46 protein-coding genes and 1 tRNA gene (2 of these 47 cut by a window edge) are annotated in these 57,671 nt (G+C 56.9%); 22 read left to right on the forward strand and 25 right to left on the reverse strand.

Going from position 1 to position 57,671, the window contains the following annotated elements:
• From SELIN_RS02425 to trmFO, 10 genes are all read right to left on the reverse strand, one after another.
• Positions 1-1,163 carry the 5' portion of an amidohydrolase family protein gene (locus tag SELIN_RS02425; RefSeq protein WP_013505117.1) on the reverse strand. The gene continues 961 nt to the left of window position 1, outside the view, so 1,163 of the gene's 2,124 nt are visible here — the first part of the coding sequence; the start codon lies at positions 1,161-1,163; its stop codon lies off the left edge, out of view.
• Between the two features lie 3 nt (positions 1,164-1,166).
• A complete protein-coding gene (locus SELIN_RS02430; RefSeq protein ID WP_013505118.1) occupies positions 1,167-4,220 on the reverse strand; it encodes a hypothetical protein in 3,054 nt (1,017 codons plus the stop codon).
• A 76-nt stretch (positions 4,221-4,296) separates the two neighbouring features.
• Positions 4,297-4,803: a helix-turn-helix transcriptional regulator gene (locus SELIN_RS02435; protein WP_013505119.1), complete on the reverse strand. Its 507-nt coding sequence runs from the start codon at positions 4,801-4,803 to the stop codon at positions 4,297-4,299.
• Positions 4,790-5,155 (reverse strand): YkvA family protein, encoded by a 366-nt coding sequence (locus SELIN_RS02440; protein ID WP_013505120.1) that lies wholly within the window; start codon positions 5,153-5,155, stop codon positions 4,790-4,792. The genes SELIN_RS02435 and SELIN_RS02440 overlap by 14 nt, the downstream gene beginning before the upstream one ends.
• 242 nt (positions 5,156-5,397) lie before the next feature.
• Positions 5,398-6,558: a PcfJ domain-containing protein gene (locus SELIN_RS02445; RefSeq protein ID WP_198007112.1), complete on the reverse strand. Its 1,161-nt coding sequence runs from the start codon at positions 6,556-6,558 to the stop codon at positions 5,398-5,400.
• Positions 6,559-6,572: 14 nt separating this feature from the next.
• Entirely contained in the window at positions 6,573-7,505 is a 933-nt protein-coding gene (locus tag SELIN_RS02450; RefSeq protein ID WP_013505122.1) for a helix-turn-helix transcriptional regulator, read from the reverse strand.
• Positions 7,506-7,826: 321 nt separating this feature from the next.
• Positions 7,827-7,910, reverse strand: a tRNA-Leu gene (locus SELIN_RS02455).
• A 45-nt stretch (positions 7,911-7,955) separates the two neighbouring features.
• The gene (gene hslU / locus SELIN_RS02460) at positions 7,956-9,281 is read right to left on the reverse strand and encodes an ATP-dependent protease ATPase subunit HslU (protein ID WP_013505123.1); all 1,326 of its coding nucleotides are present in this window, start codon (positions 9,279-9,281) and stop codon (positions 7,956-7,958) included.
• A gap of 9 nt (positions 9,282-9,290) precedes the next feature.
• The gene (hslV, locus tag SELIN_RS02465) at positions 9,291-9,818 is read right to left on the reverse strand and encodes an ATP-dependent protease subunit HslV (RefSeq protein ID WP_013505124.1); all 528 of its coding nucleotides are present in this window, start codon (positions 9,816-9,818) and stop codon (positions 9,291-9,293) included.
• A 174-nt stretch (positions 9,819-9,992) separates the two neighbouring features.
• Positions 9,993-11,348 (reverse strand): methylenetetrahydrofolate--tRNA-(uracil(54)-C(5))-methyltransferase (FADH(2)-oxidizing) TrmFO, encoded by a 1,356-nt coding sequence (gene trmFO / locus SELIN_RS02470; protein WP_269493431.1) that lies wholly within the window; start codon positions 11,346-11,348, stop codon positions 9,993-9,995.
• Between the two features lie 142 nt (positions 11,349-11,490).
• On the opposite strand from trmFO, the gene SELIN_RS02475 reads away from it, so the two are divergent.
• Entirely contained in the window at positions 11,491-12,783 is a 1,293-nt protein-coding gene (locus SELIN_RS02475) for a multiheme c-type cytochrome (RefSeq protein WP_013505126.1), read from the forward strand.
• Between the two features lie 49 nt (positions 12,784-12,832).
• On the opposite strand, the gene SELIN_RS02480 is transcribed toward SELIN_RS02475, so the two are convergent.
• Complete coding sequence (locus tag SELIN_RS02480) at positions 12,833-13,762, reverse strand: patatin-like phospholipase family protein (protein WP_013505127.1); 930 nt, start codon at positions 13,760-13,762, stop codon at positions 12,833-12,835.
• Positions 13,763-13,764: 2 nt separating this feature from the next.
• On the reverse strand, positions 13,765-14,763 hold the full coding sequence (locus SELIN_RS02485; protein WP_049871076.1) for a biotin--[acetyl-CoA-carboxylase] ligase: 999 nt from the start codon (positions 14,761-14,763) through the stop codon (positions 13,765-13,767).
• Positions 14,764-14,915: 152 nt separating this feature from the next.
• Between SELIN_RS02485 and bioA the strand changes: the two genes are divergently transcribed.
• From bioA to bioD, 8 genes are all read left to right on the forward strand, one after another.
• Positions 14,916-16,274: an adenosylmethionine--8-amino-7-oxononanoate transaminase gene (bioA, locus tag SELIN_RS02490; RefSeq protein WP_041726362.1), complete on the forward strand. Its 1,359-nt coding sequence runs from the start codon at positions 14,916-14,918 to the stop codon at positions 16,272-16,274.
• Positions 16,252-16,551 (forward strand): beta-hydroxyacyl-(acyl-carrier-protein) dehydratase FabA/FabZ, encoded by a 300-nt coding sequence (locus SELIN_RS02495; RefSeq protein ID WP_013505130.1) that lies wholly within the window; start codon positions 16,252-16,254, stop codon positions 16,549-16,551. The genes bioA and SELIN_RS02495 overlap by 23 nt, the downstream gene beginning before the upstream one ends.
• A complete protein-coding gene (locus SELIN_RS02500) occupies positions 16,548-17,294 on the forward strand; it encodes an SDR family NAD(P)-dependent oxidoreductase (protein ID WP_013505131.1) in 747 nt (248 codons plus the stop codon). Before SELIN_RS02495 ends, SELIN_RS02500 begins: the two co-directional genes overlap by 4 nt.
• A gap of 1,353 nt (positions 17,295-18,647) precedes the next feature.
• Positions 18,648-19,016, forward strand: a complete 369-nt coding sequence (locus tag SELIN_RS02505) for an acyl carrier protein (protein WP_013505132.1) — start codon at positions 18,648-18,650, stop codon at positions 19,014-19,016.
• A gap of 10 nt (positions 19,017-19,026) precedes the next feature.
• On the forward strand, positions 19,027-20,229 hold the full coding sequence (locus SELIN_RS02510; RefSeq protein ID WP_013505133.1) for a beta-ketoacyl-[acyl-carrier-protein] synthase family protein: 1,203 nt from the start codon (positions 19,027-19,029) through the stop codon (positions 20,227-20,229).
• Positions 20,214-20,663 (forward strand): hypothetical protein, encoded by a 450-nt coding sequence (locus SELIN_RS02515; RefSeq protein ID WP_013505134.1) that lies wholly within the window; start codon positions 20,214-20,216, stop codon positions 20,661-20,663. Before SELIN_RS02510 ends, SELIN_RS02515 begins: the two co-directional genes overlap by 16 nt.
• Positions 20,636-21,823 carry an aminotransferase class I/II-fold pyridoxal phosphate-dependent enzyme gene (locus tag SELIN_RS02520; RefSeq protein WP_013505135.1) on the forward strand — a complete coding sequence of 396 codons (1,188 nt, stop codon included), beginning with the start codon at positions 20,636-20,638 and terminating at the stop codon, positions 21,821-21,823. The genes SELIN_RS02515 and SELIN_RS02520 overlap by 28 nt, the downstream gene beginning before the upstream one ends.
• The gene (gene bioD / locus SELIN_RS02525; RefSeq protein ID WP_013505136.1) at positions 21,771-22,487 is read left to right on the forward strand and encodes a dethiobiotin synthase; all 717 of its coding nucleotides are present in this window, start codon (positions 21,771-21,773) and stop codon (positions 22,485-22,487) included. The genes SELIN_RS02520 and bioD overlap by 53 nt, the downstream gene beginning before the upstream one ends.
• An 87-nt stretch (positions 22,488-22,574) precedes the next feature.
• On the opposite strand, the gene hemL is transcribed toward bioD, so the two are convergent.
• Complete coding sequence (gene hemL / locus SELIN_RS02530; RefSeq protein ID WP_013505137.1) at positions 22,575-23,855, reverse strand: glutamate-1-semialdehyde 2,1-aminomutase; 1,281 nt, start codon at positions 23,853-23,855, stop codon at positions 22,575-22,577.
• A gap of 92 nt (positions 23,856-23,947) precedes the next feature.
• Between hemL and ftsY the strand changes: the two genes are divergently transcribed.
• The 3 genes from ftsY to SELIN_RS02545 all read left to right on the forward strand — a co-directional run bounded on the left by ftsY (position 23,948) and on the right by SELIN_RS02545 (position 25,905).
• Positions 23,948-25,009, forward strand: a complete 1,062-nt coding sequence (gene ftsY / locus SELIN_RS02535; protein ID WP_013505138.1) for a signal recognition particle-docking protein FtsY — start codon at positions 23,948-23,950, stop codon at positions 25,007-25,009.
• Positions 25,002-25,379, forward strand: coding sequence for a 6-carboxytetrahydropterin synthase QueD (queD, locus tag SELIN_RS02540; RefSeq protein WP_013505139.1), 378 nt, complete (start codon positions 25,002-25,004; stop codon positions 25,377-25,379). Before ftsY ends, queD begins: the two co-directional genes overlap by 8 nt.
• A gap of 283 nt (positions 25,380-25,662) precedes the next feature.
• Complete coding sequence (locus SELIN_RS02545) at positions 25,663-25,905, forward strand: hypothetical protein (protein ID WP_013505140.1); 243 nt, start codon at positions 25,663-25,665, stop codon at positions 25,903-25,905.
• Positions 25,906-25,970: 65 nt separating this feature from the next.
• Here SELIN_RS02545 and SELIN_RS02550 read toward each other — a convergent pair whose 3' ends face one another.
• From SELIN_RS02550 to SELIN_RS02560, 3 genes are all read right to left on the reverse strand, one after another.
• Entirely contained in the window at positions 25,971-27,995 is a 2,025-nt protein-coding gene (locus tag SELIN_RS02550; protein WP_013505141.1) for a HAMP domain-containing methyl-accepting chemotaxis protein, read from the reverse strand.
• An 88-nt stretch (positions 27,996-28,083) separates the two neighbouring features.
• Positions 28,084-28,566 (reverse strand): chemotaxis protein CheW, encoded by a 483-nt coding sequence (locus SELIN_RS02555; protein WP_013505142.1) that lies wholly within the window; start codon positions 28,564-28,566, stop codon positions 28,084-28,086.
• Positions 28,566-29,255, reverse strand: a complete 690-nt coding sequence (locus SELIN_RS02560) for an HD-GYP domain-containing protein (protein WP_049871078.1) — start codon at positions 29,253-29,255, stop codon at positions 28,566-28,568. The genes SELIN_RS02555 and SELIN_RS02560 overlap by 1 nt, the downstream gene beginning before the upstream one ends.
• A 529-nt stretch (positions 29,256-29,784) precedes the next feature.
• Here SELIN_RS02560 and SELIN_RS13710 point away from each other — a divergent pair.
• On the forward strand, positions 29,785-30,459 hold the full coding sequence (locus SELIN_RS13710) for an XRE family transcriptional regulator (RefSeq protein ID WP_013505143.1): 675 nt from the start codon (positions 29,785-29,787) through the stop codon (positions 30,457-30,459).
• Positions 30,460-30,490: 31 nt separating this feature from the next.
• Here the strand turns inward: SELIN_RS13710 and SELIN_RS02575 are convergent, their stop codons facing one another.
• Entirely contained in the window at positions 30,491-31,219 is a 729-nt protein-coding gene (locus tag SELIN_RS02575; RefSeq protein WP_013505144.1) for a DUF481 domain-containing protein, read from the reverse strand.
• Positions 31,220-31,373: 154 nt separating this feature from the next.
• Here SELIN_RS02575 and SELIN_RS02580 point away from each other — a divergent pair, with 154 nt between their 5' ends.
• On the forward strand, positions 31,374-32,099 hold the full coding sequence (locus SELIN_RS02580; protein WP_013505145.1) for a tRNA1(Val) (adenine(37)-N6)-methyltransferase: 726 nt from the start codon (positions 31,374-31,376) through the stop codon (positions 32,097-32,099).
• An 880-nt stretch (positions 32,100-32,979) separates the two neighbouring features.
• Here the strand turns inward: SELIN_RS02580 and SELIN_RS02585 are convergent.
• The gene (locus SELIN_RS02585) at positions 32,980-33,948 is read right to left on the reverse strand and encodes a zinc metalloprotease HtpX (protein WP_013505146.1); all 969 of its coding nucleotides are present in this window, start codon (positions 33,946-33,948) and stop codon (positions 32,980-32,982) included.
• 418 nt (positions 33,949-34,366) lie between these two features.
• Between SELIN_RS02585 and SELIN_RS02590 the strand changes: the two genes are divergently transcribed.
• From SELIN_RS02590 to trhA, 5 genes are all read left to right on the forward strand, one after another.
• A complete protein-coding gene (locus SELIN_RS02590) occupies positions 34,367-36,403 on the forward strand; it encodes a bifunctional metallophosphatase/5'-nucleotidase (protein WP_013505148.1) in 2,037 nt (678 codons plus the stop codon).
• A 601-nt stretch (positions 36,404-37,004) separates the two neighbouring features.
• Positions 37,005-38,801, forward strand: a complete 1,797-nt coding sequence (locus SELIN_RS02595; protein ID WP_013505149.1) for a flagellar assembly protein A — start codon at positions 37,005-37,007, stop codon at positions 38,799-38,801.
• Positions 38,794-40,563 (forward strand): FapA family protein, encoded by a 1,770-nt coding sequence (locus SELIN_RS02600; RefSeq protein WP_013505150.1) that lies wholly within the window; start codon positions 38,794-38,796, stop codon positions 40,561-40,563. The genes SELIN_RS02595 and SELIN_RS02600 overlap by 8 nt, the downstream gene beginning before the upstream one ends.
• Before the next feature lie 547 nt (positions 40,564-41,110).
• Entirely contained in the window at positions 41,111-44,488 is a 3,378-nt protein-coding gene (locus tag SELIN_RS02605) for a transglutaminase family protein (RefSeq protein ID WP_013505152.1), read from the forward strand.
• A 173-nt stretch (positions 44,489-44,661) separates the two neighbouring features.
• Positions 44,662-45,309: a PAQR family membrane homeostasis protein TrhA gene (gene trhA / locus SELIN_RS02610; RefSeq protein WP_013505153.1), complete on the forward strand. Its 648-nt coding sequence runs from the start codon at positions 44,662-44,664 to the stop codon at positions 45,307-45,309.
• A gap of 944 nt (positions 45,310-46,253) precedes the next feature.
• Here the strand turns inward: trhA and SELIN_RS02615 are convergent.
• The 6 genes from SELIN_RS02615 to SELIN_RS02645 form a co-directional block, all read right to left on the reverse strand.
• Positions 46,254-46,553, reverse strand: a complete 300-nt coding sequence (locus tag SELIN_RS02615; RefSeq protein ID WP_013505154.1) for a hypothetical protein — start codon at positions 46,551-46,553, stop codon at positions 46,254-46,256.
• Between the two features lie 651 nt (positions 46,554-47,204).
• A complete protein-coding gene (locus tag SELIN_RS13715; RefSeq protein WP_013505155.1) occupies positions 47,205-48,146 on the reverse strand; it encodes a porin in 942 nt (313 codons plus the stop codon).
• 574 nt (positions 48,147-48,720) lie between these two features.
• A complete protein-coding gene (locus SELIN_RS02625; RefSeq protein ID WP_013505156.1) occupies positions 48,721-49,053 on the reverse strand; it encodes a hypothetical protein in 333 nt (110 codons plus the stop codon).
• Positions 49,054-49,364: 311 nt separating this feature from the next.
• Positions 49,365-49,697, reverse strand: a complete 333-nt coding sequence (locus SELIN_RS02630) for a hypothetical protein (RefSeq protein WP_013505157.1) — start codon at positions 49,695-49,697, stop codon at positions 49,365-49,367.
• A gap of 284 nt (positions 49,698-49,981) precedes the next feature.
• A complete protein-coding gene (locus SELIN_RS02635) occupies positions 49,982-50,392 on the reverse strand; it encodes a hypothetical protein (RefSeq protein WP_013505158.1) in 411 nt (136 codons plus the stop codon).
• A gap of 931 nt (positions 50,393-51,323) precedes the next feature.
• Positions 51,324-51,695, reverse strand: a complete 372-nt coding sequence (locus SELIN_RS02645; protein ID WP_013505159.1) for a coiled-coil domain-containing protein — start codon at positions 51,693-51,695, stop codon at positions 51,324-51,326.
• 1,172 nt (positions 51,696-52,867) lie between these two features.
• Between SELIN_RS02645 and SELIN_RS02655 the strand changes: the two genes are divergently transcribed.
• Positions 52,868-53,290: a hypothetical protein gene (locus SELIN_RS02655; protein ID WP_013505160.1), complete on the forward strand. Its 423-nt coding sequence runs from the start codon at positions 52,868-52,870 to the stop codon at positions 53,288-53,290.
• Between the two features lie 85 nt (positions 53,291-53,375).
• On the opposite strand, the gene hcp is transcribed toward SELIN_RS02655, so the two are convergent.
• Positions 53,376-54,683 (reverse strand): hydroxylamine reductase, encoded by a 1,308-nt coding sequence (hcp, locus tag SELIN_RS02660; RefSeq protein ID WP_013505161.1) that lies wholly within the window; start codon positions 54,681-54,683, stop codon positions 53,376-53,378.
• 91 nt (positions 54,684-54,774) lie between these two features.
• Here hcp and SELIN_RS02665 point away from each other — a divergent pair, with 91 nt between their 5' ends.
• Positions 54,775-55,440, forward strand: a complete 666-nt coding sequence (locus SELIN_RS02665) for a Crp/Fnr family transcriptional regulator (RefSeq protein ID WP_013505162.1) — start codon at positions 54,775-54,777, stop codon at positions 55,438-55,440.
• 203 nt (positions 55,441-55,643) lie between these two features.
• Positions 55,644-57,671, forward strand: partial view of a GGDEF domain-containing protein gene (locus SELIN_RS02670; protein ID WP_013505163.1) — the 5' portion only. It continues 99 nt past the right edge of the window; the window shows 2,028 of its 2,127 coding nt (coding positions 1-2,028); the start codon lies at positions 55,644-55,646; its stop codon lies beyond the right edge, outside the window.

Genomic DNA, 57,671 nt, shown 5'->3' on the forward strand with positions numbered 1-57,671 from the left:
AGAACAGCTTTGTTGAGAGCTGTATCTTGATGGTTTTTAAATGCATATTTTTCATACTCATTGATAATAGTGCGCAGAAGTTTGAAACACTCCATGGTCGTTTTTTTAGGGGCAATTCGGGCTTCAAGACAACTGAGGTCTTCGCCATACATCCCTTCAAGTTGTTTGAAACGTTTGCTAAAGCGCTTTTCAGTGTACTCGCGAAGATTATTGCCAGATATCTTATTGAATTGGTCAAATCCCCATTGATTAGCTTGTTGCACCAACAGATTAATGAACTGGCCACGGAAGAGGAGATATAAGTGAAAAGCATTGGCAAAATATTGGGTGTTAGATGCATGAAGATGTTGCATAGACAATATTAAAAGGAGCGCTTCGGAGTAGAGAGAGATATCATTAGATTCTATCGAGATAGGTATATGCGGCTGAAGTTGCAGTGAGTCAATACGTTTCAATAAGTTATTTTTTGAAATTGCCCTGTTGTTTTCTATAGCATACCAGAGCAGTGAGCGCAGGGTTTTGGCAATTCGCAGATGACGATATATTTTATTTGGGCTAAGCGCCCTGTCTAATTGCTGGTACAGCTCGCATATCTCAGGGTTGGTGCGCTTTTCCCTTATATACTTGTGTATTGCTAATGGATTCCTGATGGCATCAATCCAGACATAATCTGCTTCACTGGTTCCGTTGATATGAAGATGAAGGTCTTGCAACCCGCTTTCCTGTATCATTGACTCAATTTCTGGGATAAATGGGGAGGGGAAAGTTGATTTTGCTGAAACTATTTTAAGCCATTGTTTCCAGCGCTCCTGTGGAACTTCTTTCCGTATTTTAGTTACGAGCAGAGGAAGTGGTGAGGTCAAAGCAATTGTGCGCTGCCACGAATCAAATGCATCGCATTTTACTCTTATTTCATTACCGCGAAAAAAAAGAGGTTCGCTTAGTTTCTCAAGACATGACATCAACATCTCACTTAGCGACGCATTTTCCAATTGCTGCATAGAAATCGCGTGCCTATGCAGATAGTCTGGTTTCAGGCTGTCGCGCTCGCGCATCTGCTGAAATATCGACGTTAGTGCCTGTTTTGGCGTGGGGAATTCGCCATCCAAGTAGTTGCTAAGGAGACGTTGTGAAGAAAAAAGGTGCGCTAGGAAAGACGCCATATATTAGCCACCCTGGCTTTCGATATCAGTTGGTTTTTTGGTTTTTGCTGGAGCTTTACTTTGAACGCTGGCGCGAAATCCAACAGCTGTCGCAATTTTACTTCTCAGAGCAGTGCCGGGTTTCGAGATCAACGATTCAACGAAGGCATCAAACCCTGCTTTACCCTCTGGTTTATAGTCGCTATCGAACAAGGCTTTTAATTCTTTTTTAAACGTCGTATCCTTGAGGAGATTTTCTAGGCGTTGATTACTTATGACAGACGGCTTACCTGTGGTCCGAACAGGGGGGATTAAATTCAATAGTGAGCTTACTCCAACAACACCGGGGATGACGCAGAATAGCTCTTTATCGATTGCATTTTCAAATAGCTCGTTTGTGCGCTCAATGTATTTTGAGAACACTCCAGTATTAAAGGAATTATCCTCAGGAATGCTGTCATTAATTTCATCTTTGTTTTCAAAGTAATACCCCCATAATGGGCAAGTAAACAGAAGAGCAAAGACATTACTTTTTTTCCATTCGGACCATGCTTTCAGGTTGTGAAGGAAGTTGTAGTCAGAGTTTGTCGGGTTTTGCAGGCGAATACTCTCATTCTTGTGTTTTACAGTGGGGTAAAAACGTGCCATTTCTACCAAAACGGCATTCAGGAACGCGATGAGCTGTCGATGCAATAGGCGGCCTATATAGAGGTCATTAGTAGTAAAATCATCGCTTTGTTGAGTGAGTGTATAGTAGAACCGCTGCCATATTCGTGACCATACTGCAGCAGGTAGTGGCTCGGCTTCTTGAAATGCCTTTATCCATTGCATGAAATGCCGTATGAACGTCTCATTTTTCCTGTTATGGTCACGGATAGCATCTTCGCCGTGTAGGTTAAGTGTCGTTATATATTTACTACTGGGTGCGTTGTCCACGTCATCATGGTCGTCACCATCTATTTTATCTTTAGCAATGTCTATGGTTTTAAGCATCGGGTATGTGCGTATATGTCCAGCCCTGTTAAATAGACCGGTCAACCTGTCCTCACCTGTCTCCTTTGAATTTAAATTATGGTCGCTGGATGTAAACACGGCAAGAGCGCTAATAACGTTCATGATCGAAGCAAAATAAGGCGATTCATCTTTATGGCCGAGCCCAATAATAAACGGTATACCTATGATATCTTTTGCAATAGAGTTTTGTAGTAGCCATTGAATTTCTTTGGGCGTGAAGGTATATCGTTTTTGAGCGAACCAGTTCTTCAATGCATCCTTCGATTCTGATTTGAGTAAAATATAGCTTGATATAGCGGGGTTGGTGTGAAAGTCCGAATGCTTTATTATTGTAGTGGAGCGAGTTCGAAAGAGGTTGGGAGTAGCGACTAATTTACGTTTTTTGATAATTTGACCATCTGTTAGTACTTGCAAAGAACCATGCCGGAGGGGTGGATTATTTTTTGGGAATGATCGCATAACGCTGATCCAGCGACGACTATGCGCTAGCGTATCCTGTTCGGAAAAGGTGTTGAGAGAGCTAAGTATCTTGTTGCTATCAATCTCGTCGTTCGCTTGTGTTAAAGCTTCACGCAACAAACCGCCCGTGATCATGTAGTCAAGCTGGCTGGCCTTATTCTGTCTGAAGCGCGCATAACTGAGAATAGAAAGAACAAATGCAGCAATATTTTCTTCCTGGTTGGTGTAGCGAGGTACTAACTCAAGATCTTTAAAAAGTAAGTTAGAGCTGTACATTGCCTCATGTATGCGTGCAATGGCAAGCGTCTGATCTTGGAAGTTACTCAGCCCTTTATGTAAGTTGCTACTGAATATCCAACTGGCAAAAATATCGCCTAGAACGCTGAGATCCAGTGAAAATGGATCTTTGTCGCCAGATTCGTTGGTGCTTTGTAAGAGCTGCAAAACCAATCGTAGTGGCAAAGAGGTTATAAATGAGAGATACGCGGGAGCATCTTCCATTGTTGGCATGTTTTCAGCTTCGGTGATTATTCCACACTGATTTGTAATGAAACGACTTAACCAGTTTGCCATTGTGCGATGAGGTTCGCTTACTTGCAGCTCCTTTTCTTTCATGTTCTTGTATACATATATGTTGTCGGTGTTCAGCTGCGCCAGTGTCGGCAGCCAAATCCTGTAAGGCGCTTTAAGTAACTTCAGCAGATACTGTTCCTCAAGTGCCTGAACGAGCTCTCGATAGTCAGCAAAGGGTCGTTCTTTTTCGTATTTGGTTGGAAGTTCGCCAAGTTGCATCCACTGGTGTTTGCGCACTTGGGTAGCATATAATTGAATGTCGCCGCATACCAGCGTAATCAGGCGCGGGGTTGTTATGAATTTGCGTAAGGTTTCTAAAACTGACCACCCTTTATCAAAAAAGGTATCGACATCATCCAGGGCTATAACAAACGCATCAACATCAAGTGCCTTCGCAGAATGCTTAATGAAATTATGAAAGCGCTTATTGAGCATTAACCCAGCGTAGGCATTATTTAGACCTTCTTCCATGATGGTGATGGAGTCATCCCAAATTTCCTGCTTTAATACATCTGAGCCAATGCCATCAAGTTGTTTTAAGCCTTCGGCCAGGCATTTGAGACTGTTTGACCACTCATCTCGACCATCAGGCAGTTTTGATTCGCGCAGAATATCGCATTCACCATCATCAAATATAGGAGATTGATAACAGCTATAGTGTCTCTGAACTTTAGCGCGAATTAATGATATTAAGGATAATAGCACATGCTCTTTGGTGTCCATTAATGTTGGATCAAGCATATCGAGACTACATAGTTTAAATTTTGTATCCTTCTGAATTGTTTTCTCTGAGAGTTTCTTCATGGTAGTAAGAGCAAATGTAGTCTTGCCACTTCCTCTGCCGCCAAAAATGCTTATACTGTAATGACCTCGTTCAGTTTCGAAGATATCTGTAGCGTTCCCGATAATATCAGAGATAAGTTTTTCAGTTTGGTTGTAAGCTTCGAGATGTATAAACTCTTCATCATTAAATTTTGAGGCGTTATGAGAGTTCTCTAGGATGATATGTCGTGGATTTGTTTGTGTACTCATGGTCGCCACCTTTGAATATATTATTAATGAGATTGCTATACATAAATAATAACACCACTTTTGTTTGCAAGATGCCTTAAAGTTGGCAAGACGGTAGAGGGTCGGCGTTATAGTCGCCGGTTTTGTCGTGTTTGGTGGTGTAGCGAAACTGCAGGCTCTGGCGGTAGTCCAGGGCTTTTTTCAGCAGATAGAAGGTTTCCAGATGGCCTTCCAGGTCTTCAAAGCCCAGTTCGATATGGAAGTTCTGGCGGGCAAGGGGCTGGCCGCGCAGGATGCGCTTGATGGTGTTGCGGTAGTCGGGGTGTACCTGGCCTACGAGGCTGGCCAGGAGTTCGAGGACGATGGTTTCATCGGTGCGGGGGCCTGTGGCAAGGCGGTACTGGGTGGTCAGCAGGTAGCTGCCGTCTTCCTGGCGTTCGATTGGCAGCTGGGCCAGGCGTTCGAAGAGGTCTTTCTGGATGGTGCGCACGGTGACGCCAAACTCCTGGGCCAGTTCGGGTGGGCGTACGCGTTCTCCGTTGCCAAGCATGGTCAGGATGGTGGTCAGCCGGTACATGGCCTTGTCGTAGCTATGTCTGGCCATGGTCGCTCCCGTTGCCAAACTGCGCGAATCGCTCAATATCGCCTTTTATGGCTGCCATGGCGGCACCCAGGACGGCGATGTCGTCCATCCAGCCAACGCCGGGGAGGAAGTCGGGTATGACGTCGAGGGGCAGGATGACGTAGGCCAGGGCTCCGGCGATGATGGCCCAGGTGCGGGGGCTGAGGCTGAATCCTCTGGTGGTGATCATGCGGTAGAGCAGGATGAAGTCTTCATGCCAGCTTTTGTCCTGATGGCTGCGGGCGAAGTCTTCGGCCTCTGCGGGGTCGAAGTCGTCGGCCATGTTTTCGGCTTGCCTGCGGGCGCGCGCTTTGTACTCTTCGCTGATGCTCATGCCGGAGTCTCCCTGTTGTGATTGGTCGTCTTCAGGAGAGTATGGCACAGGGTGGCGAACGCGTGAGTTCGCCTTGCGGAATCGGGCGATGCCTTCTGTGCTTGTGAAAGTATAGTACATATTGTTTCTGTGGTGAAGGAAAAAGTCTCACTGTAAATGAATGTAACGTTTCGATGAGCTTGGCGTCCATGAGCGGGTTCGCGGGAAATAAAACAGGGTGTCGGCGGCGATGGCTCGGGTTGTTACCCTCGTTTTTCCGCGATCCATGCGGTGACGCTGGCTTCAATATCCCTGCTGACCTTCCGGTTGCAGGCGGCTTTGACTTCGGCCAGAATCCAGGTGCTGCCGGCGCGTTTGAGCCCTATGGTGGCGCGGGTGTCCGGCATATGCAGTCGGTAGGCGAAGTACTTTCCACAGATGATGTCGAAGGCATAGCCGCCGACGCAGTGGCGCATGGTTTTGCCTTCATGGTACAGGTCGGCGATGTGGGTGATGGGCGTGATGTGCGCGTTGCCGGGCAGTGGTGGCTGGGGGAAAGGCTCCTTGAGTTTGGCGTCGCGGGCGAGCCTGCGTTCAAGCTCCAGGTCGTTGAATCTGTCGGCGATGCGGTCGTGGCACCTTTGCAGGTCGTCAAGTGTGCGGCAGTTGCGGGCCAGGGCCGTCGCACTTTCCTGCTCCAGCTGCCGTGCCATCATCTGCATGTCGCGCAGGGTGTTTTCTGTCTGCCAGAACTGCGCTTCGTCCATGGGAGGCAGGGCATTGCGCATGGGCATGTGGCGCAGCAGGGGATAGTCCCACAGCAGCAGGAAGCGTTGCCGCGAAAGTGCCCTGTGGTGGCTGAGTTCAGCGCGGAAAGCGGGGTCGTGCAGGGCCTGGATGAGCTTGTTGCTGTCGGTGCGTGTCCAGGGTTCCAGGGGGAATTTCCCCAGGGTTCGGAAGGCGCCTTTGACGGTGGGCAGCCCCAGTTCGCGGGCCAGCTCCTGACGGGGGCGGTGCAGGGCGTGTTGGAGATCGCAGAACCTGGTGTCCAGGCCCACGGCGCGCTGACACCACAGCCACAGCAGCAGGGGAGTGGTGTGCAGCAGGCAGCGGGCATCGTGGCTGTGGCAGGCAAGCTGAAGCAGCAGGAGGCTGTGGGTGCCTGGAACCTGAAAGAGTTTTTGCCAGGGTTCGGCGAAGGAGTTGCGCCATGGCTCGGCCTGGGGGTGCCAAAACAGTTCGGGTATGAAGGGCAGTTCGCATGGCTCCACCTGTTGGGTGCCTTCGTCGGTGGCGCGCACACAGTGGCCTGCCGGCGCGGCGTGAAAGCGGAAGGCCTGCACGCCCATTTCCCGCAGGAGCTGCGCGCGCACCTGCAGGTACTGGTGCTGTTCATCCCAGTGCAGTTCGGTTTCGCTGGTCATGTCCGATAGGCTCATCATCGGCTGCGCTCATCCAGGTAGGCTTCCACCTGGCGTATCAGGCGGGCTTCCATGTGGGGGTTGTCCTCAATGGTCACGTCGGGCATCCAGTGGCGGATAAAGGCCAGCACTTCCCGCTCTTCGCGGTAGTGCAGCCGCAGTATCAGGCTGTCGGCGGTTTCGCGGACTTTCTGCAGATTCTGGCTGAGGGCGCAGCGCAGAAAACGATGGGCATTGCCGGTGGCTTTGAGGGTTACGCTGGTGCTTCCCTGGTCGATCCAGCCGTAGGGGGTCGCTTTGCTGCAGAGGTTGCGGATGTGCTCCTCCACGCCTGGCTGGGGTGTGAAGGTATCGGGACCTGCGCGCAGCTGCTCCATGGACTTCATATGGAAGGTGGTGATGCTTTCGGCGTGGTGATCCCAGGCCAGCAGGTGCCACCGGCCGCGCAGGCACGCCAGGCGATAGGGGTCGGCGCAGTGCTCCCGACGTGCGCCACCGGTATGGGTATAGGTGAAGCGCAGCCGCTGGCAGCTGTGCAGGGTGCGCTTGAGCAGGGTAAAGGTTTCCTGATGGCTGCCAAGCTCCTCCAGTCCCAGGTTCAACAGAAAGTTGCGACGGGGCAGCTCCTGGCAGGGCAGAATTCGCTGAACGGTTCGGCCAAATTCGGGGTGTACCTGATCCAGCAGTTCGGCGGCCAGCTCCAGAATCAGGATTTCATCGGTCTGGGGCAGGCGTGGCAGGCGGTAGGAGTCCCCCAGGAGATAGCTGCCATCCTGGTGCCTCTCAATGGGGATGTGGCTCAGGCGCTCAAAGAGATCCTTCTGGATGGTTCGCACCGTAACGCCAAACTCTTCGGCCAGCTCCCGAGGTCGCAGCCGTTCGCCGCTGCTCAGACGGGTGAGGATTGTGGTCAGGCGATAGAGGGCCCTGTCGTAGTCGCGTTTTGCCATGTCTGCTCCCGTTTTTACTGGGAGTATGGCACAGGGGGGCGAAGGGGTGGTTTCGCCTGGGGAAGAGTGAATTTGCCGGTATGGGGAAAGAGTGATGGCGGAGTGTCGGTGACTTCATGGGCGTACGGAAAACAGGGGCGGCGATGTCCGCAAAGTGTGCTTGAGGCAGCGGCTGCAGGAACCCTCCGCCTCGCGTGTCCCGTGTCCTGAGTGCGCAGCGAACGGGCGAGATGGGCTTTTCCGCGTTCCAGCATGGTGAATGGTGAGCATTAAAAGAAAAGAAGCCCGCAGTGGGTACTGCGGGCTTGTATTTTTTTGCGGTGGTACGAGGAGGGGGAGTCGAACCCCCACGCCGAAGGCGCTAGATCCTAAGTCTAGTGCGTCTGCCAGTTCCGCCATCCTCGCACGTCAGGGAGCTTGTACTGGAAGTGGGTCCGCTTGTCAATCAAATTACAGGATGTAGCGGCTCAGGTCTTCGTCTTCCACCAGCTTTTTCAGGCGCAGGTCCACGTAGTTGCGGTCGATGGCGATGGTCATGGAGTCCATTTCCGGCGCGTGGAAGCTGACTTCTTCCAGCAGCTTTTCCATGACGGTGTGCAGGCGGCGCGCACCGATGTTTTCCATCTTCTCGTTGGCCTGCACCGAGTATTCGGCAATGGCTTCTATGGCTTCGGGCTGGAAGTCCAGGGTGATGTGCTCGGTGGCCAGCAGGTGGCGGTACTGTTTGACCAGGGCGCTGCGGGGTTCGCTGAGGATGCGCACGAAATCATCTTTGCCCAGGGAGTCCAGCTCCACGCGGATGGGAAAGCGGCCCTGCAGCTCGGGGATCAGGTCGCTGGGTTTGGAGAAGTGGAAGGCACCGGCAGCAATAAAGAGGATGTGGTCGGTGCGTACCATGCCGTACTTGGTGGAGACGGTGGAACCCTCCACAATGGGCAGAATGTCGCGCTGGACGCCTTCGCGGCTGACATCGGCACCACCCTTGCGCACTTCCTGGCTGCTGGCGATCTTGTCGATCTCGTCCAGAAAGACGATGCCCGACTGCTCCACCAGTTCCACGGCTTTGGTGTTCACCTCTTCGGTGTCCACCAGCTTGGCGGCTTCTTCATCCTGAATCAGGCGCAGAGCGGCTCGCACCTTGGTTTTCTTCTTTTTCTGGCGATTGCCGAAGAGCCCGCCGAACATATCCTTGAGGCCGGAGGTGAAGTCCTCCATGCCGGGCTGCTGGCCGGGCATGCCCATGATTTCCACCCGGGGCGGCGGCATGGTGATATCGATTTCAATTTCCTTGTCGTCGAATTCGCCTTCCAGCAGTTTCTTGCGGAATTTCTGGCGCGTGTCCTGGTAGTTGGGGCTCTCGCTGGGGGGGATGATGGTATCCAGCACCCGCTCCACCGCCGCCTCCTGGGCCTGATCCTGATAGCGCTTCACGAGCTCATCCTTGACCATCTTGACCGAAGCTTCGGTCAGGTCGCGGATGATGGATTCCACATCACGGCCCACATAGCCCACTTCGGTGAACTTGCTGGCTTCCACTTTAATGAAGGGCGAATTGGTGAGTTTGGCCAGGCGGCGGGCGATTTCCGTCTTGCCCACGCCGGTGGGGCCGATCATGATGATATTCTTGGGGGAGATCTCTTCGCGCAGGAAGCTGTCCAGGCGCTGGCGACGCCAGCGATTGCGCAGGGCGATGGCCACGGCTTTTTTGGCTTCGGTCTGGCCGATGATGTACTTGTCCAGCTCGGCCACGATCTGGGATGGGGTGAGTTGTTCCACGATATCCTCTTACAGTTCCAGAATAGTGATGTTGCGGTTGGAATAGATGCAGATGTCGGCGGCAATCTCCAGGGACTTGCGGGCGATATCAACGGCGGTCAGATCGGTGTTTTCCCGCAGGGCGCGGGCTGCCGCCATGGCGTAGGAGCCGCCGGAGCCGATGGCCAGGATGCCGTCTTCAGGCTCCACAATATCGCCGGTACCGCTGATGATGAAAGAGTTCTCGCGGTCGGCCACGATAAGCATGGCCTCCAGGCGGCGCAGGATGCGGTCGCTGCGCCAGTCCTTGGCCATCTCCACGGCGGCGCGGGTCAGAATATTGCCGTGTTTTTTCAGCTTGCCTTCAAACTTCTCAAAGAGATTAAAAGCGTCGGCAGTGGAGCCGGCAAAGCCACTGATGACCGCACCGTCAGCCAGGGTACGGACTTTCTTGGCCGTGGCCTTCATCACCGTATTGCCGAGGGTGACCTGACCGTCGCCACCCAGGGCCACGCGTCCGTCGCGACGCACGCAGACTATGGTTGTTCCTTTAAACATAGGTTATTCCTTGGTAATAATATGTGAAAATGTAAAGGTCGCGCCCAGCGCTCCTCCCAGAGACATTCGCTTTTCATCCCTGGCTCAAGTCTCTGCCGCTTGCCATCCGGGCTCGCTCTCAGGGCGCTGAACCGCTCACCCTCTCACCACCGGAAGGTGTTCCTCAGCAGCCCACTAACCTCTATCATGCCCGCCATATCTTTGCAACCACGAGCGGAACTCCTCCTCGGCGCGGCGGGAGTAGAGGGCCTTGCGCTCCTTTTTGCGGTGGCGCTCGGCGATGGGGGCGAAGAGGCCGAAGTTGATGTTGCTGGGCTGAAAGTTGGCACTGGGGGTGGTGACGTGGCAGCCCAGGGCACCCATGGCCGTCGTGGCTGGCGGCGCCGAGAATTCCTGAGCGCGAAGCTGGTGCAGCACGCTGAGGGCGGCCACATGGCCGCTGGCCACCGATTCAATATAACCCTCCACACCGGTTATCTGCCCCGCCAGCCACAGGCCGGGGTGGTCTTTGACCCGGTAGTCGGCCTCCAGGAAGCGGGGGCCGTTGATGTAGGTATTGCGGTGCATGCTGCCCAGGCGCAGGAAGTTGGCCGCTTCCAGGCCGGGGATCAGGCGGAAGACCCGCTTCTGCTCGCTCTGGATCAGCTTGGTCTGAAAGCCCACCAGATTCCAGGCGTTGTCATTCAGACTCTCGCGGCGCAGCTGCACCACGGCGTGAAAGCGTTCACCGGTCACCGGATGGGGCAGGCCCACAGGCTTCATGGGGCCGAAGCACAGGGTCTCCTGGCCCCGGTCGGCCATCTCCTCGATGGGCATGCAGCCCTCAAAGTGAATCTCCTTCTCAAAATCGCGGGGCTTGACCCGCTGGGCGCTGATGAGCTCGTGGTAAAAACGCTGGTACTGCTCCTCGCTCATGGGACAGTTGAGGTAGTCGGCGTCGCCTTTGTCGTAGCGGGCAGCGCGGAAGGCAATCTCCAGGTTCACCGTGTCGCCGTCCACAATGGGGGCAATGGCATCGTAGAAGTAGAGGCTCTGGCCGAAAAGCTTGCCCATGGAGTTGCACAGGGCCTGGGAAGCCAGTGGGCCGGCAGCCACGATCAGGGGGCGTTCAGGGGAAAAGTCCAGGTGGGAGTATTCTTCGCGCACCACCCGAATCTGGGGATGATTTTCTATCAGGCGGGTTATGTGGGCCGCCAGGGCGGCGCGATCCACGGCAAAGGCGCCACCGGCAGGAACCCGGAACTGACGGGCCGCCAGCAGAAAGGGCGAGTTCGCCTGCAGCAGTTCGCGCTTCAGGATTCCCGGCCCCGACTCCTCGGAATCGCCGCGCAGGGAGTTAGAACAAAGCATTTCGCAGAAGTCGCCACTGGTGTGGGCGGGGGTCATGATGTGGGGGCGCATCTCAAAGAGGGTGACGTTGACGCCGTGATCGGCCAGCAGCAGCGCTGCCTCGCTGCCGGCCAGTCCGCCGCCGACGATGGTGGTATGCATGGTGGTATCGTCCTTTCCGCACTCTTTTGCCTGGGCGATTTTGTAAGCTATTTTGCCGGGGAATGCGAGGGGAAAGAGAAACGCTGTGGCTTTTTCGGAAGCGGTTTCGCTGGTTTTTCCCTGTGAGCGCTGCTAGTATATTCCGAATTCGCCATAGATATTTCCCAGCAAGGAGCCAGACATGAAGAAGCTCATCGGGTGTATTGGACTGATCATTTCGGTATGTGTTTTTTCCTCTTCGGGGTTTGCCGTGTCACTTGACAACCAGCTGGTGGTGGAGGAGCAGCAATTTGCGGCTGGTGCCTTTGAGGGGCCAGGTACCTGCCTTGGCTGTCACCACGAAATTCACACTCAGTGGTCCCATTCCATGCATGCCTATGCCTGGCAGAATCGCTGGTATCAGGATGACTACCGGTTGGCCCACCGCGAGACGGCTGGCGCGACCGATGTGCTCTGTGGTGCCTGCCATGCGCCCATTGCCGCTCGCACAGGGCAGCTGCCTCCCCACGATGGCAGCGCGTTTGACGCAACGGCCCGGCAGGGTATCTCCTGTGATTTCTGCCACACGGTTTCCGATGTCAACCGCCTGTATAATATGGGGCATGTGTCCAGCCCCGGCAATCTGAAATACGGTAACCGCGGCGATGGCAGCTCTCCGTACCACGGCGTCAAGTACTCAGCAGTGCACCGTTCGGCGGAGTTCTGTGGTTCCTGTCACAATGTCAAGCACCCTGCTGGTGGTACCGCTATTATCGATACCTACGATGACTGGAAGTCTGGCCCCTATGCGGAGCAGGGCATTACCTGTCAGCACTGTCATATGACCCCCGGTCCCGGTCAGGGAGTGAATCCGGGCAAGTCAAGCCCAATGGGCATGGAGCGCTCCAACGTGGCCTTCCATGGTTTTGTGGGCGGCAGCTCCTTTGCCCAGCGCAAGATGGGTAATGAGGCCCAGGCGCAGATGGCTGAAGAGATGCTGCGGGCTGCGGCCGAGTTGGAACTGGAGGCGAAACGGGACGGAGAGAGCCTGAGTCTGACGGTGCATGTGGATAACGTGGGAGCGGGCCACAAGATTCCCACGGGTGTGACCTATATCCGCAAGATGTGGCTGGAAGTGAAGGTGGAGGATGAGCAGGGCAACACGGTGTACCACTCCGGCTCTGTGGACGCGAAGAACCACGTTGATCCTGAAGCGGTATTCTACCGGCTGCTTTTTGAGGATGGGGAGGGAAACCTGACCGGCAAGAGCTGGCGAGCGGTGGGAATTGGTTATGACCGTCGCATCCCTGCCAATGGCAGGGACTCTGAAACCTATGCCATCAGGTTACCGGCGGAGCAGGGTGTCTATGAGACGACGGTGCGCCTGATGTATCGCTCCTTCTCCCAGGAGAGCCTCGACTTCCACGATGGCGCGGATGCGCCCCGCATTGAAAGTGTGGAGATGGCGCGAAGCACTCTCCGGATACCGCAATAATCACGGGATAACACCCCCGCACTTGCGGGGGTGTTGATATTTCTGGAGTTTATGTGGCCGGGGTCGAGCGGGTCTGCCGCCATCTGGACCACCAGCGGCGCAGGGGCGAACGGCTGTTTTTCAGGAGCGTTTCAATGGCGGGCATACTCTCCTGGGCAGCTCTATATCCTTTTTCGATGAGCGCCTTGTACTGGCTGAAATCAGCCCAGTTGATCTGGGCCACATCGGGCCGCAGAATCAGATCGGCCTGTTCCACCAGCAGGGTGTTGTAGTTGCTGAGGATGATATCACTGCTGCGGAAGACAACGCCGTAGCCACGTTCGGGAAAGGGCATGTCCAGGGATTTGCTTACATCCACGGCCACCACCGGGGCCGGGCTCATCTCCTTGGCCGGTGGAGTGGGCGTGAGGTAGGAGGCGGCGCCATCGATGAGCTTCATGCCGTCGTATTCCAGGGGAGTGAAGACGCCGGGAATGGCGGCACTGGCGGTGATGGCGGTGCGCACGGAACCGCTGCGAAAGAGTACCGGGGTGCCTTCCTCCAGGTCGGTTGCCACGGCGCAGAAGGGGATGGACAGATCCTCTATGTTTACATCATCGATGAGAAACTCCATGGCCTGCAGCAGGGCTGTGCTGGGTACAGTGCCAGCGCTGGTGAAGACCCGCGCCAGCTGCATGTTCTTGCGCAGCTGGCTGAACAGCAGGTCGAATCCCTTCTTCTGAATGCGGTCGCCGGACCTTGAATAGCTGTCCAGCCCGGTGCTGCGCATAAAATCGCTATTCACAAGCATTTCTATGCGTCTTTCCACTTCATTGGTATCCCGGTAGCAGGCGAACATGGCACCGATAACCGCGCCCATGCTGGTTCCCACCAGCAGCGAAGGTGTGATGCCAGCTTCCTCCAGGGCGCGCAGGACACCCAGATGGGCGATACCCCGTGCGCCGCCACCGCCCAGGGCCAGTGAAATACTCTGTTGCATGATCATTTTCCACCTGGTTTCAGGGTTACATCGGCAGCCAGCAGGTGCCAGAGGTGCCCCGTGTCATCTTTGAGCAGCAACGCGCCGTCGTGATCCATGCCCTGGACAACTCCTTCAATCGTGCGTTCCACCATGTGAGCCTGAATGCGTTTGCCTTCAATGGCGCAGCGCCTGCTCCAGTTGGCGGCGATGGGCGCGAAGCCTTCGCTGAGCAGGCCGCTGTAGCACTGTTCCAGAGACTCCAGGCAGGCGCGTACCACGCTGGCCAGGTGGAAGGTTTGGCTGCCGCAGATGCGCAGGGAGGTAGCAGTCTCTCCCAGCTCGGGCGGAAAGTCGTTCGCGTCGGTGTTGACGTTGATGCCGACTCCCAGGATCAGAAATTCCACCGAGTCCATTTCCGTACTCATCTCAGCCAGAATTCCCGCCACTTTGCGACCGTCGATGAGAATATCGTTGGGCCACTTGATATGCACGGATTTTCCGATGAGCCCTTCCAGGGCGGTGGCGATGGCCACGGCTGCCGTCTGGGCGATGCGCGGTGCATCGCTGGCGCTCATGCGGGGGCGCAGGATCAGGGAGAAACTGACACTGCTGCCACTGGGGGAAAACCAGGGACGCTGGCGACGACCGCGCCCCTGCACCTGATTGCCGGTGACCACCAGAGTGCCTTCTGCAGCTCCATCCATGGCCAGTTTGCGCGCATATTCATTGGTGGATTCCACGCTTTCCAGGCAGTAGATCTCTTCCTGGCCCAGCAGGCGGGTATGCAGGTTGTGGTGGATTTCGCTGGCCAGCAGGTGTGGCGAAGCAGCGCGGAACTGATAGCCCTTCTTGGGGGAGGACTCAATGGTGTAGCCGGCGCTGCGCAGGTGTCCGATATGCTTGTTGATAGCGGTGCGGCTGATGCCCAGCTGTCCGCTGAGCTCCTCTCCGGAAACCCACTGATCCTGGTGCTGCCACAGGTGCTGCAGAATATGATCCCGGGTGCTGGGCGTTTTCACGATACTCACCATTATTGTAAACTTGAATTATTTATAAGGTTGACGTATAAGGTTTTCATGGCGAATCATTGTGCGCATTGAGCTTGGCCTTTGTTCGCCATGGAAAAGAGCACAACACACGCAATCAGACCGGAGCTGCAATGTCCCACTCTATCACAAACTTTGCCCATGAGGAACTGCAGCACGTGAGCAGGCAGCACCTCTGGTATCCCTTTACCCAGATGCAGGAGCTGGAACGCGAGCCCATGGTGGTCATTGAGTCGGCACAGGGCTGCTGGCTGCAGGACACCTCGGGCAAGCGTTATCTCGACGCGGTGGGCTCTATCTGGACCAATGTCCATGGCCACTGCCATCCCCATATTGACGAAGCGCTGCGGCGGCAGCTTGACCGCGTGGCCCACTCCACCCTGCTGGGGCTCAGCAATGTGCCTGCCATTGAATGTGCCCGCAAGCTGATGGAGATCCTGCCGTCGGGTCTTGAACGGATATTCTACTCCGATAATGGTTCCACCGCCATGGAAGTCGCCCTGAAGATGGCCTTCCAGTATCACCAGCAGACGGGCCAGCCCCAGCGCACCCGTTTTCTGGCCCTCAGTGGAGCCTACCATGGTGACACCATCGGCTCAGTCAGCCTGGGTGGCATCGACCTGTTCCACGCCCTGTACCGGCCCCTGCTCTTTGAGGTGGAGCACGTGCCCGCCCCCAACTGCTACCGCTGCCCCTGTCAGGCCAGCTTTCCCGGCTGCCGGCTGGCGTGTCTGGATGTGCTGGAAAGGGCCCTTGAGCAGGATGGACAGACCATCGCCGCCCTGGTTCTGGAACCTCTGGTGCAGGGAGCGGCGGGCATGCTGGTGCATCCGCCCGGCTACCTGAAGGGTGCCCATGAACTGTGCCAGCGGCACGGGGTGCTGCTTATCGCCGATGAAGTGGCGGTGGGTTTTGGCAAAACCGGCCGCATGTTCGCCTGCGAGCACGAAGGCATTGTCCCCGACATCATGGCCATCGCCAAGGGCATCACCGGTGGCTATCTGCCCCTGGCCGCCACCGTCACCACCGACCGGGTTTACCAGGCCTTCCTTGGAGAATTCGCCGAGCTGCGCACCTTCTTCCACGGCCACACCTTTACGGGCAATCCTCTGGCCTGTGCCGCTGCCATTGCCACCATGGAGGTCTTTGAACAGGAGCGCACCCTGGAGCAGCTGCCCGCTAAAATTGCGCGCCTGGCTGCGGGGCTGACTCCCCTGAAAGCGCATTCTCAGGTAGGTGATGTTCGCCAGCGGGGCACCATGGCGGGTATTGAGCTGGTTCGCGACAAGGCCAGCAAGGAGCCCTACGACTACCGCCTGCGCATGGGGCAGCGGGTGACTCTGGAGGCGCGCCGGCGCGGCGTCTTCACCCGACCTTTGGGAAATGTGGTGGTGCTGATGCCGCCCCTGTCCATCACCACCGAAGAGATCGACCTGCTCTGCCAGGTGATCGGAGAGTCCATTGCGGCCGCAACCTCGTCCTGAAGCGCCCGTGGAGGGTTTTTTCCGCTTTGATCCGGAAGCGCCCCTGTACCGCGAGCACTTTCCCGGTAATCCGGTGGTGCCTGGAACCCTGATTATTCATGCTTTTCTGGAGCTGCTGGAGCCTACGGGCCCCTGGCAGCCACGGCGCTTTCGTTTCCTGCGTTTTGTGCCGCCGGGGGAGTACCGTTACACCGTGGAGCCTGTGGAACCGGGCTGTGTACGCTGCTGCCTGTGGCGCGACGGCACTGCTGCCGTGCGTGGCGAGTGTGTGCGATGAAGCTGGATTTCTGCGACCACCGGCTGCTGATACTGGGGGGCAGCAGTGATCTTGGGCTGGCCATTGCCCGCCAGGCCCTGAGCGAAGGGCTCCATGTCACCATGACCGGCTCAGGCTCTGCGTCACTGGAGCGCATGGCTGAAGTGATCGGCCATGGAGATGGGCAAGCCGACGGCCAGCTGCTGGATATGAATGACGTGGGCAGCGTTGAAGCGCTGCTGCATGGGTGTCAAACAGCCCCCGGACTCCTGGCGGACTGCCTGCACCCTCACCTGGAAGAGCTTGTCGCCGCCGCTGCCATGGAAGAAGTCGAGGACTACTTCGGCAGCGCCCTGATCCAGCGCGCCCGCCTGCTGCAGCACCTCAGCCGTGCCATGCTCTCGCGGCGCCGCGGGCGGATGGTGCACATTTCCTCCGGAGCCGCCGGACAACCCGCCAGCGGGCAGGGTTTCTATGCCGCCAGCAAACTGGCCGTGGAAGGCATCTACCGTTCGCTGGGGCTGGAGCTGGCCCCCCGTGGCATTACCACATGCAGCCTGCGCCCCGGCTATATTCACTGCGGACGCGCCCGCTCCATGATTGACGAACAGGGCCAGCAGCTGCTGGAGCGCATCCCTGCCCGGGAGGTGCTGGCAGTGGAGGATGTGGCCCGGACGGTACTCTTTCTGCTCAGCCAATCTGCCAGAGGAATCAATGCCACCGTGGTGACCATGGACGGGGGGATGAGGGCGGGGAAAGGGTGAACAGGGGACGCAGCACCGCAAACCTGTGGCCTGCACGACTCTCAGACCACGGGTTCCGGTACTTTTTCTGTAACTATTTACGGTGTGTTGGTACTCGCGTCAGCATTCCTCCCAGAGGCGCTCACTTTCGTCCGAGGATCTCCGTCTCTGCCGCTCGCCATCCGGGCTCGCTCTCGGAATACTGGCGCTCCTGCTGAAAAAAACGCAGGGGAGCCGTGAATGGTTACCCCTGAAGTTTCGCACCCCCCGAAACGGCAGGTTGTCGGGATCGACCCTGATGCCATGCTGGAATGGCCGAAATGATTCTGCGCAGACGGGGGTCGCTTGACACTGCCCTCACCCTGTTTATGAGTTTATTTTGCCACTTTTTTCCCGCAAAAAGTGGCGCAAAAAGCGGCCCCAAGTGCTGTCCTTTTCAGCCGTCCGCTTGCCTGGAACTGGGGACCGCAAACAACCGCCCTCCATGGCTTTTGGTTTGCGGTTGCCGCCCTCGTGGCGGCAACCCTGCGGGTCCATAGCGTTCCAGTCTTCGCGTCCTGGCTGGGCCAGCACACGGGGGAGAAGCAAAGGAAAGCCGTTCCCCCCTGAGCCCGTCCGGTGAGTGCGACGCCTGGCTGGCAAAACCCAACGGGACACTCACAGGAAGTGAGTGGTCCGGCAGCACTGCAGGGAGGCAGGGGTCAGGCAACGCAAAGAGGCCCAGGTGCAAGGCGCGGGCAAAGCGAGGAGCGAGGCGTACTCCCTGTACGTCGCAGTGACGAGCGATGCCCGGCAACGCAGCAGATGAGGCTTTTCAGCAGCCTGACAGTCGGCGCGTCCTGGCTGGGAAAGTACACGGGGGAAAGGCAGAAGCAGGCTGCCCCCCCTGAGCCCGTCCGGTGAGTGCGACGCCTGGCTGGCAAGACCCGAGCGGGACACTCACAGGAAGTGAGTGGTCCGGCAGCACTGCAGGGAAGCAGGGGTCAGGCAACGCAAAGAGGCCCAGGTGCAAGGCGCGGGCAAAGCGAGGAGGGAGGCGTACTCCCTGTACGTCGCAGTGACGAGCGATGCCCGGCAACGCAGCAGATAGGACTCTTTGAGCAGCCTGCTGCCGGATCTCCAGAACAGGCGAACAATGAGCCGGAAGTACGGGCGTTCGGGGGGCGCGTTTTTGTGTCCTTTTTGCGCGGTCAAAAAGGACAATATCCGGAGACTAAAAATGGAATACCAGATAAGTCAAGCATGCAAAATCAATACGGTTTCCGCGAGATAAACACCATTGTAATAACAGCTTAACTCAAGGCAGCAAGATGCGAAAGTTGAGTTACCCTTTTCTTTGCATTTGCGCTGACGAAAAAAGACAAGGAACATTACATGCAAACATTTCACGTTATTCAACAGGAGCTTTCCCAGCTGCTGGACATGGAGTCCGAGGAGATTCAGATGGATTCCTATGTGGTCCGGGATCTGGGGGCGGAGTCCATTGATCTGCTGGAGCTGGCGGTGGCTCTCAACGCGCGTTTTTCGGTGCCGGTGCGCGACAGCGAGATTTTCCTCAAGCCGCTGCGCGGCCTGCTGGATCAGTGTCTGGTGGAAGATACCGATCCCTTTGCCTGCCTGCGGCGGCACTTTCCCTACCTGAGTCAGGAGCGGTGCCGCGAGATTCTGGGTGATCTGGAGGGTGGCCCGGTGCTGCAGGTGCGGGATCTGGTGAGTTACATCGACTGGAAAAGTACTCTGTGAGCTACGGTTCATGCAGCGGGTGGTGATTACCGGGCGTGGCGTTATCTGCTCCCTGGGGGAGCGTCTGCCGGATATCCGGGCGCGCATGGCGTCTGATGATGGGGTTTTTTGCCGCCCGGATTTTGATGGCGAGGTGGTCACCTGTCCCGTGGAGGATTTTGATCTGACGCGCCACATCGGGCGCTGGAAGCACCGGCGTTATCTGAACCGGGGGGCTTCCCTGGGGCTGGCGGCGGCGTCCATGGCTCTGCAGGAGAGTGGTATTGCCGACAGCCAGCGGCAGGAGATGGGGCTCTTCGCGGGCGTTGGTCCCCATCTGGATATTGCCGGCACTTTTGCCCATATCGCCCATGGCGTTCTGGATGAACAGGGCATGGAGGCGCTGTGGCTGCTGCGCTTTCTGCCCAATACCCTGGCGGGGGCCATCGCCCAGCGTCTGGGGGCGCGGGGGGAGAACCTGACCGTTGCCACGGCCTGCACCGCGTCGCTGCAGGCCATTGGCGAAGCCTGGAATCGCATCCGTTTTGGTCAGCTGCGTCAGGCCCTGGCCGGTGGCGGCGACAGCCGCATCAGCTCCGGCGGCATTCTCGGTTACAAGCGGGCCGATGCCCTCTATCGCGGCGAAGGACCGCCTGCTGAGGCGTGCCGCCCCTTTGACAGCTCCCGTAGCGGCTTTATCTGCGGTGAGGGAGGCGCCTTTGTGGTGCTGGAATCTCTGGAGAGCGCCCAGGAGCGGGGCGCTGCCATTTACGGCGAACTCACTGGTTACGCCTGCACCATGGATGGCCTCTCCCTGACCGCACCAGACCCCCTGGCCTGCCAGGCGGAGGTGGCCCTCAGGCGTTCCCTGGAGCGGGCCGGTGATCCTGTTGTGGATCTGGTGTGCGCCCACGGTACGGGTACACCCCTCAATGACGCCATGGAGGCGGAACTCATTGGACGGGTGTTTGGCGACAGGCCGCTGGTGACGGCCTTCAAGTCGTGGATTGGACACCTGAGCGCGGCCAGTGGTGCCGCTGATCTGGTGCTGGCCCTCGGCTGCCTGGAGAGTGGGCAGGCTCCCCCGGTGCGCAATCTGCATCAGCCCTGCCACCACGGAATACGCTTGTCCCGTGAATTCCAGCCAGTTGCGGTGGAGCACCTGGTGGTGCAGAATTTCGGTTTTGGCGGTCAGAACGCTGCTCTGGTGGTGCGGGCATGGAACGGCAGGTAATTGCCCCGGCCACAGCACACCTGCGGCTGCTGGAGTACATTGTGTCCCTGGATGAAACCCAGGCGCTGGCGAGTGCCCGCATCGATGATGACTCGCACTTTGTCATTCAGGAGACAGTGGTGCAGTTGGCCGCCCTGCACGTGCGTCACCGCCTGCGTTGCGAGCGTCACGTCTTTTTGCTGGCGCTGCAGCAGTGGCAGCTGCATGTCGCCCGTCAGGCTGTTCCCGGCCCGCTGGCGGTGCGTTCCACCATCACAGCGGCCAGCAGCGAGGGCTTTGCCTGTCACGGTGCTCTGGTGCGTCAGGGCGCTGTGCTGGCCGAGGGGCATTTCCTGATGGGCACCATGGCCTATGGGGGCGATTTTGCGGAAAGCCTTTTACGGCCCCACTACCAGGAGGTGATCCGATGCTTGAGCGCTGGCAGATACAGCTAGAGCAGCAGCGCCAGCAGGGGCTCTACCGGCAACCGCCGACGGTGCGGCAGCGCTGTGGCAAGATCCTGGTGATGGATGACGGCTCCCGGCTGCTCAACTTCGCTTCCAACAACTATCTGGGGCTTGGTTGCGATCCGGTGCTGGCGAACCGCGTGGCCCGTCATTTCGAACGCCTGGGCAGCAGCGCCTCCTCCTCGCGCCTGGTGTGCGCCGCCTACTCTGCCATTGCCCGTGCCGAAGAGGCACTGGCTCGCTATTTCGGCTACGAAAGCGCCATCATTCTGCCCAGTGGCTACCAGGCGAACCTGACACTGGTTTCCACGCTTTTTGCGTATCAGGATGTGATTTTTTTTGATAAACGTATACATGCCAGCATGGTCAAAGGTCTGCAGCTGAGCGAAGCCAGCTTTCACGGCTACAACCACAATTCCATGGAGCACCTGCAGCGCCGCATGGAGCAGCGGGGCTGCCCCGGACGCAACGCCGTTGTCACCGAGGCGCTCTTCAGCATGGATGGAGACCGGTTGCCGGTGGAGGGGCTGAATGCGCTGAAAACCCACTGGCAGTTCCTGTGCGTGGTGGACGAGGCGCACTCCTTTGGAGTCCTCGGCCCTGGTGGCCGGGGTCTGGGCGCGGGGGTGGCGGACATTGCCACCGGAACCCTGGGCAAGGCCATGGGCCTGTTTGGCGCCTTTCTCCTGCTGCCCCATGTGGTGCGGGAGTATCTGCTGAACTTTGGCTCGGGGCTGATCTACTCCACCTCGCTGCCCGAAGCCCATGGGGCGGCCGTACTGGAGATGCTGGAGCTGCTGGAGAACAGTGAGCCCCGGCGGCAGCACCTGGCATGGCTGGCAGATACCATGAAAGCAGCTCTGGAGCGGGAGGGCTTTGAGGTTGCGGGCGACGCCCACATTCTGGCCCTGCAGGTGGGCGAGGAGCATCGGGCCCGGGAGTTGGCCCAGGCCATGGGCCGGCGCGGTATCCTCTGTTTTGCGGCCCGCTATCCCACGGTACCCCTGGGACAGGCCATTCTGCGCATCAGCCTCAGCGCCCTGCACGATGAGCAGGACATACGACAGTTTATACAGACCCTCAAGGAGGCATGGCATGAAACTGGACAGGAAACCCAAACGACTCTTCGTAACCGGAACGGACACTGACGTGGGCAAAACCGTGGTCAGCCTGATGCTCATGCACTACTTCACGGCCCAGGGTCGTTCGCCTTTCTATATCAAGCCGATTCAGACCGGCTGCGCTCACCCCCACGACCAGGAGAGTGACGCCCGCTTCGTGTGGGAGCACCTGCAGACGGCACAACCCGTGGACCCCGCCGCCAGCGTGCTCTACTGCTTCTCTCCCGCCAAAGCGCCCTGGTTTGCCGCCCGCCATGGCGCGGCTGCCATTGATATTGATGAAATCACGTCCTTCGTGGCCCAGCGGGAAGCCGAACACGACCCTGTCATCATCGAAGGTGCCGGGGGCGTCATGGTGCCCGTCACCGAAGAACTGTTGATGCTGGACCTGATGGAAGACCTGGAGGCGGCTCCCCTGATCGTGGCCCGGGCGGGGCTGGGAACCATCAACCATACCCTGTTGAGCATAGAAGCCGTGCGTCAGCGCTGGAGCAAGCCCCTGGGCGTGGTGCTGGTGGATGCGGCCGACCCGGCGACGGAATCGTCCATGATCATCGAAAACGTCGAGGCCATCGAGCGTTTCAGCGATGTGCCGGTGCTGGGAGTGATTCCGCGACTGGAGAGCTTTGCCAGCTATCCCGCCGAACTTGAGGGCCTGCTGGCATCCATCGACGCGCGATTGTTCGCCTGACTTCCAGCGCTTTTACAACTGAAAAAAGGCATCCAGCCCTGTGGGCCGGATGCCTTTTGCGGTTCGCGTATACGGGTCAGTAGACTGTCACAGCGCCTTGGCCGCCTTGCGGCACGCTTCGAGGGTGGCGTCGATGTCCTTGTCACTGTGCGCGCCGCCCATGAAGCAGGCTTCAAACTGGCTGGCGGGCAGGTAGACGCCGTTTTCCAGCATGGCGCGGAAGAAGGCGCCAAAGCGCTTGGTGTCGGAGGTGACGGCGTCGGCAAAATTGTTCACGCTGGCCTGTTCGGTGAAGAAGATGGTGAACATGCTGCCCAGCTGGTTGAGGACGTGGGGGATGCCGACTTCCTTGAGGATGGCGCTCATGGCCTGGCTCAGCTGGGCGCTTCTGGCATCGAGTTCGGTGTAGAAACCTTCGCGGGCCGTGGCCTTGAGAGTCTGGATGCCGGCTACCATGGCCAGGGGGTTGCCTGAGAGGGTTCCGGCCTGATAGACGGGGCCGGCGGGGCTGATCATCTCCATGATGGCTTTTTTGCCACCGTAGGCGCCCACGGGCAGTCCGCCGCCGATGACCTTGCCGTAGGTGCTCAGATCGGGCTGCACGTCGGGGTTGAGGCCCTGATAACCGCTGGGGCTGAGGCGGAAGCCGCTCATGACTTCGTCAAAGATCAGCAGGCTGCCGTATTTTTCCGTCAGCTGGCGCAGGCCGGACATGAAGGCTTTGTCGGGATGGATAACGCCCATGTTGCCGGGGACGGGTTCGAGGATCACGCAGGCGATGTCTTCGGGGTGGGCCTTGAAGAGCTCTTCCACCGAGGCGAGGTCATTGAAGGTGGCCGTGAGGGTGTGTTTGGCGTAGTCGGCGGGAACGCCGGGGCTGGTGGGGACGCCGAAGGTCAGGGCGCCGCTGCCGGCTTTCACCAGCAGGCCATCGCTGTGACCGTGGTAGCAGCCTTCAAACTTGACGATCTTGTCGCGCCTGGTGTAGCCACGGGCCAGGCGAATGGCGCTCATGGTGGCTTCGGTGCCGCTGTTGACCATGCGCACCATTTCCACGGAGGGCACACGCTCGCAGACCATGCGAGCCAGCTCCACTTCCAGTTCGGTGGGGGCGCCGTAACTGATGCCACGCACCATCTGGCGCAGCAGGGCGTCCACCACGTCGGGGTAGCCGTGGCCCAGGATCATGGGGCCCCAGGAACCCACGTAGTCGATATATTCCTTGCCTTCGGCGTCCTTGATCTTGGAGCCAAAAGCCGAGTCGATGAAAACGGGATCGGTGCCCACGGAGGCGAAGGCGCGCACGGGGGAGTTCACTCCACCGGGGATATACTGGCGGGCCTGTTCGAAGAGCTGTTTTGAATTCATGCTTACTCCTTATGATTATGGGAATTTTCTTGCTGCACTCTGGCGCTTATACTATATAGTGGAGCCATACTTTGCAAAGGAGAATTCTCCCCGTGGCTTTTCTGAAAAAAATATTTTCCCGCAGCGACTCCGCTGAAACCCCTGCCTCCCCTGAAGCTCCCCAGCAAACGGAAGCTCTTCCCACAGAAGATGAAACTGTCACATCGGGCGGCGTGTTCGCGCGCCTGAAGAGTCGCCTCAGTCGCACCAGCTCGGCGCTGACCCAGCGCATTGAGGCTCTGGTTCCCGGCAAGACCACCATCGATGACGAATACCTGGATGAGCTGGAAGAGGTCTTCCTCAGCGCCGATGTGGGGGTAAAGACCACCATGGAAATCATGGACCTGGTGCGTGAGAATGTGGGCCGGAGCCTGAAGGTTCCCGGAGATATCCAGCCCTTTCTACGCCGTGAGATCGGCCGCATGATCAGTCTGCCGGCAAAGGCAGAGACCGAACCTGCCAAACCCCATGTGATCCTGGTGATCGGGGTGAATGGTTCGGGCAAGACCACCACCACGGGAAAACTGGCCCACAAGTTCATCGGTCAGGGCAAAAAGGTGGTGCTGGCGGCGGCTGACACCTTCCGCGCCGCCGCCATCGAGCAGCTGGCCATGTGGGCCGAGCGCACCGGTGCCCATATTGTCAAACACCAGCATGGTGCCGACCCCTCCGCCGTGGCCTACGACGCCACTAAGGCGGCTCTCTCCCGCCACGCCGACGTGCTCCTGATCGATACGGCGGGGCGACTGCACACCAAGAGCAACCTCATGGACGAGCTGAGCAAGATTGAACGGGTGATCGGTCGCGATATCCCCGGCGCTCCCCACGAAACCTGGCTGGTGCTGGATGGTACCACCGGGCAGAACGCCCTGAACCAGGCGCGCCAGTTTCTGCAGTCGGTGAAAATCACCGGCTTTGTCCTCACCAAGCTCGACAGCACCTCCAAGGGCGGTGCTATCATCGGCATCATCCGCGAACTGGGCGTCCCCGTGCGCTACATCGGCATCGGTGAAGGCGTGGAGGATCTGCAGGAGTTTGACGCCGAAAGCTTTGTGGACGCGATTTTTGGAGTATCACCCTCAGCAGCCTGCGAAAAGGAAGAAAAACATGTTTGAACTGAAAGTGACAGAAGAGTTTGCCAGCGCCCATAATCTGCGGGACTACCAGGGCAAGTGCGAGAATATACACGGCCATAACTACGTGGTGAACCTCTATGTGCGTGGCGAAAAGCTGCAGCACAACGAAATGCTGGTGGACTTCAAGGTGATGAAAACCTGTCTGCGGGAGGTCATGGAGTACCTGGATCACAAATACCTGAATGATGTTCCTCCCTTTGACCAGTGGAACCCCACCGGCGAGAATATCGCCCGCTATGTCTATCAGGAGTGCAAACGCCTGCTGGCGGAGCAGGGGGTGGCCAACGCCACCGTCTGGAAGGTGGAGGTGTACGAAACCAGCACCTCCAGCGCTACCTACTGGGAGTAGGGTTGCAGCCATGTATATGCATGGGGAAATGTGCAGTGGAGCAGCACTCCGCCAGTGTTCCTCCCAGAGACACTCGCTTTCGTCCATGGCTCGAGTCTCTGCCGCTCGCCATCCAGGCTCGCTCTCGGAACACTGGCGCTTCTGCTGAAAAAAAGTCCATGGTGCAGCCGTGAAGAGTTCCGTCTTTCTTTCGGGAAAACTTGAGCCCCGTCAATTTTTCTTCCGCTGTTCTGGCGTACATTGTGTGCACATGGAATTGCAATGATGCCCGAAGGAGATAACGATGCACAGCGGATGTTCTGGAACATTTACGAGTGGTGCCCAGGTGGTGGACAAACTGCGGATGATGGGGTTTAATAATCAGTTTTTTCCCATTCCCGTGCATTTCACCTGCACCAACTGTCAGACGGAATTTATGATGGAAACCCTGGAGTCCCAGTGTCCCAGCTGCCATATGACCTATGGCGTGACACCCTGCCACGCCCATGACCCCGACAGCATTCAGGCGGCGGGAATTCACTACTGACAGGCTGCAGATGCAGACAATAAAGGGCCCGGACAGTGTCCGGGCCCTTTGCGCGTCAGGCGTGTTCAGTCGTTGTGGGTATTCTTGTGCTTCCGTGTGCCGGTGGCGGGAGGCAGTCCGGGTGCTTTGGCTGGTGCGGCGTCGTCGCCGATGCGGAAGACACTCAGGTGATCCTGGACATCCATGGCCAGGCGGGCCAGGTCGCTGGAGGCGTGACCCACTTCTTCCGACGCCTGGGCGGTTTCCTCGGCGGCGGCGGAGATGTTCTGAATGTCGCCGCTGATCTGATCGGCGGCGGTTGACATCTGCTCCATGGCGGCCACATTCTGCTCAATCAGCTGCTGCAGGCTTTCCATTCCTCCCAGGATTTCCACGAAAGCGCTGTCGGTTTGCTGGGCAAGCTGATTGCCGCTCTGGGATTTTTCATTGACGGTGGCCATGGCGCTGGTGACCTGGTTGACTCCACCCTGAATGCTCTGGACGATGCTGATGATCTCCTGGGTGGATTCCGTGCTGCGTTCGGCCAGTTTACGCACTTCGTCGGCCACCACGGCGAAGCCTCTGCCGGCGTCGCCGGCGCGGGCCGCCTCTATGGCCGCGTTGAGAGCCAGCAGGTTGGTCTGGTCGGCGATGTCGTTGATGACCTGGATGACCTCTTCCACCCGTGCTGCTTTTTCTTCCAGGGAGCGAGCTGCGCTGGAGGCCTCTTCTGCCTCATTGGCAATGGCTTCCATCTCGCGGGTAGACTGCTGGACGATCTGCCCACCGCGGCGGGCCTGGCTCAGGGCTTCCACTGAACTTTCGCGGATATCGGAAATGTTGCGGGTCACCTCCCCGACCGTCTGGGACATTTCCATGGCAGCGGAGGCAATCTGGGAAACGCTTTCCGCCTGGACGTTCATGCCGGCGCTCATCTGGGTGGAAGAACTGCTGAGCTCCTCACTGGCTGAAGCGACCCCATCGGCGGAACGTCGGATATTGAGGATCATGTCGCGCAGATTGGTGATCATTTCGTTCAGGGCCTGGGCCAGCTGACCGATTTCATCGCGCTGGTTCAGGGGCAGGCTGGTGTCAAGGTTGCCAGCGGCAATTTCACGGGCGAAGGCCATGCTGAGATGCAGGGGGCCGACGAACATGCGGGTGATGGATATCGCCAGGAAAACTCCCAGCAGCATGGCGACGATGATGCCGATAATGAGGATAGCGTCAGCCCTTTGCACCTCGGCATCCATGTACTGGTCGATGGCGTTCAGGGCTTCGTCGATAGAGCCTGCAACGCGGTCGATATCCTGGCGCAGGATGCCCAGTGACTGCAACAGCAGCTCCTTCTCTCCCGACCACTGTTGCAGGAGAGGCCGATATCGCTGGATTTGCTCGCGGGTAGCTTCCATGCGTGCCAGCAGGGTGCTGTTGATGCTGTTCTGCTGCGACCAGGCAAGAAGGGTGTCGATATTGCTGAAGCTTTGCTGCAAAGACGAACGGGCCTCGTCGAGGTACTGCTCGTCCTGATGATTGTCAAAGCGCTCCACGTAGAAGCGCATGCGATAGATGTTTTCCACCAGTTGGCCTTCGGTGTGGAGAATGTTCAGCAGGGAACGGATCTGAGCAGGATTATTGGTGGCAGCCAGCATCTGGGTGATGGTGGGCAGCAGATAGTCGCTGATCTGCTGGGCTTCCTCGCGCAGCTGGATTGCCAGAGCCCCCAGCTGGTCAAATGTTTGCGCCTCCTGCTCCAGGAGGCGCTGGTACTCCTGGAAGCTGCGCTGAATTCCCTGGATATCGGTCAGGGAGCTGCGCAGGGCAGTGGACTGGTGTGTGCGAAGAATGCCTTCTATCTGCTCGCGGCTGCTTTCCATCTGCAGTTCTGCTGTGTTGGCGAATTCCGGGTTTTCGAAAAGGGCAAAGCGCAGGACGTTGCGGGCTGAGTCGTAGAGTTCAATGGCGGCCCGATTCATGGCTGAAGCGGTATCGGCACCTTGCTGCACCGTGTGGAGGGACAGGTAGGCGATACCTCCGATGGCGAGAGTAATAGCGAGAATAAGGCCGAAGCCACCACCCAGCTTGGCGCTGGCGCGCAGATTCTTGAACATGGTCTCTCCTTTATGTGGCATGAAATTTACTGAAAATGTGACAGTATCGTCGAAAGATTGATGTGAGAAAATTTTGAGCTCTACAGTATCATAGGCTGGTGTCCCTGATGATGGATTCAAAGTCCAGCATCATGATCAGTCGATCATCCATGCGAATAACGGAGGTTATGCTCTCCCGCTGCCCCGTCTGCTGGAAGCTGGCTGTCGATTCCAGATGTTCCGGGCAAACCTGGTAGATGCGGTTGACCGCATCCACCAGAAATCCGTGGAATCCCTCCTGGAATTGCGTGACGATGACCCTTTTCTCCTCTGCCGGGCTCCCTGCTTCAGCCTTCAGCCAGTGGGCCAGGTTGATCAGGGGGATGATATGCTCGCGCAGGTGAAAGATGCCGAGAATACTGGGATGGGCTTCGGGAAGTGGTGTGGAAGCGGGAACTTTGATGATTTCCCGCACATGGCTGACATCAATGCCGTAGTGCACGGGCACGCAGACATTGTCAGCGCTGCGGTGGTGCAGCTGAAATTCAATGATCTCGCCGGTGTGGGGTGGCTGGGCGGTGTTTGTCTCCATTACTCCTCCTGCTGGTGTGGTGGAAAAAGGGCGCTGCCTGCCTGGGTGGAGGGCGTACAGCCGATTTGCTGGTGAATGCGCCAGAGTTTCGCTTCAATATTGAGAAAGGCACTGACAACGACAGGGTCGAACTGCTGGCCTGACTGCTCGACGATGATGTCGCGGCAGGCCCGGCGTTCATAGGCGGGTTTGTAGCTCCGCGGGCTGCTGAGGGCATCGTACACGTCGGCCAGGGCGACTATGCGGGCGCCTATGGGAATGGCTTCAGCGCACAGTCCGTGGGGGTATCCGCGTCCATCAAAACGCTCATGGTGATAGAGGACGATATCCCGCGCGGTGGTGTAGGTCTGCAGATCCATGCTGCGGCAGATGTCATCCACCAGGTAGCTGCCGATGGTGGGGTGCTGCTGGATCAGGTGGCGCTCCTGCGTGGTCAGGAAATCCTCCTTGTGCAGGATGGTTCCGGGTATGCACACCTTGCCGATGTCGTGAATATACGAGAGCTCCATGATGCGACAGGCGTGTTCCGGCGTCAGCCTGCGCAGCTCCAGGCGCAGCAGCTCCTGGGTCAGAGCCTGCGTGAAGTACCGCACCCGCTTCAGGTGGAGGATGGTCAGCGGCTCATGGTGGCGGGTGATCTGCGCCAGCTGGAGCAGGCAGTTGCGGCTGCTGAGCGTTGCTTTTCGCAAGGGGGTACTCCTGGCAAGACGGTGGAGATGGCAGCTTCCTGATGGAATATGGCAAACCGGTATTCTGTGCTGGGGTGATATTTTCGTTCAGTGGTGAATGCGCCTGCTTCTCAGATATTATATTTTGCGATTGAGAGTTACTTGTTGTATGGGTTTGGGAGTTCGACGTATGAACAAGGGGGCTTTCTGGTAATTGTTGAGTCGTCAAATGTCTCCCATTATGCAAAAGAGAGTAGCAAACGCATTATTTTCGCGCAAGGTATTTTTCTCCTATTTCGTCGATAATCTGTTCTATGCGGGCGCTTCTGGCTTTGCCGTTCACTACCTGTGAAACGCAAGATGGCGAGACACCAGCTATCTGGGCTATTTTTTTCTGCTTAATGCCGGTTTCATCTATGATTAGCCGTAATCTTTCTGTCTTTTTTTCTGTCCCCATAGTATCCTCTATGACTTAACTTTTATGAAGTTTACGTTGTGATGCTATAGCAATAACGTGCAGACACTCTAACATGCAATGGCGAGGAAATGAATGCTAAATCAACGACTTCGTGAACTCCGCAAAATGCTTGGGCTCACCCAGGGTGAATTTGCCTTCCACGTAGGAACTTCACCGGGCTATGTCAGTGAAGCTGAGCAGGGAAAAAAAGTTCCTGGTGGAGAAATTCTTCGGCGGATCTGCGAAAAATTGAATGCCAATATCAACTGGCTGCTGACGGGAAGTGGCGATATGTTTCTCGAGGGGCACGCGGGGAGCCTGCCCTCTGGGTCAGCGCCTGTGCGGACGACGGAGTATGATTTTGTCAGCGTGACGCCCTATCGTGCCTGGGAAAGCCAGAGCCATGGGGCCTGTGTGTGGCAGATGGACGCGCACTCGATATTGTGGCTCTACCGCCCGTGGATCGAGTGTCACCTGAGAATCAGCAAGGAGGTCGTCTGGTCACTGTGTATGCAGGGTGACAATATGGACCCCACGTTGCGGGCTGGAGATATTCTGCTGGTGGACGGAAGCTGCAAGGAAGTCGCGATAGAGGGCATTTACCTGATCTGCTGTGATGGCATGCATGCCGTTCGCAGGGTGCAGCGCATGGGCTCCACCCTGACCCTCTCCAACGATAATTCTGCTTACCGGGATACTGACCTGGATGTTTCCCGTAAGGGCCTGGAAATTATCGGTCGCGTGGTGGCTCGATTGGCGGCGCTCTGACAGGCTGGTCGCCGTGGGGGTTCGGCCCCGCTCACCAGAGGTCATAGACGAGACTGATGGCGGTGATAGTGTCGGTGTTTTCCTTGTTGGGGGGCACATCGGTCTGATGCTTTACCGTGAACGACAGACGCACGGCAAGCTGCCGGTGCATCTGGGTGGTCAGCGACAGGACCGACTCGATTTCCGTGTTATCGGCGCCGGACTGGATCAGCAGGTCTTCGCCAAGGCGAGTGCTGTCCGTCATGCGCCACTTCCAGGAGAGTGCTCCACGGATGATGGCCTCACGGTCGCGTTCGCCACTGAGCATTTTCACCTGCCTGGCACCGGCGCCTATTTCCGCGTCCAGCTCATGGGTGGGCCCGTCCAGCAGGCGACGACCATAGCCCACTGCTTCCGAGAGTTGGTAATCGTAGCCCTTGAAGCGATCTTTCTCATAGCGCACCACGCCGAAGAGGTAGTCGTTATTGGTGAATTTCCAGTCGGCCTGGCCGCTGCCCAGATAGCGTTCGGCGGTGGTGGTGCCATCTTCGGCGCGGTTCAGGGCTTCCAGTTGCACGGTGTAGCGCCAGGACTCCTCTTCAAAACGCATTCGGGATTTGGCGTTGAGGGTGTCGGCGTCCGTATTGCCGCGGGCAAAGAGCCCGCCCACTTCTGCCTGTCCGCTCCAGCCGTTCTTGCCGCTCCACCCGGCCAGGGCCGGGGAAGCCTGGGTGAATGCAAAGGCCAGACTTGTGGCAAGCAGGAATCGGTTTCGCAGCATTAAAAACACCTCCTCAATGCTACCCTAGCAGCCTGCTGGCACACCGACAAGCCGTTTTCACTCCTGCTGACGGGTGTGAAATATCCGTTGCAATGGGCGGAGCCTTTATCAGACAATCTGTCTGAGCGCTTACTGAACCAAGATGGGAGCTCCCATGGAGTATACACATGACACCATTTACGCTAAGCATGTTCGCGTGAAGCAATACCGCGATGGATATCGTTTTGGGATAGATCCGGTTTTACTGGCCCGCTTTACGCCGGTGGCTTCCCGCAGGCGGGTGCTGGATATAGGTACGGGTTCCGGAGTTATTCCCCTGCTGCTGGCCTATCTGTACGGTGTGCAGGCTCTGCACGCGGTGGAGCTGCAGCCGGAACTGGCTGATCTGGCCAGGGAGAACTTTCGGGAAAACCAGGTAAACGTGGATCTGTTTGAGGGGAATTTTCTGGAGTACGAACCAGCAGAGGCCTTTGATTATATCTTTTCCAATCCGCCCTATCGCAAACACTCCAGTGGTGAGATGGCAACGGGCCAGCGGCGGTTGGCCCGCCACGAGAGCCTGATGACCCTGGAGCAGATGATCGCCCACGCCTCTCCCATGCTGCGGGGCGGGGGCAGCCTTTCCCTGGTGATTCTGACCGAGCGCTTCGCCGAGCTGACCCAGTATCTGCGTCGCCACAACCTGGAGCCCAAGCGAGCGCGCTTTGTTCACTCCACCCTGACGGCGGGCAGCCGCATCTGTCTGGTGGAGGCCAAGAAAGGGGCAAGGCCGGGGATGGAGGTGGAAGGGCCCCTGATCGTCTACGCCGATGCCGGCAGCCAGACCTATACCGCGGAGTGCCGGCACCTGTTGTGGGAGGACGGCAAAGCGCCGGTGTGACAGGCCCCAAGGTTTTTCTGAAGTTACGCATCTTGTCGTCTTGGTATAAGTTATTATTATTATGTTTACCATGCGAAAATCGTATTGACTTTGTCATCTGTTATTTCTCTTTTCGTTTGTGGATATTACCCTTTTTGACCGCGCAAAAAGGGCACAAAAACGCGCCCCCCGAACGCCCGTTTTTCCGGATCGTTGGCTCGCCTGTTCTGGAGATCCAGCAGACACTGCATCCCTGCAGTGCTACCGGACCACTCACTTCCTGTGAGTGTCCCGTTCGGGTCTTGCCAGCCAGGCGTCGCACTCACCGGACGGGCTCAGGGGGGAACGACCTGTTTCTGCCTCTCCCCCGTGTGCTGGCCCCGCCAGGACGCGCCGACTGTCAGGCTGCTGAAAAACCTCACCTGCGGCGTTGCTCACCAGTGCTCGTCGCTGCGACGTACAGGAAGTACGTCGCACTCCTCACCTTGCTTGCGCCTTGCACTTGAGAACTTTTCAATTGCCTGCATAACGCGATGGACCCGCAGGGTTGACGCCACGAGGGCGGCAACTGCAAACCAAAAGCCATGGATGGCGGTTGTTTGCGGTCCCTAGTTCCAGGCAAGCGGACGGCTGAAAAGGACAGCACTGGGGGCCGCTTCCCAGTCACTTTTTGCGGGTAAAAAGTGGCAAAAGAATCTCGTATATATGGTGAGGATAATGTCAAGCGACGCAGTCTGTGCAGAACTATTTCCGCCATTCCAACATGGCATCAGGGTCGGCGCTGACAACCTGCCGTTTCGGGGATGCGAAATTTGGGGTACGGTTCTGGCTGGCGCTCGCCATTCTGGCGTGCTTTCGCTGTGCAGGCGAGGTTTGCCAGGCCAGCAGCAACGTGTTTTTCTCAGTACCAGAGTCCCCAGATGTTGCGTCTGGGTCGCCGGATAGTGTCGAAGGGTGATTCAAAAGGCGCGCGTTCTGTTTCCAGGACGGCGGGGGAAATATGGTCTGGAGGGGCCATGGTCAGTATGCGTTCAATGCGTTCAGCGGTGGGCGGATGGGTTCGCAGCAGTGAGGGGTAGGGAGTTTTGGTGCCGGGCATCAGGGCTCGCTCCAGCCACGAGTGCTGATAGCGTTCGATTTTTTCCAGGGCGACTGCCAGGGCTTCGGGGTCGCCGCTGATCCGCAGGGACTCCAGATCGGCGTCGTACTCTCTGGTCCGCGAGAGTGCCAGCTGCAGAAGCGCGCTGACGGTGGGCGCGGCAATCAGGGTGATGATCAGGAGCCAGGAGACCGTGGCTTTTCCGGCGGCAATCAGGGGCAGGTTAATGATCAGCAGAATCTGCCCGGCGAAGCTCAGGGTGGCTGTCAGGCGTGAGGCGATATCAGCCATGGACATCAGGCGCAGATCGCCGCTGGTGATGTGGGCGATTTCGTGGGCCAGAATGGCGCCCAGTTCGCGCATGCCCATGACGTGCAGCAGGCCGTGGGAAAGGGCGATGGCGGGGTTTTTGCGGCTGCCCACGGTAAAGGCGGTAATGGTATAGCTGGGCAGGAAATAGAGCTGGGGAGGGCGTTCCAGCCCGGCGCGGCTGCACAGGATGGCCAGCAGGTCGTGAATGCGGGGCGCGTGGCTGTAGCCCATGACTCTGGCGCGATACAGGCGCAGCACCATGTGGGGATCTATGCCGGGGGTCAGCAGAATCAGCGTGATGCCGAAACTGACGACCCAGAGGGCCCCCAGGGCTCCGGCCAGAAAGTACCCCACCAGGGCCATCAGCAGGCCCATGCCACTGAGCAGCGCGACGGTCTGCCATAGGTTGCCCAGTTTGGAGGCAACGTAGGAGATTCGGTCAGGACTTTTTCTTCTCATCTTTTTTTATCTTTTTCGGCTCGCACAGGTGGCCCTTCTTTTCGGATATCGCCTTGCAGTGCTTGCATTTGTAAGCGCCGGCCTTGGCCGTGGCTTCAGATTTTCCCTTCAGGCATGATCCCATGGTGCCTCCGGTGAGTAAGGGGTGGAGGTGCTGCGCCTTCACTGCGGAAGAAGGAATCGGACAGCACGCGGGAGTCATAATACGCCAACACGTCTGCCGGGTCAAAGGGAGCTGAAGAGAAGCATTATCCACGTTGCTCCCGCAGTACTCGCGCTCCTGCTGAAACAAGTTTGCTGCGTCGCCGTGAAAAGTTACCCGATTTTTTACACTTTCAGGAAGAGAATATCCTGGATTCGGGGCACGCTGCGTTGGACACGGTTTTTGTCTCAACATCTTTTTCGAAGGAGTCGTCAGATGAAGATGAGGTTATTTGCCGCGCTGGCGCTGGCTTTGGGTTGCAGTGTATTTATGTTTGGCTGTGGCAGCAGTAGTAGTTCGAAAAATGATGATTCAGCGGTGGATTTTTCCCTGCAGCTTCTGCATTTCGCCGATGTGGATGGTGGAGGTACCCGTGCACTGGAGAATGTGGAGTATTTTTCAGCGCTGGTGGAATATTTTCGCGCTGAAATGCCGGAAAGCACTCTTCTGGTAAGTTCGGGCGACAACTACATCCCCGGGCCGGTTTACCAGGCCAGTGCGGAGCTGCCGGCGGAGATTATCGGCAAGGCTGGAGTCGGACGTGGCGAAATCGCCATGATGAACGCCATGGGGCTGCAGGTCAGCGCGGTGGGGAACCATGATCTGGATGGTGGTCCATCCGCTTTTGCCGGAATCATCACCCCCGATGGTGGCTGGGAGGGGGCGCAATTCCCCTGGATTTCCGCCAACCTGGATTATAGCAGCGAGAGCAGTCTGGCGAGCTTGACCGTGGAAAGTGCCCAGGAGGCTGACACCATTGCCGGCAAGCTGGCGCCTTCCGTGGTGATAACGGTGAACGGCGAGCCCATTGGCCTGGTGGGTGCGGTAACACCGGGTCTGGCCAGTATCACCAGCACGGGGAACATCGACGTACTGCCTGATTCAGACGATATCGACGCGCTGGCGGCCGTCATCCAGGCAGCCGTTGATGAGCTGCGTGATGCGGATGTCAACAAAATCATCCTGCTGGCGCACATGCAGCAGATATCTGTGGAAAAGCAACTGGCAGTGCGTCTGAGCGGTGTGGACATCATTGTCGCCGGCGGCTCCAACACCCTTCTGGCCGACTCCAATGATGTGTTGCACCCTGGCGACAGTGCCGCTGATACGTATCCCCTGGTTTTTGAATCGCCGGAAAACGAGCCGGTGCTGGTGGTGAACACTGATGGCGACTACAAATACCTGGGACGCCTGGTTGTGGGTTTTGACTCCCATGGCCGTATAGTGATGGATTCACTTGATCCCGGCGTCAATGGAGCTTATGCGGCCCTGTCCAGCGTGGTTCCGGCGACAGCAGAGCCAATACCCGCAGTGGTGGACATTGCCGATGCTCTGCGCGCTGTGCTGCAGGCCAAAGATGGTAATGTGGCCGGATACACCAGTGTTTTCCTGGAGGGGCGTCGCAATGCTGTGCGTTCCAAGGAGACGAATTTGGGCAATCTCAGCGCCGATGCCAACCTGTGGTACGCTACCAGGGCTGATGGCACGGTGGTCCTTTCCCTGAAAAACGGCGGTGGTATTCGCGCCCAGATCGGTCAGGTCATCGCCCCTCCGGGATCGACAGATGCGTCCGATATCTCCCTGCTGCCTCCCCAGGCGAATTCCTTTAAGGCAGCGGGAGCGATTTCCCAGCTGGATATCGAGACTTCACTGGCTTTCAACAATACCCTTTCCCTGGTCAGCGTCACGGCAGCAGAGCTGTGGGATATCATGGAACACGCGGTGGCCAGCGCCAATCCCGGCGCCACGCCAGGCGCTTTCCCCCAGATTGGCGGGCTGCGTTTTTCCTTTGATCCCTCTGCCACCGCCCGCACTGCAGGCGACACTAATGCGGGCGCGATGACGACTGGTGAGCGCATCAGTGTTCTGATGGTGGGCGACGACGTGCTGGTGAGCGGCGGAGTTCTGCAGGGTGATCCGTCACGCGCCTTCCGTATGGTAACTCTGAACTTTCTCGTTTCCTGCGTGCCTGACACCGGGGGAGCATTCGATGACAATTGTGGCGACGGCTATCCTTTCAAGGGATTGAGCGATCCCGACCGTAAGGATCTGGTAGAGGATTTTGCTGCCAGCGCTTATGACCCTGGAGAAGTGGATTTTGCCGACAGCGGTAGCGAACAGGACGCCTTGGCTGAATTTCTGCGGCATATCCACGGTTCCGTCAATGATGCCTATGCTGTTGAAGAGGTGCCTGTGGCCGAGAACACCCGCATTGTCAACCTGAGCGCACAGGCGGATATCACGCTCCCCTGATCTCTTGTTGTGGCACTGTTCCTGGCGCATGGCAGGCAGGCAGAAGTGGGGAAACGAATGGGCGGTGAAGCATCTCTTCCGCTAGTGCTCTCGCTGAAAAAAGTCGGCTGTGCAGCCGTGAATGAGTCCTCTGTTTTTTCTTGAGATGCCGGAGACCCGCACAGGGTCCCCGGTTTTTTTGCGCTGAGCATGGTGGGAGATGGAGGAGCGTTGCACATATGAACACGTGTTTATATGGAGTGACGATAGGTAAAGGGATCATTTATGGAAAAGTCGCCGAGGGAAGGCAGCCGCAAGACCCTGGGGATCATCAAGCAAAACATCACCTTTTCCTTGGCGGTCAAAGCGCTGTTTTGAGTTGAAACTTTTTTGGGTTTCGTCAACTTCTGACTGGCAGTGCTTCCGGATGTGGGAGCATCGCTGCTGGTGAGCCTGAATGCTATGCGGCTGGCCCGCCAAATCTGCTGACATGATACCAGACAAAAAATAAATGCCTGTCGTGTTTCTCCAAGGTTTAATCTCAGCACAAAAAACCGTATAATGCTGCAGCAATATTGTACTGCCGTAGTTTGTGACACGTATGCGGCCCAAAGCAGGGGATATGGAGAAAGCTGAAGAAAAAGTCCTGGGGATCTACTCCACGGAAGATATACAAGCAACGCTGGAGCGTCTGTCCGAAAGCTTTCGCGTTATCATGCGCGAGCTGCGTTTCATCATCGTCGACGAGACGGAGCCCTATGCTTTGAGTGAACGCCAGATGGCAAAATCCTGGAAGGTACGGGTTGTTCACAGTAAGCAGCCGTCCCGCCACCAGTTTTTCATGAGTATTACGCCCGATGAGAAGGAGCCTCTGACCATGAATCTGCGGGTCTTCCGCCGCAGCGTGGTGGACGCGAACGATGCAAAGCCCTTGCAGGCCATTGAGGAGGAGATCTATCGCACCCTGGCCCTGAACAAGGTGGTTTTTGGTGTCGTGGGCCAGGGGGCCATTCGCAAAATGGCTCTGGATATATTCAATGAACTGCAGAAACCTTCCACCAGCGGGCCGGCGCCCTATATGGATTTTCCCATTGCCCACGGCCAGAAGCGCATTCACGGGCAGGACTCGCGGGTGCAGTACAACTTTGATCGATACAATCCCGTGGGAAAGCTGCGCCAGGACGGCTCCATGGACTATGCCAAAAAGGATTTCACCCAGTATGTCTACGCCAACAAGGTGATCATGACCTACTATATGCCGGTTCAGGGTCAGCCGGGCATCACGCCCCTGGGTGAAATTCTGCCCCAGCACGTTGGCCAGGATGTGGAGCGCTTCCCCTTCCGTATCACCTCCGATAATCTCAAGACCATTCATCGCCTGGGGCGCATGGAAGTGCTCACCCGCAAGGAAGGATACTTTGTCATCGACCGCAATGGGCGGGCAGACATTGTGGATAACCTGGATATTGAGGGTGAGGTGAACATTGCCGTTACTGGTGATATCTACTTCGACGAACGGCGCAAGGACGTGCGCATCGTCCATGACGAGGTGGACGAGGACGCTGTGGGCCAGGGGCGCAGTGTTGAAGGCGAGAATATCTACATCAAAGGCAATATCGGCCCCAATGCCAGGATCAAGGGGCGTCGCATCGAAATCACCGGCAGTATTCACTCCACGGCAACTATCGAAGGGGAGGAGTCTGTGCGTCTGAGCCGGGGCAGTGGGATTGTCACAGCTCCCGAGGTCGAGGCGAAATCCTTTCAGTCTGCCACAATTACTGCCGATAAAGTGTATATTTGGGGAAATGTGGTAAGTACGAAAGTGTTCTGCCGTACTCTTGAACATGCGGGCACCATGAAGAGCACTCAGGTTACTGCCGCTGGCCCCGATGTGATTCTGGGCCATCTGATTGGTTCGGACAACCTCATCCAGGTGGATTACCACGGAGTTCCTTCGGTGGAGAAGCTGGTTGAGGAGTACGACAGCGAGCTGGCAAAACTGGAGCTGGAGCTGGCCACCCTCAGTCGTGATATCCGCAATAAGTCCACGGAAATCCAGCACGACCGGGGTCAGGTGGAGAACGCCCTGAAGGAGATCGCGCGGGTTCGCAAGATGGGCAATGAGCCGCCGGTTGCCATGGTGAAGCTGGTCAAGAAATTCCGCGACAACAGGAGTTTTCTGGAAGAGGCACTTGTGCGCCTGGAAGCCGGTAAAAAACAGCAGAAGAGCACCGGGATGAAAAAGGAAAAGCTGCTGGAGATCACCCATAAAACCGCCGTGCATATCAGCGAAGGAGCTGAAGCCGGCAATCGCATACGGTTTTTCGGGCAGAGTCAGCCCAAGGAGATACCGGCCCAGAAACGGGCCATGATGTTGGAGCTTGGCCCCGATGGCCGATTGAGGGTTCTGCATGGATAGTTCGCATATTGGCATGGTGGAACAGCAGATTGTGGTCAGCAATATTCAGGATGCCCTGGTGCAGGCATCCCACAAGCACCATATCGCCCTGGAGAACCTGGATTTTTCCATCCACAATATTTCTGATCTGCAGCGGGGAGAAGAGTTCTTCTACCGTGATTACACCATCGATATCTTCCAGCGGGGGTTTTCGCCGGTGGAGCTGCACTACTCTCTGAAAACCGCGTCCAATACCACCTCTGTGCGTTTTTATCAGGGCTCCAGCGTGGATGTCACCATGGCAACTCCCCTGGAAGTCCTTACGGAAATCAAAAAGGTGCTGGCCAAGGAGGGCGTGGTCTACGGGGTCTATGACGACGAAACCCTCTACCGGATTGCTGCCGCCGTGCACCGGGCCTTTGTGGAGAAATCCGATATTCCCGATGAACCCTTCGCCGTGGCCAGTGGCCAGAACCCCAGGGCCAGCGCTGATCTGGCCTACCCCACCTACCACTTCGACCGCCACGGACTGATTGCCAGCGGTGGTGGTCAGGAGCCCATGCTCTCTCCCTTTGAGATGGGCAAGGACACCTTTATCGTCCGCGAAGGCGAGCTGCTGATCACCGAGCCGATTCTGCGGGAGTCGCAGCTGCAGATCAGCACCTCCGGCTACATTGTCAATCCCGTCAACGGCCCGCGCCTGCCCTTCCATGACTTCTCCCCCGATATCCGCCGTGAACAGACCCCCGAAGCCTATCTCTACTACGCCGAAAAAGACGGCTACCTGTCGGTGGAAAAGGGCACACTGCTGATTCGTCCCCAGGTGAGCTTTGAGTCCGATGTCCTGGACAGCAAAGATGCCGCCCAGGCAAAAAAACGCGAGGACATTGTCCTTGGCGCCAGCGATGAAACCAAAGACGCCGTCAGCGCCGGTCAGGTCATCGAAGGCCGCAATGTCACCATTAACGGCCACGTGGGAGCGGGTGCCATCATCCGGGGGCTCAATGTCACCATCAACGGTGTCCTGCACAAGGATGCCTGCATCGAGGCAGAGCATGAAGCGGTGGTGGACATCTCCAAAGGAACCGTACGGGCTGATCGCGCCAAAATCAACATGCTGGAAGGGGGAACCGTCGAAGCCACCTCCAGTGTGGAGGTGCTGGGGAAATCCATGCAAAGCGTCATCAAGTCGCCGCGCATTTTCATCAACGAGCTGAAGAATTGCAGTGTGACCACCGGTGGCTACCAGATCCGCATCAACACCGTTTCCGACGGCACCAATTTTTTCACCATTGATCCCCTGACCATCGAGAGTGTCAATACACGCTACCAGATGGCCCTCGGCCAGCAGAAGGAACTGCTGAAAAAACTGAAGGCCATTCGTCAGTCCTATAACAGCAAGAAGAACCAGCTGGCCGACGTGCGCAAACAGTACGAACCCCTGCGGGGTAAGATCGAGAAGCTGCGCCGCCAGTCAAGTGCCGTGCCCTCAGCCTTTCAGAATATTGTTGAACGCCATAACAGCCTGACCAAGGAAGTCATCAGCCTGAAGCAGCAGGCCCAGGTGATCGTGCGCCAGCTCTCCACCCTGGAGGACTTCATCTATCGCATCCAGTATGTGGAAACCACCACCTCCTTCACCGTCTACAAGCGCCTGCCCAAAGGCAATATCCTCAAGTACGGCAAGAGCAGCGCCCACATCACCATCGACCAGGATCTGGCCGGAGTAACCGTGGGTAAAAATCGCGCCGGCAAGCTTGAATACCGCCTGGTACGTGGATAGCAAGGGTTTCTCCTTGCCACTTTTGGGTCGCCAAAAGTGGCTGGGAAGCGACCCCCAGTGCTGTCCTTCTCAGCCGTCCGCTTGCCTGGAACTGGGGACCGCAAACAACCGCCCTCCATGGCTTTTGGTTTGCGGTTGCCGCCGTCGTGGCGTCAACCCTGCGGGTCCGTCGCGTTCCAGTCGGCGCGTCCTGGCTGGGCCAGCCCACGGGGGAAAGGCAGAAGCAGGCCGTTCCCCCGTGAGCCCGTCCGGTGAGCGGTTTTTTGGTCCTTTTTTGGCCGTACCAAAAAAGGATAATGTACGAGCCTGGATGGCGTGAGCGGCAGAGGCTGAACCAGGGACGAAAGTGGGCGTTTCTGGGAGGAATGCTGGCGCGAGTGCCGTTACGCCGCGACGAGTTATCAATGGTATTTCTCCGCATCTCAGGTGAGCGCAGCAAACGGGCGAGAGGCATTGCCTTTCCTCCTTCCAAATCGCAATGTATGCTATCATGGTGATGTGTTCTGCATTCCACTTATGAACCCTGACCCGCAAAGTGAGGCATCCCTTGAGTATTCGCGTTGCCATCCGCCACAGGACCAGTTACACCTTCGATCGTCCGGTGAATCTCTCGCCCCACATTTTCCGTCTGCGTCCGGCTCCTCACTGCCGTACGGCCATTGAAGCGTACTCACTGAAGATTGAACCGGAGCATCACTTTCTTAACTGGGTTCAGGACCCTTTCAGTAATTTTCAGGCCCGGGTGGTCTTTCCCGAGAGGGCGACCAGGCTTTCCATTGATGTGGAGCTGATTGCCGATATGACGCCCCTGAATGCCTTTGATTTCTTTGTGGAAGAATACGCGGAAACCTTTCCCTTTCGCTATGACGAGCAGATGGAGCGGGAACTGATCCCCTATCTGGAAATTCTGCCGGGCTGCCCGCTGACCGATGCATGGACCAGCGCACACCGTCCCGCCACCCAGGTGCGAACGGTGGACTTCCTGGTGGAGCTGAATCGCCTGCTGGCTCAGGATATCAAATACACCATCCGCATGGAGCCGGGGGTGCTGTCGCCCGACGAAACCCTGCAGCGCGCTCTGGGCTCCTGTCGCGACTCCGCCTGGCTGCTGGTGCAGATTGCCCGCAGGCTTGGCTTGGCCGCCCGCTTTGTCAGCGGATATCTGGTGCAGCTGACAGCCGACGTCCCGTCCCTGGATGGCCCTTCGGGCCCCAGTGAGGACTTTACCGACCTGCACGCCTGGACGGAGGTCTATATCCCCGGCGCGGGGTGGATAGGCCTTGATCCCACCTCCGGATTGCTGACCGCCGAAGGACATATTCCCCTGGCGGGAACCCCTGACCCTGTCAGCGCGGCTCCGGTCACCGGTTATACCGACGTCTGCCAGACGGAGTTCTCCTTCCATAACCGTGTGGAGCGCATTTACGAAACCCCACGGGTGACCCGACCCTACAGCGACAGCCAGTGGCAGCGCATAGACGCTCTGGGGCAGCAGGTGGAGGCGCAGCTGCAGGAACAGGATGTCCGCCTGACCATGGGTGGCGAACCCACGTTTGTCTCCATTGACGACATGGATTCGGCCCAGTGGAACATCACAGCCGATGGCAAGCATAAACGGCACCTTTCGGCTCAACTGCTGCGCCGTCTGCAGCAGACCTTTGCTCCCGGCGGCTTGCTCTACTACGGCCAGGGTAAATGGTACCCCGGTGAACCCCTGCCCCGCTGGCAGATGGCCTGCTTCTGGCGTCATGATGGCGTGGCAGCCTGGCGCAGCCCGTCGCGAATGGCGAATCCCCAGGCGGATGGTTCCCATACCCCCGGCGACGCCCGCCGCCTGCTGGAGGCGCTGGCAGGGGTTTTCTCCATCGACCCTTCCCATATCAAGGCGGCCTATGAGGATGCTTTCTACTACCTGTGGAAAGAGGGCACCCTGCCTGCCAATGTCAACCCGTTGCAGTGCAACCTGAAAGACCCCCTGGAGCGCAAGTATCTGGCCGAACTGCTGGGACGCGATATGGGAGAGCCCACCGGTTTTGTGCTGCCCCTGCGCTGGCACCATGAACATTGCCGCTGGGAAAGCTCGGTCTGGAAATTGCGGCGCGGTGAGCTCTTTCTGATCCCCGGTGCTTCGGCCATGGGCTTTCGCCTGCCCCTGGACTCGCTGGAGAGCGCCCCCGAAAGCGAGTGCTACCACGACCCCGGCCACAGCCAGCTGGAACAGCAGGCTCCCCTGGAGGATTTCAATCAGCTGATTGCTGAGCGCGCTGCCGGCCAGCGACCGTGGCCCCGTGCCCACGTGCCGGAAAAAGACCTGGTACGCTTTGCCCTCTGCGTGGAAGTGCGCCGGGGGAATATCCATGTCTTCCTGCCTCCCATGGCGCGCCTGGAAAGCTACCTGGAATTGATTGCCATTATGGAGATGCTGGCAGAGCAGCTGGATATTTTCATCGTCATTGAAGGTTATGAGCCGCCCCGCGACAATCGTCTCAAAAAACTGGCCATCACTCCCGACCCTGGTGTGGTGGAAGTGAACATTCACCCTTCCCATACGTGGCAGGAGCTGGTCAGTAATACGGAACAGCTTTACGAGCAGGCCCGCCTCTGTCGCCTGGGTACCGAGAAATTCATGCTGGATGGGCGCCACACCGGCACCGGCGGCGGCAATCACGTCACCCTGGGCGGCCCCACCCCCGCCGACAGCCCCCTGCTGCGCCGTCCCGACCTCCTGCGCAGCCTGATTGGCTACTGGCAGAATCACCCCGCGCTGTCCTATCTGTTTTCGGGGCTCTTTATCGGCCCCACCAGCCAGGCTCCCCGGGTGGATGAAGGCCGCGACGATCGCCTCTATGAACTGGAAATCGCTTTCAACCAGATACCCGGCCGCGACGAGAAGGCCTCCCTGTGGCTGGTGGACCGGGTACTGCGCAACCTGCTGACCGACCTGACCGGCAATACCCACCGCAGCGAATTCTGTATCGACAAGCTCTACTCGCCCGACAGCCCCACCGGCCGTCTGGGCCTGCTGGAAATGCGCGCCTTTGAAATGCCGCCCCACAGCCGCATGTCCCTGATGCAGATGCTGCTGATCCGCTCCCTGGTGGCCTGGTTCTGGCGTGAACCGTACACCCGGCCCCTGATCCACTGGGGAACCCGGCTGCACGACCAGTTTCTGCTGCCCCACTATGTGCGACGGGATATGGCGGATGTGGTTGAGGATCTGAACCAGGCCGGTTATGCCTTTGAAATGGACTGGCTCGACCCCTTCTTCGAATTCCGCTTCCCCCATTACGGTTCCGTCTGCGTCAAGGACATAGTCATCGAGCTGCGCATGGCCATTGAACCCTGGCACGTGCTGGGTGAAGAGAGTGCCAGCAGTGGCACCGCCCGCTATGTGGACTCTTCCGTGGAGCGGCTGCAGCTGAAGGTCAACGGCCTCAATGACGCCCGCTACCTCATCACCTGCAACAGCTATCCCGTGCCCATGCAGCCCACAGGAGTGCACGGCGAATATGTGGCCGGCATCCGCTACCAGGCCTGGCAGCCCCACTCGTCCCTGCATCCCACCATCGGCATTCACTCGCCCATAACCTTTGACATTGTTGATACCTGGAATAAACGCTCCATCGGCGGCTGTGTCTACCACGTCAGCCACCCCGGAGGGCGCAGCTATGAAACCCTGCCCGTCAACGAATTTGAAGCCCAGTCACGCCGCATCAACCGCTTCTGGGACATGGGGCACACAGCTGGCGTGCAGGAAGACGTTCTGCAGGTACCCACCAGTGGCCCCGTGACACGGCGCACCTTTACCCCCAGAACCGATGTATCCACGGATGTGCAGATCCTCTCCATCGAAAAGAACCGCGACTATCCCCACACGCTGGATCTGCGGCGCATGCCGCGAAAGCAGGAGACGCAAAAACGCTAACAGGCTGCTGAAAACCCCCATCTGCGGTGTTGCCCGCTGCCGCTCGTTGTTGCAACGTACGGGGAGTACGCTTCACGCCTCGCTCTGCGGGCGCCTTGCACCTGTGGGTTTTCAATTGCCTGTATGATTTGAGGTACTTCAGTAAGCATGCCTCTCGGGAAAAGGAGGAGGCAATGAAACGCTCTCCAATGACACCACGACCAGAGAGCCTGGGAGAAGAGATCGCCAGCAGCGTCAGCCACGGTGTCGGTTTCCTGGCAGCCGTTGCCGCAACGCCAGTGCTGATCCTCTTCGCCGCAGAACGGGGAAGCGCCTGGGGCATTGTGGGTGCCAGCGTCTTTGCCGCCACCATGCTGCTGCTCTACATTGCCTCCACCCTCTACCATGCCCTGGCGAAAAACCGGGCCAAACAGGTATTCCAGATTCTCGACCACGGTGCCATCTTTCTGCTGATCGCGGGAACCTATACCCCCTTCACCCTGGGCGTCCTGCGCGGCCCCTGGGGCTGGACACTGCTGGGCCTCGTGTGGAGCATCGCCATCGGTGGTATTGTGTTGAAATCCATGGGAGGCATCCGCTTCGAAAAGCTTTCCACGGCGCTGTACCTGGTCATGGGGTGGCTGATAGTCATTGCCATGAAACCCCTGTGGCAGAGCATGGAGCCATGGGGCCTCTTCTGGCTGGTGGCGGGCGGAAGCGCCTATACCACCGGCGTACTCTTCTACCTGGTCAGGATTCCCTACGCCCACTTCGTATGGCACCTGTTCGTGATGGCCGGAACCACAAGCCATTTCTTTGCCGTGCTGTACTACGCGTACTAAGCAAAACGGCAAGCCAGCCGGAATGGGGGATGGGAAATAGAGAAAGGCCATTTTGGTCCGTAGATTTAGAGGGGGAAAAGGCAGGGTTTCACACAAAGGCCTACTAACAGCTTACTGAAATACCTCAAAATACGCAGGCAATTGAAAAATGCTCAGGTGCAAGGCGCTCGCGGAGCGTGGAATGAAGCGTACTCCCCGTACGTTGCAATGACACGCGACGGCGAGCAACACCGCAGATGAGGGTTTTTCAGCAGCCTGCCAGGCACCAAGGAAAGACAGTGAGCGGGAGTACAGCCGGATTTACCGCGAATGGACACGAATACACGCGAATCTTGAAGAGTTATGCAGGTCTCTCGCCGTTCGCTGTGCTCACCGGAAACGCGGAGGGGGAAAAGGCAGGGTTTCACACAAAGGCCTACTAACAGCTTACTGAAATACCTCAAAATACGCAGGCAATTGAAAAATGCTCAGGTGCAAGGCGCTCGCGGAGCGTGGAATGAAGCGTACTCCCCGTACGTTGCAATGACACGCGACGGCGAGCAACACCGCAGATGAGGGTTTTTCAGCAGCCTGCCAGGCACCAAGGAAAGACAGTGAGCGGGAGTACAGCCGGATTTACCGCGAATGGACACGAATACACGCGAATCTTGAAGAATGATGCAGGTCTCTCGCCGTTCGCTGTGCTCACTCAAGACGCAGAGGCGCAAAGGTAAAGCACTGACTACTGGCCACTGACTACTTACTTGCCAATAGAGTTCCCTGCTGGCTTTTGCCTTTATCTGCGAAAATCGGTGAAATCTGCGGATAAATTTCTTTGGCTGTTTTGGAGGTTGCGGAGGAAGCCAGGTCTCACACGAAATTCACGGAGCCACGAAGAAGGGCATGGGGAAGGGTTATAGGACATCTCTCTACCGACTACACACTACTTTCTCATCACCTCTTCCCTACCCATGCGCACGGTGAAGTTCGGTGTCAGCGCGGTGGGCGGAGAGGTCGGTGGCAACGGCATCGATTTTTTTGCTGAGTTTGTCATCAACGTCATCGATACGCTTGCTGAGTTCGGTTTTAACTTCATTCAGGCGGTTATTGACCACATCAACCTTGAAGTCTACATCATCGATTTTTTGGTTCAGTTGGTCAAACTTCCGTCCAAACTCCTGCCGCAGGGAGTTATGCCCTTCCAGAACAAGGTCAAACTTGCTGTTCATCTCTTCCATCAGAATTTCGAAGTACTTTTGTTCCATGGCTCACCCCTTGAATGCCAGGCAGTATATACCAGAGTGCGGGCAATGGGAAGTGTTGTTCGTGATAGGATGGAGTTGGGATTTGTCCGCAGGTTTGGAGAGGGAAAAGGCAGGGTTTCACACAAGGCCTACTAACAGCTTACTGAAATACCTCAAAATACGCAGGCAATTGAAAAATGCTCAGGTGCAAGGCGCTCGCGGAGCGTGGAATGAAGCGTACTCCCCGTACGTTGCAATGACACGCGACGGCGAGCAACACCGCAGATGAGGGTTTTTCAGCAGCCTGCCAGGCACCAAGGAAAGGCAGTGAGCGGGAGTAGCAGCCGGTTTTACCGCGAATGGACACGAATACACGCGAATCTTGAAGAATGATGGTTTGCTGTGCTCACGGGGGTCGCCAAGCTGCCAAGGGAAGACACGCGAACTGCTCACTGAAGGCAGTGGGAGGAGGCGATAAGGACTCTCGCTCATCACGTATCACTATAGTAGCGGGGAAAGGCCACCACGGAAAGCGCGGAAGCATGCGTTTGCGCTGACAATGTGGGTGTCATGTCTTCGATTCTGAACACTTGCAAAAAAAAAGCACCTCCGCGAAATGCGGAGGTGCAGAACATCCATGAGGATAAAAGATGGTGCTTATGCACCGGGAAATCAGAAGTCGTGACGGATACCGAAGCCCCAGTCAGTTGCATCAGGGCGGCTTCCATCGCCTTCGTCAAACATGGCAACGCTGGCATAAAGCCAAGTGCGCTGTCCAAGATTTTTCTTCACGCCGACGTTGATGTTGATTCCATCGTCGTCACCGTCTTCATCCCAGCGAACCAGAGCAGCGTTGGCGGAAAGACCACCACCCAGGTTGAATTCAACAGGAATAAGGATAGTGTTCACTTTGTATCCATCAAAGTCCTGAGTGTCATAACCGAAGCCTACTGTCAGGTCGCCCATTTTGTAAACAGCAGTCAGGGCCAGCTGAGTGAAGTCGCCATCGTCGGCAGAAACATAACCAAGACGCAGGTCAAGGTTCTCTACACCTTTGAAGCCAACAGCAACAGAAGGTGCAAACTTGGTGTCTTCTTCAACGGTGTCAACTTCTTTGCTGAAGCTGATGGCATAGGTCAGATCGTCAGCTTTGCCAGCGTACTTGATAGTGCGGTTAGTGCGTCCATCGTCGAACGCGCCTTCCATGTTGCCGCTGAAGCTTACGTCTTTGTTCGCCAGTACCCAGTTGTTCAGGTTGCCCAGCATGCTCTGAAATGCAGTTGTCTGGTGACCGAAAGAAACAGTACCGAAGTCGCCCTGCAGTCCAACCCAAGCTTGACGGCCATTGAAGTTGCCTTTTGCGCCGCCACCGTTGCCAGCAGCAGTTTCAACGGAGCTTTCCAGCATGAAGATAGCCTTCAGGCCGCTGTCGAGGTCCTGTGAGCCACGGATACCAAGGCGTGAGCTTACTGAGTTGCCAGTAATGTACTCGCCATCATTTGCAGATTGGATTTCATAGTTAGCACGGCCGTACCAGGTGGTGTTTGCAGAGGCGGGGATGATCATGGCTGCGGCAGCCAGACCAGCGAGGGAAACTTTGACCATTTTGTTCATGTGTCTCTCCATTTTTTTGGATTTGTGGAAAAAATATCGTGGTTCAACATATACTGGCTTAAAATCTGGTTGTCAACGAAAAAAGTGCAGGAAGTGCGCAATTTTGGCGTACCCCTGAAAAAACTCTGAAACGGTTCATGGAAAAAGTGCCGGGACGTTTCTTGTTATTTTACTTGGAGTTTACGTTTTGGCGATGATTTGCAGTAAAAGGTGACTATGTGTGTCGGTTACTGGCTGATTAGAGGTGTATTGTCATTGAGGGGTTTTGTGGCAGGGAGAGCGGGTAGCAGGTAGCGGGTAGCAGGTAGCGGGTAGCAGGTAGCGGGTAGCAGGTAGCAGGTAGCAGGTAGTTAGTAGTTAGGTAGAGGGGTGGAGAGAAGCCATTGTGTCCGCAGATTGCGCAGATGGGCGCAGATTTGGAGGGGGAAAAGGCAGGGTTTCACACAAAGCCCTCAAAGGCACCAGGAAGGGCAGTCAAGAGAAGAGGCAATATATCACGCCCGTTCGCTACGCTCACTTAAGACGCTGGGAGCGCCAAGGAAAAGCACTGACTACTCGCTACTGGCTACTGACTCTATCCATGGGCACGGTGGAGTTCGGTGTCAGCTCGCTGGGCGGTGAGGTCGGTGGCAATGTCATCAACTTTTTTCTCCAGCTTGTCAATGCGCTTGCTGAGTTTGGTGTCAACTTCGTGAATCTGTTTGCTGAGTTTGGCATCAACAGTGTCAATCTTGTGATTTAACGCAAGTATCTGGGTATCCACTTGCTTAAAGCGGGTATCCACTTCATCGCGGAAATCATCAATTTTGCGACCGAGTTCCTGACGAAGAGAGTCGTGTCCTTCGATAACTGCTTTGAAGCCGCTGTTCATTTCTTCCATCAGAATTTCAAAGTAATTTTGCTCCATGTCTCATCTCCTGATGGTTGGCAATATATACCAGGGTGCGGGCAATGGGAAGTGTTGTTTGTGATAGGAGGGAGTTGGGATTTGTCCGCAGATTTGGAGGGGGAGAAGGCAGGGTTTCACACAAAGGCCACAAAGGCACCAAGGAAAGGCAGTGAGAGGGAGTAGCAGCCGGATTTACCGCGAATGAACACGAATGAACGCTCATCTTGAAGAGTGATGCAGGTCTCTCGCCCGTTCGCTGTGCTCACTTAAGACGCAAAGCCGCTAAGGTAAAGCACTGACTACTGGCCACTGACGACTCGCTACTGACTCTATCCATGCGCACGGTGGAGTTCGGTGTCAGCGCGATGAGCGGTGAGGTCAGCAGCGACACCATCCACTTTTCTTTCCAGCCGGTCCATGCGACCTTCTATTTTGTCCATACGTCCATCAAGTTTATCCATGCGTTTGCTGAGCTTGGTGTCGACTTCATTCAGCCTGTTATTGACCACGTCAACCTTGAAGTCTACATCATCGATTTTTTGGTTCAGTTGGTCAAACTTCTGGCCAAATTCCTGCCGCAGGGAATTATGCCCTTCCAGAACAAGGTCAAACTTGCTGTTTATGTCTTCCAGCAGGATTTCAAAGCGATCTTGCTTCTCCATGGCTCACCTCCTGATGGGTGGCAATATATAACAGAGTGTGGGCAAAGGAAAGTGTTGTTTGTGATAGGAGGGAGTTGGGGATGGGGGAGAGTCATTTGTCCGCAGATTACGCAGATGGGCGCAGATTTGGAGGGGGAAAAGGCAGGGTTTCACACAAAGCCCTCAAAGGCACCAGGAAGGGCAGTCAAGAGAAAAGGCAATATATCACGCCCGTTCGCTACGCTCACTTAAGACCCTGGGAGCGCCAAGGAAAAGCACTGACTACTCGCTACTGACTACTGACTCTATCCATGCGCTCGGTGAAGTTCGGTGTCGGCGCGGTGGGCGGAGAGGTCGGTGGCCACTGCGTCGATCTTCCTGCTGAGTTTGGTATCAACTTCGTCGATGCGCTTGCTGAGTTTGGTATCAACTTCGTCGATGCGCTTGCTGAGCTTGGTATCAACTTCGTCGATGCGCTTGCTGAGCTTGGTATCAACTTCGTCGATGCGCTTGCTGAGCTTGGTATCTACCGTGTCAACCTTGTGATTAAGAGCAAGGATCTGAGCGTCCACTCGCTCAAAGCGACCATTCACTTCATCGCGAAAATCATCAATTTTGCGACCAAATTCCTGCCGCAGAGACTCGTGACCTTCTGCAACGGCTCTGAATTCACTTCTCATCTCTTCCATCAAAATTTCGAAGTACTTTTGTTCCATGGCTCACCTCTTGAATACAATGCAGTATATACCAGAGTACGGGCAAAGGAAAGTGTTGTTTGTTGTAGGAGTGGTTAGGGGTTGGGGATGGAGATGGAGAATAGAGAATGGGTGATGGGGGAGAGTCATTTGTCCGCAGATTGCGCAGATGGACGCAGATTCGGAGGGGGAAAAGGCCAGGTTTCACACAAAGCCCTCAAAGGCACCAGGGAAAGGCAGTGAGAGGGAGTAGCAGCCGGGTTTACCGCGAATGAACACGAATGAACGCGAATATTGAAGAATAATGCGGGTCTCACACCATGGCAGCAAAGGTGCAGAAGGTTGAGGGCAACCGGGGAATGGAAACCATTGTGTCCGCAGATTACGCAGATGGACGCAGATTTGGAGGGGGAGAAGGCAGGGTTTCACACAAGGCCTACTAACAGCTTACTGAAATACCTCAAAATACGCAGGCAATTGAAAAATGCTCAGGTGCAAGGCGCTCGCGGAGCGTGGAATGAAGCGTACTCCCCGTACGTTGCAATGACACGCGACGGCGAGCAACACCGCAGATGAGGGTTTTTCAGCAGCCTGCCAGGCACCAAGGAAAGGCAGTGAGCGGGAGTAGCAGCCGGGTTTACCGCGAATGAACACGAATGAACGCGAATCTTGAAGAATAATGCGGGTCTCTCGCCGATTCGCTGTGCTCACGGGGGTCGCCAAGCTGCCGAGGGAGGACACGGGAACTACTTACTTGCAATAGAGTTCCCTGCTGGAATTTGCCTTTATCTGCGAAAATCTGCGAATAAATTTCTTTGGCTGTTTTGGAGGTTGTGGAGGAAGCCAGGTCTCACACGAAATTCACGGAGCCACGAAGAAGGGTATGGGGAAGGGTTATAGGGCATCTCTCTACCGACTACACACTGCAGGCTACTTTCTCGTCACCTCTTCCCTACCCATGGGCGCGGTGAAGTTCGGTGTCAGCGCGGTGGGCGGAGAGGTCGTCAGCGACACCATCCACTTTTCTTTCCAGCCGATCCATGCGACCTTCTATTTTTTCCATGCGGCCATCCAGCTTGTCCATGCGGCCTTCTATTTTGTCCATGCGACCATCAAGCTTATCCATGCGGTTGCTGAGCTCGGTTTTAACTTCATTCAGTCGGTTATTGACCACGCCAACCTTGAAGTCAACATCATCAATTTTTTGGTTCAGTTGGTCAAATTTCTTTTCAAACTTCAGGTCAAGTGCAGAATGGCTTTCCAGTACAAGTTCAAACTTGCTGTTCATCTCTTCCATCAGAATTTCGAAGTACTTTTGTTCCATGGCTCACCCCTTGAATGCCAGGCAGTATATACCAGAGTACGGGCAAAGGAAAGTGTTGTTTGTGATAGGAGGGAGTGGGGGGCATTTGTCCGCAGATTACGCAGATGGACGCAGATTCGGAGGGGGAAAAGGCCAGGTTTCACACAAAGCCCTCAAAGGCACCAGGGAAAGGCAGTGAGAGGGAGTAGCAGCCGGGTTTACCGCGAATGAACACGAATGAACGCGAATATTGAAGAATAATGCGGGTCTCACACCATGGCAGCAAAGGTGCAGAAGGTTGAGGGCAACCGGGGAATGGAAACCATTGTGTCCGCAGATGGGCGCAGATTTGGAGGGGGAAAAGGCAGGGTTTCACACAAGGCCTACTAACAGCTTACTGAAATACCTCAAAATACGCAGGCAATTGAAAAATGCTCAGGTGCAAGGCGCTCGCGGAGCGTGGAATGAAGCGTACTCCCCGTACGTTGCAATGACACGCGACGGCGAGCAACACCGCAGATGAGGGTTTTTCAGCAGCCTGCCAGGCACCAAGGAAAGGCAGTGAGCGGGAGTAGCAGCCGGGTTTACCGCGAATGAACACGAATACACGCGAATATTGAAGAATAATGCGGGTCTCTCGCCGATTCGCTGTGCTCACCGGAAACGCGGAGGGGGAAAAGGCAGGGTCTCACACAAAGGCCACAAAGGCACCAGGGAAAGGCAGTGAGAGGGAGTAGCAGCCGGGTTTACCGCGAATGAACACGAATGAACGCTCATTTTGAAGAATGATGCAGGTCTCTCGCCTGTTCGCTGGCTCACGGGGGTCGCAAAGCACGGGAACGATTCACTTGCCATGGATTTCCCTGAGCTCACTGGCTTTTGCCTTTATCTGCGAAAATCTGAAAAATCTGCGGATAAATTTCTTTGGCTGTTTTGGAGGTTGCGAAGGAGGTCAGGTTTCACTCCATGGCCGCAAAGGTGCAGAAGGTTGAGGACAACCGGGGGATGGAAAGCATTGTGTCCGCAGATTGCGCAAAATGTTGACAGACCACGAGGGAAGACTCCCCCTACCCCCTACCCCCTATCGCGGGGCTTGCGGTGAGAATTCTCCCGGCGTATGCTGGTGCTGTGTTCCCGGTTTTCCTGTTGCTGCGGATGCCGGTGAAGGCTATGTTTCTGCGGAGGTTTGGTTTATGCGTGCAGGTTTTGTTGCTGCCCTGCTGGTCAGTGGTCTGGTGTTTGTGAGCGGGTGCAGTGAGCAGTCTGCTCCCGAGGTTTCGGGTGCGTCGTCCGCTCCTGCTGCTGCGCAGCAGCAGGCTCATCTGATGGGTACGGTTATCGAGACGATGAATGTGGCTGGTTATACCTATGTGCAGCTTGACGCTGATGGTGAGATTCTCTGGTTCGCTGGTCCCGAGACGGTGGTCAGTGAGGGCGACCGGGTTATGGTTATTGACGGGATGGTGATGGAGGACTTTTACAGTCGTTCCCTTGACCGAACGTTTGAAAAGCTGATTTTTGTGGGTGCTTTTGTGCTGGAGGGTGGCGAGATGCCACAGCAGCAGCCTGGCTTGCCGGCGGGGCATCCACCTCTTGGGGCTGATGTTCAGAAGTAATTTCTCTGTTGTTGTACATGCGCAAAAGCCCGGTCATGTGACCGGGCTTTTGCTGTATCTGGTGAAGGAGGAGAATGGGTGTTGGTCAGCCCAGCATGTCCTGCAGGTCCTGCTGGGGGTCGCCGGTGAGCTTGAGGTTGAAGTTGTCAATGAGGAAGTTGAAGATGTCCTCGTTGAAGAACTGGGGCGCGCGTGGTCCGACGCGGATGTCCTTGACTCCGATGCTGAGCAGGCCAAGCAGGATGGCGACGGCTTTTTGTTCCATCCAGGAGAGGACGATGCTCAGGGGCAGGTCGTTGACGCCACAGCCGAAGACTTCGGCCAGTTTGCTGGCGATGATGACGCCGCCGATGGAGTCGTTGCACTGTCCAAGGTCAAGCAGGCGGGGAATTTCGGTTCCGGGGACGTTGCCGAATTCCATGTCGTTGAAGCGGAACTTTCCGCAGGATGAGGTGAGGATCACGCAGTCCTGGGGGACGATTTTCGCCAGTTCACGGTAGTATTCTCCGCCTTTGCCGGGGGAGTCGCAGCCGGCGATGACGAAGAAGCGGCGGATTTTTCCGCTCTTGACGGCTTCCACGACCTGGGGGGCCAGGGAGAGGATCACGGAGTGGTGGTGGCCGGTGGGTACGGTTTCATCGGATGCCCAGTTGGTGTCGGGCAGCGACAGTGCTTTTTCAATGATGGGGCTGAAGTTGTCGTTTTCAATGTGGGTGGCGCCGTCGATTCCCACCTGGGCATAGGTGAAGACGCGGTCGGCGTAATCCTTGCCTTTGGGGGGCACGATGCAGTTGGTGTTGACGAGGATGGCGCCGTTAAATTTGCTGAACAGGTCTTTCTGGTCAAACCAGGCCTTGCCGACGTTGCCCTTGAGGTGCTTGTATTTGGACAGTTCGGGGTAGGCGTGGGAGGGCAGCTGCTCGGAGTGGGTGTAGACGTTGACGCCTTTGCCTTCGGACTGTTCCAGCAGTTTGCGCAGGGCGTGGTGGTCGTGGCCGGAGACGAGAATGGCCTTTCCTTCAACGCGGTTTTGGGATACTTTGACAGGCTGTGGCATGCCGTAAGTGTCGGTGTGGGCCTTGTCCAGAATGCTCATCATGTCAACGGCGGCCTGGCCGACTTTCATGGTCTGGGCGACGTGCTGGTCGAAGTTGAAGTTGGAGTTGGTGAGGGTGAAGTAGAGGGTCTCGTTCACCACGTTGTCAACGGCGGAACAGTCGGCGCCATAGTGGGCAGCCTGGACACGATAGGCGGCGATGCCCTTGAGGCCGAAGATCATGATATCCTGGAGTCTCGCAAGGTTTTCGTCTTTACCGCAGGTGCCGACGGTCTGGCCTTTGGCGCCGCAGCCTTCGGGCATGGACATGGAACACTGGTAGCAGAACATACTCATAACACTTATCCTCCGTTTGTTGGGGTTTTCGTTGATGCATGACCGGAATAGTAAACAACTCTGCGAAAACGAAATTGATACAGGTCAAAAAATGGAAAAAAAGCAGGCCATTGAGGTTTTTCAGAAGAAATTTCTGGGTGAAGTGGATGCCGCTCTTACCGACGCTTTGATTCCGGCGTGTACGCTGGTTGGCAAGGAAAAGAAGGATATCCTCTTCTACGAGGGTGACGAGGGGGAACAGGTGTTTTTCCTGCTGGAGGGCAGTGTGCGTCTGTTTCGTACTACGGACCAGGGGAAGGAGACGGTGGTGCACTTTGTGCACGCCGGAGAATTGTTCGCGGAGATCCTGCTGGCCCGCGAGACCCGCTACCCGGTCAGTGCCATGGCTCTGGAGCCCTGTATGCTGCTGGGTATGAGCGCGCGGCGTCTGCGGCAGATTATTCAGGGGAATCCGGATTTTGCGTTGCGCTATATTGGTGCTCTGACCAAGCGTCTGAAGTACCTGGTGAACATGGTGGAGCATCTGAGCTCGCGGGATGTGCAGGAGCGTTTTCTGCTCTATCTTGGCCACTTGAGTGCTTCCCAGCGTCTCAAGACGGTTCAGTTGCCGGTTCCCAAGGGCGAGCTGGCGCTGCTGCTGGGGACAACGCCGGAAACCTTTTCGCGCCTGCTGAAGAAACTGGTGGAAGAAGGGGCGATTGCCGTTGATGGTCGCGAGATTACGCTGCTGCAAAAAATGCCGCTGGCAGGCGGCTGAAAAGCCCCCATTTGCATTGCTGTCCGCTGTGCTCGTCATTCACCGTACGAGGGGCTTCACTTCTGGTTCTGCGGACGCCTGGCATCTGGGTGTTTTTCCATTGCCTGTCTGTTGATTTGGTATTTTCGCAGTGCGCTGGAGTAGCTTTTGTGCTGCTGTTGTTCTATGATGCTTCGCGATTTCTGTTTCCCCGGAGATGATACATGGTATATCGGCTTTCTGCCTATAGAGTGGTCCTTGTCTTTTTTCTTGTTCTTTCGGTGATGGCTGGCCTGGCGCAGGCGTCCCGCACGTCTGACGCTCCCCTGATTCTGCAGTTGAACTGGTATCACCAGTTCCAGTTCGCGGGCTATTACGCGGCCCTGGAGAAGGGTTTCTATAAAGAGGAAGGCCTGAACGTGGTTATCCGCGAGGGGCGGCCGGAAATCCGCATTGATGAGGAGCTGCTCTCGGGGCAGGCCCATTTCGGTGTGCTCTCTTCGGAAATTCTGATCCGCGCGGCCCATGGTCTGCCACTGGTGGTGCTGGCTCCGATCATGCAACACTCTGCCTATGCTTTGCTGGTTGCTCAGGATTCGGATATTCACGGGCCGGCTGACCTCAAGGGCAAGACAGTGATGATCAACAGCAACAAGCAGAGTGAGTTCCTGGCGATGCTGACGCGGGCTGGCCTGAGCCGCGATGATGTCACTATCATGGAAAAGGATACTTCGGCACTGGTGAAGCTGATGAGCCGCGAGGTGGATGCCATCAGTGGGAGCATCGCCTCGGATCCCTACCTGTTCCGGGCCATGGGGGTGAGCGTACGGACCATTCAGCCCTTCCACCATCAGGTGGATGCTTACGGGGACACGCTCTTTACTACTCGCCAGCAGGTTGAGAAAAATCCCGAGCGCATAGACGCTTTTATCCGGGCGACCATTCGCGGCTGGGAGTATGCCTTCCTCCATCAGGACGAGATCATTGACCTGATTCTGACGCGCTATAACACCGACAAGACCCGTGAACACCTGGAATATGAAGCCAAGGCGCTGCGTCAGCTGGTGCTGCCCGACCTGATTCAGATCGGGCATATCAACCCGGAGCGCTGGCAGGACATCGCGGCCATTTTCAGTGAAGTGGGCCTGATGAGCAGCAACTTCTCCCTGGAGGGTTTCCTGCACAATGTGAAGTTTCCGCCGGGCTACCTGAAGTACCTGTGGGCTATCTGGGCGCTGGTGTTTCTGGTGGTGGTGTCGGTGGCCCTGGCGGTGCTGCTGTTCACCTTCAACAAGCGCCTGAAGACGGAAGTGGGCAGCCGCACCAAAAAGCTCGACCAGATGAACCGCGCCCTGATCCGCGAGGTGACGGAGCGCAAGCAGGCTGAAGACGATCTGCGCAACAGCATCCAGTTTCTTTCCACCTTCCTGGATACTATCCCCAGTCCGGTATTTTACAAGGACGCCAGGGGTGTTTTCCGGGGCTGTAACGAGGCCTTCGCCCGCGATATTTTCGGTGTCACCACGGCCGACGTGGAAGGGCGTTCCCTGCGCAGTTTTCCCGATGTGATCGCTTCCCAGGATGTGGAGGACGAGGAGCAGCGCGATCGCCTGTTGCTGGAAAATCCCGGGCAGCCAATATCCTACGAGGCGAGTTTTCCCGTCAGCGATGGCAGTCGCCATGACTTTATCATCAGCAAGGACGCCTATCGCGATGTGGCTGGCGAACTCAGGGGTATTATCGGTGTCATGGTGGATATCACCCAGATGCGGCGTGTGGAGCGGGAGCTGCTGGAGAAGGAGAACCGCCTGCACTACCTGAAGCACCACGACGCCCTTACGGGGCTTGCCAACCGCCAGTTACTCCACGAGCGCATTCGCCGCTTCTCAAAAGCACACCATGCCCATGCAGGCAAGGCGGCGATTCTGATTGTGGATTTTGACCACTTCAAGCAGATTAATGAAGCCTATGGTACCAGGGTTGGTGACGAGGCTCTGAAGGCGTTCGCCAAGCGCTTGCTGGGATGTGTGCGCGGTGAGGATCTGGTGGCCCGTATCGGTTCTGACGAATTTGGCATTCTGCTGGAGGATATTGAGAGTGAGAGCACGCCCGATGTGGTGATCCGCCGTATCCGGCAGCATTTCAGTCGGCCGGTGAGTGTTCAGGGGAATGAAATCATGGCTGGTTTGAGCATTGGCGTGAGTTTCTACCCTGAGGACGCTGACGATGGTGAAGAGCTGGTGGCGCGGGCG

Origin of the sequence: Desulfurispirillum indicum S5, assembly GCF_000177635.2 — a bacterium.
Classification (GTDB): Bacteria; Chrysiogenota; Chrysiogenetes; order Chrysiogenales; family Chrysiogenaceae; genus Desulfurispirillum; species Desulfurispirillum indicum.

What these genes read in the sequence shown, in the direction of transcription:
- hemL (WP_013505137.1), bottom strand. Translation starts at nt 23,855, where the DNA reads ATGAATTCAAAACAGCTCTTCGAACAGGCCCGCCAGTATATCCCCGGT.
- SELIN_RS02595 (WP_013505149.1), top strand. Translation starts at nt 37,005, where the DNA reads ATGGAGAAAGCTGAAGAAAAAGTCCTGGGGATCTACTCCACGGAAGAT.
- SELIN_RS02665 (WP_013505162.1), top strand. Translation starts at nt 54,775, where the DNA reads ATGGAAAAAAAGCAGGCCATTGAGGTTTTTCAGAAGAAATTTCTGGGT.
- SELIN_RS02575 (WP_013505144.1), bottom strand. Translation starts at nt 31,219, where the DNA reads ATGCTGCGAAACCGATTCCTGCTTGCCACAAGTCTGGCCTTTGCATTC.
- SELIN_RS02545 (WP_013505140.1), top strand. Translation starts at nt 25,663, where the DNA reads ATGCACAGCGGATGTTCTGGAACATTTACGAGTGGTGCCCAGGTGGTG.
- SELIN_RS02500 (WP_013505131.1), top strand. Translation starts at nt 16,548, where the DNA reads ATGAAGCTGGATTTCTGCGACCACCGGCTGCTGATACTGGGGGGCAGC.
- SELIN_RS02645 (WP_013505159.1), bottom strand. Translation starts at nt 51,695, where the DNA reads ATGGAACAAAAGTACTTCGAAATTCTGATGGAAGAGATGAACAGCAAG.
- SELIN_RS02615 (WP_013505154.1), bottom strand. Translation starts at nt 46,553, where the DNA reads ATGGAACAAAAGTACTTCGAAATTCTGATGGAAGAGATGAACAGCAAG.
- SELIN_RS02445 (WP_198007112.1), bottom strand. Translation starts at nt 6,558, where the DNA reads ATGACCAGCGAAACCGAACTGCACTGGGATGAACAGCACCAGTACCTG.
- SELIN_RS02450 (WP_013505122.1), bottom strand. Translation starts at nt 7,505, where the DNA reads ATGGCAAAACGCGACTACGACAGGGCCCTCTATCGCCTGACCACAATC.
- queD (WP_013505139.1), top strand. Translation starts at nt 25,002, where the DNA reads ATGTTTGAACTGAAAGTGACAGAAGAGTTTGCCAGCGCCCATAATCTG.
- SELIN_RS02630 (WP_013505157.1), bottom strand. Translation starts at nt 49,697, where the DNA reads ATGGAGAAGCAAGATCGCTTTGAAATCCTGCTGGAAGACATAAACAGC.
- SELIN_RS02550 (WP_013505141.1), bottom strand. Translation starts at nt 27,995, where the DNA reads ATGTTCAAGAATCTGCGCGCCAGCGCCAAGCTGGGTGGTGGCTTCGGC.
- SELIN_RS02555 (WP_013505142.1), bottom strand. Translation starts at nt 28,566, where the DNA reads ATGGAGACAAACACCGCCCAGCCACCCCACACCGGCGAGATCATTGAA.
- SELIN_RS02435 (WP_013505119.1), bottom strand. Translation starts at nt 4,803, where the DNA reads ATGGCCAGACATAGCTACGACAAGGCCATGTACCGGCTGACCACCATC.
- SELIN_RS02515 (WP_013505134.1), top strand. Translation starts at nt 20,214, where the DNA reads ATGGAACGGCAGGTAATTGCCCCGGCCACAGCACACCTGCGGCTGCTG.
- SELIN_RS02625 (WP_013505156.1), bottom strand. Translation starts at nt 49,053, where the DNA reads ATGGAGCAAAATTACTTTGAAATTCTGATGGAAGAAATGAACAGCGGC.
- SELIN_RS02635 (WP_013505158.1), bottom strand. Translation starts at nt 50,392, where the DNA reads ATGGAACAAAAGTACTTCGAAATTTTGATGGAAGAGATGAGAAGTGAA.
- SELIN_RS02655 (WP_013505160.1), top strand. Translation starts at nt 52,868, where the DNA reads ATGCGTGCAGGTTTTGTTGCTGCCCTGCTGGTCAGTGGTCTGGTGTTT.
- SELIN_RS02510 (WP_013505133.1), top strand. Translation starts at nt 19,027, where the DNA reads ATGCAGCGGGTGGTGATTACCGGGCGTGGCGTTATCTGCTCCCTGGGG.
- SELIN_RS02475 (WP_013505126.1), top strand. Translation starts at nt 11,491, where the DNA reads ATGAAGAAGCTCATCGGGTGTATTGGACTGATCATTTCGGTATGTGTT.
- hcp (WP_013505161.1), bottom strand. Translation starts at nt 54,683, where the DNA reads ATGAGTATGTTCTGCTACCAGTGTTCCATGTCCATGCCCGAAGGCTGC.
- SELIN_RS02520 (WP_013505135.1), top strand. Translation starts at nt 20,636, where the DNA reads ATGCTTGAGCGCTGGCAGATACAGCTAGAGCAGCAGCGCCAGCAGGGG.
- SELIN_RS02440 (WP_013505120.1), bottom strand. Translation starts at nt 5,155, where the DNA reads ATGAGCATCAGCGAAGAGTACAAAGCGCGCGCCCGCAGGCAAGCCGAA.
- SELIN_RS02505 (WP_013505132.1), top strand. Translation starts at nt 18,648, where the DNA reads ATGCAAACATTTCACGTTATTCAACAGGAGCTTTCCCAGCTGCTGGAC.
- SELIN_RS02585 (WP_013505146.1), bottom strand. Translation starts at nt 33,948, where the DNA reads ATGAGAAGAAAAAGTCCTGACCGAATCTCCTACGTTGCCTCCAAACTG.
- trhA (WP_013505153.1), top strand. Translation starts at nt 44,662, where the DNA reads ATGAAACGCTCTCCAATGACACCACGACCAGAGAGCCTGGGAGAAGAG.
- SELIN_RS02600 (WP_013505150.1), top strand. Translation starts at nt 38,794, where the DNA reads ATGGATAGTTCGCATATTGGCATGGTGGAACAGCAGATTGTGGTCAGC.
- SELIN_RS02580 (WP_013505145.1), top strand. Translation starts at nt 31,374, where the DNA reads ATGGAGTATACACATGACACCATTTACGCTAAGCATGTTCGCGTGAAG.
- hslV (WP_013505124.1), bottom strand. Translation starts at nt 9,818, where the DNA reads ATGTTTAAAGGAACAACCATAGTCTGCGTGCGTCGCGACGGACGCGTG.
- SELIN_RS02480 (WP_013505127.1), bottom strand. Translation starts at nt 13,762, where the DNA reads ATGCAACAGAGTATTTCACTGGCCCTGGGCGGTGGCGGCGCACGGGGT.
- SELIN_RS13715 (WP_013505155.1), bottom strand. Translation starts at nt 48,146, where the DNA reads ATGAACAAAATGGTCAAAGTTTCCCTCGCTGGTCTGGCTGCCGCAGCC.
- SELIN_RS02590 (WP_013505148.1), top strand. Translation starts at nt 34,367, where the DNA reads ATGAAGATGAGGTTATTTGCCGCGCTGGCGCTGGCTTTGGGTTGCAGT.
- SELIN_RS02430 (WP_013505118.1), bottom strand. Translation starts at nt 4,220, where the DNA reads ATGAGTACACAAACAAATCCACGACATATCATCCTAGAGAACTCTCAT.
- bioD (WP_013505136.1), top strand. Translation starts at nt 21,771, where the DNA reads ATGAAACTGGACAGGAAACCCAAACGACTCTTCGTAACCGGAACGGAC.
- SELIN_RS13710 (WP_013505143.1), top strand. Translation starts at nt 29,785, where the DNA reads ATGCTAAATCAACGACTTCGTGAACTCCGCAAAATGCTTGGGCTCACC.